At 70.7% G+C, this 42,483-nt stretch carries 40 protein-coding genes (1 of these 40 running past the window's edge); 26 read left to right on the top strand and 14 right to left on the bottom strand.

All coding sequences use genetic code 11. From position 1 onward, the window contains the following. Positions 1-126: 126 nt before the first annotated feature. Positions 127-1,314 (top strand): lanthionine synthetase LanC family protein, encoded by a 1,188-nt coding sequence (locus tag KXC43_RS05150; protein WP_221374686.1) that lies wholly within the window; start codon positions 127-129, stop codon positions 1,312-1,314. On the opposite strand, the gene KXC43_RS05145 is transcribed toward KXC43_RS05150, so the two are convergent. Both KXC43_RS05145 and KXC43_RS05140 read right to left on the bottom strand, forming a co-directional pair. Next, positions 1,304-2,188, bottom strand: a complete 885-nt coding sequence (locus KXC43_RS05145) for a prenyltransferase/squalene oxidase repeat-containing protein (protein WP_221374685.1) — start codon at positions 2,186-2,188, stop codon at positions 1,304-1,306. The genes KXC43_RS05150 and KXC43_RS05145 overlap by 11 nt on opposite strands. 27 nt (positions 2,189-2,215) lie before the next feature. Next, positions 2,216-3,085, bottom strand: coding sequence for a substrate-binding domain-containing protein (locus tag KXC43_RS05140; protein ID WP_221374684.1), 870 nt, complete (start codon positions 3,083-3,085; stop codon positions 2,216-2,218). A 568-nt stretch (positions 3,086-3,653) separates the two neighbouring features. On the opposite strand from KXC43_RS05140, the gene KXC43_RS05135 reads away from it, so the two are divergent. Then, a complete protein-coding gene (locus KXC43_RS05135) occupies positions 3,654-4,133 on the top strand; it encodes a DUF6082 family protein (protein WP_255643552.1) in 480 nt (159 codons plus the stop codon). Positions 4,134-4,211: 78 nt separating this feature from the next. Then, the gene (locus tag KXC43_RS05130) at positions 4,212-4,787 is read left to right on the top strand and encodes a hypothetical protein (RefSeq protein WP_221374682.1); all 576 of its coding nucleotides are present in this window, start codon (positions 4,212-4,214) and stop codon (positions 4,785-4,787) included. A gap of 124 nt (positions 4,788-4,911) precedes the next feature. On the opposite strand, the gene KXC43_RS05125 is transcribed toward KXC43_RS05130, so the two are convergent. Continuing rightward, positions 4,912-5,676 (bottom strand): GNAT family N-acetyltransferase, encoded by a 765-nt coding sequence (locus KXC43_RS05125; protein WP_221374681.1) that lies wholly within the window; start codon positions 5,674-5,676, stop codon positions 4,912-4,914. Between the two features lie 102 nt (positions 5,677-5,778). Here KXC43_RS05125 and KXC43_RS05120 point away from each other — a divergent pair, with 102 nt between their 5' ends. After that, positions 5,779-6,102, top strand: coding sequence for a nuclear transport factor 2 family protein (locus tag KXC43_RS05120; protein WP_221374680.1), 324 nt, complete (start codon positions 5,779-5,781; stop codon positions 6,100-6,102). Continuing rightward, entirely contained in the window at positions 6,099-6,839 is a 741-nt protein-coding gene (locus KXC43_RS05115; protein ID WP_221374679.1) for a GNAT family N-acetyltransferase, read from the top strand. The genes KXC43_RS05120 and KXC43_RS05115 overlap by 4 nt, the downstream gene beginning before the upstream one ends. A gap of 194 nt (positions 6,840-7,033) precedes the next feature. Here the strand turns inward: KXC43_RS05115 and KXC43_RS05110 are convergent, their stop codons facing one another. Together KXC43_RS05110 and KXC43_RS05105 are read right to left on the bottom strand one after the other, a co-directional pair. Continuing rightward, positions 7,034-8,032: a nitronate monooxygenase gene (locus KXC43_RS05110; protein WP_221374678.1), complete on the bottom strand. Its 999-nt coding sequence runs from the start codon at positions 8,030-8,032 to the stop codon at positions 7,034-7,036. A 9-nt stretch (positions 8,033-8,041) separates the two neighbouring features. After that, a complete protein-coding gene (locus KXC43_RS05105; RefSeq protein ID WP_308128963.1) occupies positions 8,042-8,638 on the bottom strand; it encodes a TetR family transcriptional regulator in 597 nt (198 codons plus the stop codon). 72 nt (positions 8,639-8,710) lie between these two features. Here KXC43_RS05105 and KXC43_RS05100 point away from each other — a divergent pair, with 72 nt between their 5' ends. Beyond that, on the top strand, positions 8,711-10,078 hold the full coding sequence (locus tag KXC43_RS05100; RefSeq protein WP_221374676.1) for a TrpB-like pyridoxal phosphate-dependent enzyme: 1,368 nt from the start codon (positions 8,711-8,713) through the stop codon (positions 10,076-10,078). A 26-nt stretch (positions 10,079-10,104) separates the two neighbouring features. Next, positions 10,105-10,857: a hypothetical protein gene (locus KXC43_RS05095; protein WP_221374675.1), complete on the top strand. Its 753-nt coding sequence runs from the start codon at positions 10,105-10,107 to the stop codon at positions 10,855-10,857. Between the two features lie 49 nt (positions 10,858-10,906). On the opposite strand, the gene KXC43_RS05090 is transcribed toward KXC43_RS05095, so the two are convergent. The 3 genes from KXC43_RS05090 to KXC43_RS05080 form a co-directional block, all read right to left on the bottom strand. Beyond that, positions 10,907-11,380, bottom strand: coding sequence for a hypothetical protein (locus KXC43_RS05090; protein ID WP_221374674.1), 474 nt, complete (start codon positions 11,378-11,380; stop codon positions 10,907-10,909). Positions 11,381-11,534: 154 nt separating this feature from the next. Beyond that, positions 11,535-12,554, bottom strand: a complete 1,020-nt coding sequence (locus KXC43_RS05085) for a LacI family DNA-binding transcriptional regulator (protein WP_221374673.1) — start codon at positions 12,552-12,554, stop codon at positions 11,535-11,537. A 47-nt stretch (positions 12,555-12,601) separates the two neighbouring features. Continuing rightward, the gene (locus KXC43_RS05080; protein WP_221374672.1) at positions 12,602-13,114 is read right to left on the bottom strand and encodes a class-II aminoacyl-tRNA synthetase family protein; all 513 of its coding nucleotides are present in this window, start codon (positions 13,112-13,114) and stop codon (positions 12,602-12,604) included. 532 nt (positions 13,115-13,646) lie between these two features. Here KXC43_RS05080 and KXC43_RS05075 point away from each other — a divergent pair. The 7 genes from KXC43_RS05075 to KXC43_RS05045 are packed head-to-tail and all read left to right on the top strand — an operon-like array spanning position 13,647 to position 22,801. Further along, positions 13,647-15,887 (top strand): beta-galactosidase, encoded by a 2,241-nt coding sequence (locus tag KXC43_RS05075; protein ID WP_221374671.1) that lies wholly within the window; start codon positions 13,647-13,649, stop codon positions 15,885-15,887. 2 nt (positions 15,888-15,889) lie between these two features. Continuing rightward, entirely contained in the window at positions 15,890-16,822 is a 933-nt protein-coding gene (locus KXC43_RS05070) for a carbohydrate ABC transporter permease (RefSeq protein WP_221374670.1), read from the top strand. A gap of 35 nt (positions 16,823-16,857) precedes the next feature. After that, positions 16,858-17,727, top strand: coding sequence for a carbohydrate ABC transporter permease (locus tag KXC43_RS05065; RefSeq protein WP_308128962.1), 870 nt, complete (start codon positions 16,858-16,860; stop codon positions 17,725-17,727). Positions 17,728-17,767: 40 nt separating this feature from the next. After that, on the top strand, positions 17,768-19,099 hold the full coding sequence (locus KXC43_RS05060; RefSeq protein ID WP_221374669.1) for an ABC transporter substrate-binding protein: 1,332 nt from the start codon (positions 17,768-17,770) through the stop codon (positions 19,097-19,099). Between the two features lie 6 nt (positions 19,100-19,105). Next, the gene (locus KXC43_RS05055) at positions 19,106-21,181 is read left to right on the top strand and encodes an alpha-galactosidase (RefSeq protein ID WP_221374668.1); all 2,076 of its coding nucleotides are present in this window, start codon (positions 19,106-19,108) and stop codon (positions 21,179-21,181) included. A gap of 47 nt (positions 21,182-21,228) precedes the next feature. Further along, entirely contained in the window at positions 21,229-22,344 is a 1,116-nt protein-coding gene (locus tag KXC43_RS05050; RefSeq protein WP_308128961.1) for a flavin-containing monooxygenase, read from the top strand. 46 nt (positions 22,345-22,390) lie between these two features. Beyond that, complete coding sequence (locus tag KXC43_RS05045) at positions 22,391-22,801, top strand: MmcQ/YjbR family DNA-binding protein (protein ID WP_221374667.1); 411 nt, start codon at positions 22,391-22,393, stop codon at positions 22,799-22,801. Here the strand turns inward: KXC43_RS05045 and KXC43_RS05040 are convergent. Next, positions 22,798-23,241 (bottom strand): VOC family protein, encoded by a 444-nt coding sequence (locus KXC43_RS05040; RefSeq protein ID WP_221374666.1) that lies wholly within the window; start codon positions 23,239-23,241, stop codon positions 22,798-22,800. The genes KXC43_RS05045 and KXC43_RS05040 overlap by 4 nt on opposite strands. 175 nt (positions 23,242-23,416) lie before the next feature. Between KXC43_RS05040 and KXC43_RS05035 the strand changes: the two genes are divergently transcribed. After that, the gene (locus tag KXC43_RS05035) at positions 23,417-24,574 is read left to right on the top strand and encodes an outer membrane protein assembly factor BamB family protein (RefSeq protein ID WP_221374665.1); all 1,158 of its coding nucleotides are present in this window, start codon (positions 23,417-23,419) and stop codon (positions 24,572-24,574) included. Positions 24,575-24,579: 5 nt separating this feature from the next. Here the strand turns inward: KXC43_RS05035 and KXC43_RS05030 are convergent, their stop codons facing one another. Beyond that, on the bottom strand, positions 24,580-25,101 hold the full coding sequence (locus KXC43_RS05030) for a DUF4262 domain-containing protein (protein WP_221374664.1): 522 nt from the start codon (positions 25,099-25,101) through the stop codon (positions 24,580-24,582). Positions 25,102-25,216: 115 nt separating this feature from the next. Here KXC43_RS05030 and KXC43_RS05025 point away from each other — a divergent pair, with 115 nt between their 5' ends. Next, complete coding sequence (locus KXC43_RS05025) at positions 25,217-25,750, top strand: helix-turn-helix domain-containing protein (protein WP_221374663.1); 534 nt, start codon at positions 25,217-25,219, stop codon at positions 25,748-25,750. A 59-nt stretch (positions 25,751-25,809) separates the two neighbouring features. Next, positions 25,810-27,327 carry an MFS transporter gene (locus tag KXC43_RS05020; protein ID WP_221374662.1) on the top strand — a complete coding sequence of 506 codons (1,518 nt, stop codon included), beginning with the start codon at positions 25,810-25,812 and terminating at the stop codon, positions 27,325-27,327. Here the strand turns inward: KXC43_RS05020 and aat are convergent. Further along, positions 27,246-27,956 carry a leucyl/phenylalanyl-tRNA--protein transferase gene (gene aat / locus KXC43_RS05015; protein ID WP_221374661.1) on the bottom strand — a complete coding sequence of 237 codons (711 nt, stop codon included), beginning with the start codon at positions 27,954-27,956 and terminating at the stop codon, positions 27,246-27,248. The two genes, KXC43_RS05020 and aat, sit on opposite strands and share 82 nt — an antisense overlap. A gap of 147 nt (positions 27,957-28,103) precedes the next feature. On the opposite strand from aat, the gene KXC43_RS05010 reads away from it, so the two are divergent. Then, complete coding sequence (locus KXC43_RS05010; protein WP_221374660.1) at positions 28,104-31,262, top strand: LamG-like jellyroll fold domain-containing protein; 3,159 nt, start codon at positions 28,104-28,106, stop codon at positions 31,260-31,262. 47 nt (positions 31,263-31,309) lie between these two features. Here the strand turns inward: KXC43_RS05010 and KXC43_RS05005 are convergent, their stop codons facing one another. Then, a complete protein-coding gene (locus KXC43_RS05005; RefSeq protein ID WP_221374659.1) occupies positions 31,310-32,764 on the bottom strand; it encodes a cellulase family glycosylhydrolase in 1,455 nt (484 codons plus the stop codon). A 193-nt stretch (positions 32,765-32,957) separates the two neighbouring features. Here KXC43_RS05005 and KXC43_RS05000 point away from each other — a divergent pair, with 193 nt between their 5' ends. Together KXC43_RS05000 and KXC43_RS04995 are read left to right on the top strand one after the other, a co-directional pair. Next, a complete protein-coding gene (locus tag KXC43_RS05000; RefSeq protein WP_221374658.1) occupies positions 32,958-33,245 on the top strand; it encodes a hypothetical protein in 288 nt (95 codons plus the stop codon). A 109-nt stretch (positions 33,246-33,354) separates the two neighbouring features. Next, entirely contained in the window at positions 33,355-33,999 is a 645-nt protein-coding gene (locus KXC43_RS04995; protein ID WP_308128960.1) for a GNAT family N-acetyltransferase, read from the top strand. 13 nt (positions 34,000-34,012) lie between these two features. Here the strand turns inward: KXC43_RS04995 and KXC43_RS04990 are convergent, their stop codons facing one another. Both KXC43_RS04990 and KXC43_RS04985 read right to left on the bottom strand, forming a co-directional pair. Further along, the gene (locus tag KXC43_RS04990; RefSeq protein ID WP_221374657.1) at positions 34,013-36,253 is read right to left on the bottom strand and encodes a catalase; all 2,241 of its coding nucleotides are present in this window, start codon (positions 36,251-36,253) and stop codon (positions 34,013-34,015) included. 74 nt (positions 36,254-36,327) lie between these two features. Beyond that, entirely contained in the window at positions 36,328-37,362 is a 1,035-nt protein-coding gene (locus KXC43_RS04985) for a LacI family DNA-binding transcriptional regulator (RefSeq protein WP_221374656.1), read from the bottom strand. Between the two features lie 163 nt (positions 37,363-37,525). Here KXC43_RS04985 and KXC43_RS04980 point away from each other — a divergent pair, with 163 nt between their 5' ends. The 6 genes from KXC43_RS04980 to KXC43_RS04955 all read left to right on the top strand — a co-directional run. After that, positions 37,526-38,749 (top strand): amino acid ABC transporter substrate-binding protein, encoded by a 1,224-nt coding sequence (locus KXC43_RS04980; protein WP_221374655.1) that lies wholly within the window; start codon positions 37,526-37,528, stop codon positions 38,747-38,749. A gap of 7 nt (positions 38,750-38,756) precedes the next feature. Continuing rightward, entirely contained in the window at positions 38,757-39,644 is an 888-nt protein-coding gene (locus tag KXC43_RS04975) for a branched-chain amino acid ABC transporter permease (protein ID WP_221374654.1), read from the top strand. 256 nt (positions 39,645-39,900) lie between these two features. Next, positions 39,901-40,899: a branched-chain amino acid ABC transporter permease gene (locus KXC43_RS04970; protein ID WP_308128959.1), complete on the top strand. Its 999-nt coding sequence runs from the start codon at positions 39,901-39,903 to the stop codon at positions 40,897-40,899. Then, positions 40,896-41,624 carry an ABC transporter ATP-binding protein gene (locus KXC43_RS04965; protein WP_221374653.1) on the top strand — a complete coding sequence of 243 codons (729 nt, stop codon included), beginning with the start codon at positions 40,896-40,898 and terminating at the stop codon, positions 41,622-41,624. Before KXC43_RS04970 ends, KXC43_RS04965 begins: the two co-directional genes overlap by 4 nt. Next, complete coding sequence (locus KXC43_RS04960; protein WP_308128958.1) at positions 41,617-42,357, top strand: ABC transporter ATP-binding protein; 741 nt, start codon at positions 41,617-41,619, stop codon at positions 42,355-42,357. The genes KXC43_RS04965 and KXC43_RS04960 overlap by 8 nt, the downstream gene beginning before the upstream one ends. Before the next feature lie 15 nt (positions 42,358-42,372). Continuing rightward, positions 42,373-42,483: the 5' portion of a LamG-like jellyroll fold domain-containing protein gene (locus KXC43_RS04955; RefSeq protein ID WP_221374651.1), read on the top strand. The gene runs 804 nt beyond the window's last position; 111 of the gene's 915 nt are visible here — the first part of the coding sequence; its start codon is at positions 42,373-42,375; its stop codon lies beyond the right edge, outside the window.

Genomic DNA, 42,483 nt, shown 5'->3' with positions numbered 1-42,483 from the left:
CTGGCTCGGGCGGTCTGATGCGGCCTGGCTCGGGCGGTCTGATGCGGCCTGGCTCGGGCGGTCTGATGCGGCCTGGCTCGGGCGGTCTGATGCGGCCTGGCCCCGGCGGTCTGATGGAGTGGGCCCATGTCGGACCGGGATGCAACCGAGGCACTGGCCCGCGGAGCCCTGGACTGGCTGACCGGTTCCGCCGGGAACGACCTCGACCGGACGTTGTACAGCGGCACGGCCGGTGTCGTGCTCGCCCTGCTGGAGGGCCGGCGCCACTTCCGGGACGACCGCTACGGCGACGCCGCTCTTCGCGGCGCGGCCGCCCTGGCGGCCACGGTCGAGGACGACGAGGGCTGCTCGCTCTACTTCGGGCTGACCGGGACGGCCGTCGTCCTGCGGTCGGTGCACCGGTTGCTCGGCGACGAGCAGGCGGACCGGGCGGCGGACCGGGCCCTGAGCCTCGTGCGCTCCCGTTTCGACGGCCGCGGCTGGGGCGACATGCACGAGTTGCTGTTCGGCAACGCCGGCATCGCGCTCGGCGCCCTGCACGCCGGCGACGTCGACCTGGCCGTCCTGGCCGTGGAGCCCTACCTGCGCACGGCCGACGCCACGCCCGGCGGGGTCAACTGGGCGGTCCGCCCCACGCCGCCGCGCTCGCACCACATCGCCCACGGGACGCTGGGCATCGTGTGCGCGCTGGCCGCCGTGGCCGCCGCCGTCGGCCGTGACGACCTGCTCGAGCTGGCTCTGGCCGGAGCGGCTGACGTGGTCGCCCGCGACGAGGCCGGACCGGCGGGCTTCCTCGTCCCGCACTCCGATCCGCCGCACCGGCCCGAGCTGATCGAGCGCTACAGCTACGGCTGGTGCAACGGCCCGGCCGGCGACGCCCAGGTCTTCCGCCTGCTCGGCGCCCTCACCGGCGACAGCGCCTGGGCCGTTCGAGCCGACCGGTGCTGGCACACCGTCACCCACAGCGGTCTGCCGCGCCGGGTGCGCCCCGGCTTCTGGGACAACAACGGCCGCTGCTGCGGAACGGCGGGCGTCCTGGCGCTCGCCTGTGACCGGCACGTCGAGCAGGGCGAGCCGCTCGACTTCGCCGACGTGCTGGTGGAAGACCTGCGCACCCGGGCCACGACCGACGCCGGCGGGGTGCGCTGGTCGAACCATGAACACCGGGCGACGCCCAGCGCGCTTGAACCCGAGCCCGGGTGGGCCATGGGCAACGCCGGGATCGTGCGCGAGCTGCTGCGGTACGCCCGCATCACCGACGGCGCCGATCCGGCCTACGCGGTGCCGTGGCCCGACCACCCGCCTACGCGCTGACCGGGGCCGAGCCGTCCCACCACTTCAGGACCGTCAGCGCGCGGACGGTGTTCCACCTGCTGTCGCCGGGCGGCTCGATGGCGAACCACTGCCTGCCCGCGTAGGGGGAGTAGGTGGACCAGCGGCCGTTCCTCTTCCGGGCGCCGCGCAGGATGCCGATCGCGTCGCCGAGGCGGTCGTCCCGCACCTGAGCGAGCCGGAAGTGCTCCAGGCCGCGCAGCACGTCGAAGTGCCATTCCGGGAAGGCGGGAAAACGTACGCTGGCCGGGATCGCCACGTCGCCGGTGCGGTGCGACTGATACAGCTTGTGGCGCAGGAAGAACGACCGCCCGCGCTTCGCCGCCTCGCTGGTGTCCACCGGGCCGTCGTACGCGGAAAGGGCCTCCAACGCCAGGATCGTGGTGTGGAAGGAGCCGTGCAGATCGGCCCTGTCTCTGCTCTTGCAGTTCCAGCCGCCGTCGGTCTGCTGGCGTTCGAGCAGGTGAGTGACCAGGTCGTCGAGCCCCGCGGCGGAGAAGCGGAAATGGCTCGTGATCCGCACCAGGATCGACGCGATGCAGGTTTCCGGGCTCCGCCATCGCGAGCGCCATTCCCACAGCTGTTCGCAGCCCTTCAGCGCCGCCGGGTGCCCCGGTTCCAGGCCCAGCCAGATCAAACGCAGCAGCGTGTACGTCGTGGAGGTCCACTTCGGGGAGTAGACGCCCTCACCCCACCCGCCGTCGTCGTTCTGCGCGGCCAGGAGTCTCGCGCCCCAGCCCTCGGCCGCCACCCGGTGCCGTTCCCGCTCGACCTCGCCCGGAGACGCGCCGGTCAGATCCCGCAGCACCCGCCACCGAACGGCCGGATCGCCCTCGAGCAGCCATTGCTCGACCATCCTGACACTCTAAGCAGCAGCCCCGGCTCAGGCCACCGCGCTGACCGTGCCCCGCGTCATCAGCACCGGCTCGAGGCGCACCGACTCGGCGTCCCGGCTGCTGGCGCCGAGTTGGTCGAGCAGCAGGCGCAGCGCCTCGCGGCCCACATCGGCGAACTCCTGCCGCACCGTGGTCAGCGCGGGATTGATGTAGCCGGCCTCGGGCACGTCGTCGAAGCCGACCACGCTGACGTCCTCGGGGATGCGGCGGCCGCGCTCGGCCATCGCGCGCATGACGCCCAGGGCGATGTCGTCGCTGGCCGCGAAGACGGCCGTGCACGACGGGTTGTCGGCGAGCAGGCGGCCGCAGCGGTAGCCGGAGGCAGCCGACCACTCGGCGCGAACCGTCGGGGGCGCCTGCACTCCGGCCTCGGCCAGCGCGGCCCGCCAGCCGGCCTCGCGGGCTCGGCTGCCGTGCCACTGCTCGGGGCCGGCCACGTGCCATACCGTGCGGTGGCCGTTGGCCAGCAGGTGCCGGGTGGCGAGCAGCCCGCCGGCGTGCTGGTCGACCGAGACGTTGGCGGTGGGGCAGCGGGGCGGTCCGTCCACGGTCACCACCGGCATGCCGGCGGGGACGGCGTCGAGCACGGCGGCCGCCGCGTCGACCGGCGCCACGACGATCAGGCCGGCCACGCCCTGACCGGTCAGGCGGACGACGAGGCGGCGGGTGGCGGCCACCGAGTCGTAGCCGCAGACGTGCCCGACGGTGACCGGCAGGCCGGCGTCGAGCCCGGCGTCGCCGATGGCCCGGACCATGCTGGCCGGGCCGTACAGGGTCGTGTTCTGGGCGACCACGCCGATGACGGGGGAACGGGTGTCGCTGCCGCGGGAAGGGAGCGGCGCAGGACGCGTCCTCATACAACTGGTCCTTTGCTCCGGAGGCCCCACGAAACCTCGGCCTGGGAGGGGATGAACGCAAACATGGCTGTTCCTGTCGCGTCCGGTCAACCCCTCGTTACGTCCTTGTTACGTCGTCCACAAAAGGACAAAGAGGAAGACCATCGGAGCGACCGCCCACAGGGGCCGTGGCGGTGGCCATAGCGACCTGATTGTCCGGATCGACGAGGAAACCGGCATTGTTCGCGTTCGCCGTTTTCGGCGGTGACGGTGACAGATGGTATGTGGAGAGCTGCACAAGGCATCGAATCGGGCATGGACTACTGGTCCTACGCACGAAGGCCTATGCATCGTGACCTGCGCATGCACACCGCGGCGGCCCTGACAATACTCCGACCGAGCGACCGGATCACGTGTCTGTCCAGTACGGAATACATCGCAACTGCTCACGTGCCGACAGTGCCAGACTTCGTTGTCGAAGCCCTCGGGCACGAAAGAGCTATGGGAAACCGCGCCCCCTGATCGTCAGCGCGCACCAGCCGGCGGCCCCCTGACCGCAGCCGGAGCCGCGCACAAGGAACAGAGAGTGATGATGACCGATCTACCCACCGTCGTGTCGATTGCCGCGCTCCTCGCCGTCGTTATTGCCCTTGTCGTGCAGCAGCAACAGGCCCGCACCGCGCAGATGGTCGACGTCCGCGAGCGCCACTTCGAGCTGATCAAGCTGATGCTCGACCATCCCGAGCTGGACTACAACGCCACCGACCGCCCGCCCTCCGACGAGCGGAAGACCGCGATCGGGATGAGCCTGTGGATGGCCCACTGGAACACCCTGTGGCACATCGGCAAGCTCGACGAGAAGGCGCTGCGCTTCAACCTGGAGGATCTGTTCGCCAACCCCGAGGCGCGCAGCTGGTGGCGCCGGGTGTCGAGCGCCTGGTCGTCGAAGGGCACGCGCAAGGAACGCCACTTCCTCACGATCGTCGGCGAGGAGTGCGAGGCCGCGCGGGCCAAGCCGTCCGTGCAGCGGCGCGAGCCGGTCAACAGCGGTTCCGGCGTACGGGACTAAGTCTCAACCCGGCGGTGCCGGTGCCGAAGTAGGAGGTCCCCCTATCGGCACCCACCCCCGCCGAGGTGCAGTTTGAGCGTGTTCCGTTATGCCCTGAGGACGGCCGGCTTCGCCGCGCTCTACCTGGCGGCCACGGTCGCCGGGCTGGCCACGGCCGCGTCCGGTTCCGGCGTACGCCTGTTCTGGCCGGCCGCCGCCGTCGGCGCGCTCTGGCTGGTTGCGCAGGGCCGCTACGGCCGGCGCAACCTCGACGTCATCGCGCTCAGCGTGGCCGCCGTGCTCGCCCCGGGCAACGACGGCGGCCTGCTGCACTCGTTCGTGCAGGCCGTGCCCCAGGTCGTGCCGGCGTTGCTGTTCGCGTGGCTGTTCGACCGCCGGCTGCCCGGCTACTGGCTCGGCCACGGCGACCGGTTCCGCCGCGCCGGGGCCTCGCTGGCTCGGCTGGCCGGGGTCGCTGCGCTCTCCGCCCTGTCGGCGGCGGTGCTGCTCAAGGTAGTCAACACCGACCTGGGTCTCGGCGAGGCCGGTTACGTCTTCGTCCGCGACTCCGCGGCGCTGCTCCTGGTCGTGCTGGCAGCCCGGGGGGTTCGCCGCCTGGCCACCCGCCGCGGCGCCGAACCCACCGACCGCCCCCGCTTGACGCTGGTCAAGTAACCCGTCCCGCGAGCCGCTAACAGCTGCTCCGCGCCGCTCGTCGCCGCGCAGGTGGGCGGCCGCCCGGCTCGCCGGGAGTTCTCCGCAGAGCGCTGCCCGCCCGACCGGGCGGCCGATGAGTGGGTCATGCGCCCGCGGCGAACACCGTCCAGTTCTCGGCCGGCTCGAAACCCATCGCGCGGTAGAGCGGGAGCCCGTCCGGCGTGGCGTGCAGGAAGGCGGTGCGGGCACCGGCCGCGTAGGCGTCCCGGAGGACCGCGGCGGTCGCGACCCGGCCGTAGCCCTTGCGCCGGAAGGCGGGCGGCACGGCGACATTGAAGACACCCACCTGGTCGCCCATCAGCAAGCCGAACGACGTGGCCACCGGCACCCCGTCGACCTCGACCAGGTAGCCGCTCGCACCCGGCAGCTCGACGACGGCGGGTTCGGCGAAGATCGTGAACAGCGGTTCCGGCGCCTCGAACCCGGCCGCCATTGTGCGCTGGTACGACATGCTGTCGGAACTCGTGATGCGGCGCGCGGTGGGAACGTCGGCCGCGTCCGCCGCGGTCAGCTCGCGCACCATGAACGGCAGCGGCATGCTGCCGGTGAGGCCGTGCTTGTCGGCGACGCCGACGATCCGCTCGTCGACGTCGTCGCCGCGCACGTGGATCGTCCACGCCACGTCGTTGAGCCGGGGCGAGGCGGCGAGCTCGGCGATCTCGTCGGGCGACGGGTCGCGGGTGATCGCGGCGACGCCGTTCAGCGAGGGGAACGGCGCGCCCGTGACGATCTCGGCGGTGCCGCCGGGCGTCTGGCTGAACCACCCGTCGCGCTGCGAGCCGGCGAGAAGCTTCAGGGCGCCGAGCCAGGCGCGGGCCGCGATGTCAGCGGTGTCAACCAGAGTCACCATCCCAACGTAGGAGTTCGCACCCTCGCCGCGGGCCCGGTATGGGCAGGCTCACGTGCGGCGCGGGACACGCGGTCCAGCGGTGCGTGGCAATCTGGCAGCGTGACAGCAGAGCTCGACGCACCCACGAAGCGGCTGCTCGACGCGGCCAACGCCCACGACACCGACGCGTTCCTGGCCGGGTTCACGGCCGACGGCGTCGTCGACGACTGGGGCCGCGAGTTCCGCGGCGCCGAGGCCATCCGCGGGTGGAGCGATCGCGAGTTCATCGGCAAGCAGGTCACCCTCGCGGTCGAGCAGGTGAGCCGGGCCGGCGACGAGACGGTTGTCACGGCCGCGGTCGGTGGCAACGGCTTCAACGGCCCGAGCCACTTCACGTTCCGCGCCGCCGGCGACCGCGTCTCGCGGATGACCATCCGGGCATGATCCACCGGGACCGGGCCGACGGGCTCGTCCAAACTGTGCTGGCCGCCAACCGGTCGTACCTACTGGGCTGGAACGACGGCCCAGCGACGGGTGACGTCTACCGCAGCGGCCTGCCGCACGCTCCGCTCAACGGCGTGGTGCGCCTGGCCGGCCGGGCCCCGGCCGAGGCGTACGCGCAGGCCGGTGACCTTCTCGACGGCGTCCCGCGCGTGTGGTGGGTCGGCGCGGACAGCGACCCCGGCACCGCCGAGGCCCTCGAAGCCCTGGGCGCCCGGCCGGTAAGCCGCCTGCCCGTCATGGTGGCCGAGGTCGCCGCCGCCTCGGTGGTGCCCGAACCGTCCGGCGTCTCCATCGAGGACGCCCGCGACATCGGCGAGTTCGTCACCGCGTACGCGCAGGTCTCCGGAATCCCGCCCGAGGCGGCGCCGAGGGCGGCTGAGCGCGAGAAGACCTTCGGCCACGCCGTGCTGCGCCTGGCGGCCCGCCTCGACGACGGCCGGATCGCCGGCACCGCCGAGGCGTGGTTCACCGACGGCCTCGTGACGCTGTACTTCGTGGGCACCCGTCCCGACCACCGTCGCCGTGGCATCGGCGCCGCCCTGACCCAGGCCGTCCTGCGCCGGGCGGCCGTGCGGGGCATCCCGATGGCCGCGCTGACCTCCACCCCGATCGCCGTCCCGGTCTACGAGCGCCTGGGCTTCCACGAGATCAGCCGGTATCAGCTGTACGCCTTCTGAAGGGGGCGGCGGCGCCCCGAGCCCCCCGCGCCACGAACTCCGCGATCTGTCGGCCGTCACCTTCGTCGACATCGGCGGCGCCCGGGGCCTGGCGCGGACGACCCAGCGGGTCCGGACGCCGGTCGCCGGCTCTGGATGCGCGATCCGTCGCCCGAGGTGCGCCGGACGATCGACGTGCTCGGCTGGGCCGGCCGCTACGACTGGGAACCGGGCATGAGCCTGGCCACCAGCGCCGCGGTGGTGCCGCTGCGCGCGGAGCGGAAGCCGGCGCCGGCCCACAGGTTGATGCCGTCGGCGTCGGCGGCCTGAGCCGCAGCGGCCCGGATCGGCGCTGTCAGGTGGTGCACGGCCGGGTAGCCGATCGGCGCCACCGCGGTGTAGGTGTCGGTGAACCGGTTGCGCAGCGCCCGCGCCGGGTGCCCGGTGAAGGCCCGCGTCACCACCGTCGCGGTGGCCCGCCCGGCCAGCATGAACTCGCGCTGCGCGGGACGGGTGCCGGCCTCGTCGGCCAGCAGGAACGCCGTGCCGCACTGCACCGCCACCGCCCCGGCCGCGAGCAGCCGCTCGACGTCGGCGGCCGTGGCCACGCCGCCGGCCGCGACGACCGGCACCTCCGCCTTGACGGCCGCGAGGACCTCCAGGGTGGTGGTGTCGCCGGTGAAGCCGGCCGGGCTGGTGGTGGCCGAGTGGCCGCCGGCCGGGCCACCCTGCGCGATCAGCGCGTCCGGCCCGACGGCGAGGGCCCGCGCGGCCTCGCCGGCTGACGTCACGGTGATCAGCACGCGTGAGCCGGCCCGTTGCAACGCGGTCACCACGGCCCGCTCCGGCACCCCGAAGGTGAAGCTGACGAGCGGAACGCCGTACGCGATGGCCAGCTCGACCTTCTCGGGGAAATGATCGTCGTCGTCGAGTCGCAGCGCGGGCAGCTCGACCCCGTAGCGCTCGGCCTCGGGGCGCAGCAGCTCGCGGTAGCGCTCCACGGCCCGCCCGTCGGCCGGCGGTCCCGGCACGAAGATGTTCAGCCCGTACGCCCCGCCGACCGCCCGGAGCTCGGCCTCGACCGCCGGGGGAGACTTGTAGCCGGCGGCCAGGAAGCCGGTCGCGCCCGCCGCGGTGGCCGCCGTGACCAGGGCCGGTGTGGAGGGACCGCCCGCCATCGGCGCGACGACGAGGGGCCGGATCAGGTCGTGCATGAGCCGACCCTACGTGGCGGGTTTCTTCGACAGCACCGCCCCGACGAGGTCGGCGAGCGGGCCGACCAGCTGTTCCTTGGTCGCCGAGGCGAGCGGCTCGAGCTTCGTCTTCGAGCGCAGCATCGCGATGCCGAGCGAGGCCGCGATGGTGATCTGGGCGCGCAGCAGCAGGTCGTCGTCGCCCTCGGTCCAGCCGGCCAGGACGGCGAGGTTCCGGGCGTACGTGCGCAGGATGCCGACCCGGATCTCGTCGGCCCGGGCATCGCCCGAGGAGCGCAGCAGCAGCACCAGCTGGCGCGGGAAGCCGTCGGAATCGATGCCGGCCGCCTGCTCGGCGATCCGTTCCGGCACCTCGGCCAGGGTCGCCGTGCCGGCCGCGCGCCGCATGTCGTCGACGGCGCTGGTCAGGCAGGCCTCGAACAGGCCCTCCTTGGACTGGAAGTAGCGGCTGATCAGCGCCACGTTCACCCCGGCGTCGTCGGCGATGTCGCGGACGGTCGTGGCCGCGTACCCGTCGTTGGCGAACCGCTGCCGGGCGGCCTCGAGCAGCAGCTGGCGCGTGCGTGCGGCGTCGCGGCGGCGGGTGGTCGGTGAAGGGCTGGTCACCCGAACAGCGTACCGGTCCTCGAACGGATGTAAACGGCTGTTGACGAGGGCCGCAGGGTGCATGATCGGGGAATGAGCGACGACGCCACGAAGATCCTGCTGTCCGAATCGGAGATGCCGACCAGCTGGTACAACATCGTGCCGGACCTGCCGAGCCCGCCCCCGCCCGTGCTGCACCCCGGCACCCTGCAACCGGTCGGGCCGGACGACCTGGCGCCGCTGTTCCCGATGGCCCTCATCGAGCAGGAGGTCACGACCGAGCGCTACGTGACCATCCCGCCCGAGGTGCTCGAGGTCTATCGACTGTGGCGGCCGTCGCCGCTGTACCGCGCGCACCGGCTCGAGAAGGCGCTCGGCACGCCCGCGAAGATCTATTACAAGTACGAGGGTGTCTCGCCGGCCGGATCGCACAAGCCCAACACCGCGGTGCCCCAGGCCTACTACAACGCCTCGGCCGGCATCCGGCGGCTCACCACCGAGACCGGCGCTGGTCAGTGGGGCACGGCCCTGGCCTTCGCGGCCGCCCAGTTCGGCCTCGAGTGCGAGATCTGGCAGGTCCGGGCCTCGTACGACCAGAAGCCGTACCGCAAACTGATGATCGAGACGTTCGGCGGCATCGTCCACCCGTCCCCGTCCGAGCTGACCGAGGCCGGGCGCAAGATGCTGGCCGACGACCCCGACTCACCTGGCTCGCTGGGTATCGCGATCAGCGAGGCCGTCGAGGTCGCCGCCCAGCACCCGGATACAAACTACGCCCTCGGCAGCGTGCTCAACCACGTGCTCCTGCACCAGACGGTCATCGGCGAGGAGGCCCTGCTCCAGCTGGCCAAGGTCGGCGCCGTACCCGATGTGATCGTCGGCTGCACGGGCGGCGGCTCCAACTTCGCCGGGCTCGCGTTCCCGTTCCTGCGCGAGAAACTGGCGGGCCGGATGGCGCCGGTGATCCGCGCGGTCGAGCCGGCGTCCTGCCCGTCGCTGACCAAGGGCGTCTACGCGTACGACTTCGGCGACACCGCCGGGATGACGCCCCTGATGAAGATGCACACGCTCGGTCACGACTTCATCCCCGACCCGATCCACGCGGGCGGGCTGCGCTACCACGGCATGGCCCCGCTGATCTCGCACGTCTACGAGCTCGGGCTGATGGAGGCCGTGGCCAAGACGCAGCGCGAGTGCTTCGAGGCCGGGGTGGCGTTCGCCCGCTCCGAGGGCATCATCCCGGCCCCGGAGCCGACCCACGCGCTCGCGGCCTGCATCGAGGAGGCGTTGCGGTGCAAGGAGACCGGGGAGTCCAAGGTGATTCTCACGGCGCTCTGCGGCCATGGTCATCTCGACCTTCCGGCGTACGGAAAATTCCTGTCGGGCGAGATGGCCGACCACGCGCTGTCCGGCGAGGCGGTCGCGGCCGCCCAGTCGAGGCTGCCCGCCGTGCCGGCCTGAGCGGTGGCGGCGGATAGAGTCGGTCGGTGTCCCGAGGTCCCCGCCGGCTGAGCGCGCACCGCATGGCCCTGGCGCTGGCCCTGGTAGCGGCGGCTCCACCCCTCGTCATCCACAACGGCTGGCCCGGGCTGGCGGCCGCCGTCGCCGCCGTGGTGTACGCCGCCTACCTGCTGCTCGGCAAGCGGTGGTCCCTGCAGCGGCACCAGGTCACCCGGCCCGGTCCGGCGCTGTCCGCCTGCGCCCGCGCGCTCGCCAAGCTGCTGGCCGCGGACGGGTTCGCACGGGACAGGCACGTCTTCCGGCGCTACAACGACGCCGGCGACGCCCTGCTGGTCGGTTTGCATCCGCTGCCCTCGGCTGACGGCGCTACGCGGTTCGCGGTCCACGTGGGGTTCCTGCTCGCCCCGTACTGGGAGTGGGAGAAGCACTCGCTCGGGTATCCGCCCGAGAAGCGTCCGGACATGTCGCACGTCAACTGGGTTCAGCAGGTGACCTCGGAGGACGCCCCTTCCCGGTACGAAGAGTGGGTGGTCACCGACGAGGCCGAGGCCCCCGCCGTCGCCGAGCGGATCCACCGGCGGCTGCCCGACCTGCTGCTCTGGCTCGACCGCGACCTGCTGTGGCGCGCTGCGACGGGCGGCTCGACCGAGCTCGGCACCATCTCCGAGCAGCTCAAGATATGGCTGCTGGTCGAGCGCGGCCAGTCCGAGGAGCTACGCCAACTGCTCGACGAGGACGACGGCGACGTCTGGGACTTCGCCAAGCGCCGGAGAGAGTGACGGGTTCCGCGCGCCCGGCATCGGGCGTCAGGCCTTCAGCGCGCCTTAATCAGAACTCCGGGTCGCGGAAGCCGCGACTCAGCACGAAGATGCCGCCGCCGATCGCCAGCGGCATCCCGATCAGGAACGCGATATGACCCGGGGACCCCGCCGCGTCGTCCGATTCGTCCGGGTCGCCGTTCGCCGCGGCGATCTCGTCCACCAGCGACTCGACCCGCCCCTCGTCGTCGGCCGTCAGCCCGGCAACATCGCCGCCGAGCTCCTTGGCGAGCGCGTACACCCGCTGCTTCTCCTGCTCGGTGAACGGCGACCGGGGACCCGGGTCCGCGTCTTCCCGCCAGCTGACGCACGCCAAGGACAGACCGGTGCTGGAGTCGATGTTGATTCCGTCGCGGTCGCAGCCGTCGCCCGACTCGGCGATGTTGACGTTGTAGGCGCTGTCCGCCTCGATGCTCAGAGCGATCCCGGTGCCGGCCAGCAGCACGCCGATGCCGAATACGACGACGCGGGCTGGTATCGGCATCTGTCCATTTTGAATCATACGAAAGAGCCGGCGCCAGTCGGATGGCCGAGCGATCGTACTTCGCGTCCCGCAGTCATCACCCCTACCGGCTCCACCGTCGGCTCGCTCGCCGAAACGGCCACCACGCACCTCGGCTACCACCAGCTGTCAGGTGTCAGGCGGAGTGGCGCCAGACGACGGGGGAGTCGAGCACGACACTCAGGTCGACCGGCTCGACGCCGGCGATCTGCCGCAGCACCAGTTCGGCGGCGCTGCGGCCGACCTCGCGGGCCGGCTGGTGCACGGTGGACAGCGGCGGCTGGGTGCGCAGCGCCCACGAGCTGTCGTCGAACCCGACCAGCCCGACGTCCTCGGGCACCCGCCGCCCGGCTTCGCGCAGCGCCTCGAGCGCCCCGGCCGCCACCGCGTCGGACGCCGCGAACACCCCGTCGATCGCCGGCTCCCGGTCGAGCAGCGCCCGCATACCCTTCACGCCGTACGTGTAGTCGTAGAGCGGCACGTCCGCCACCAGCCCCGGGTCGAACCGCTCAGCCAGCGCCTGCTTGAACCCGGTGAGCCGGTCGGCACCCGAGTCCCGGTCGAGCGCCGCCGCGATCATGCCGATCCGGGTCCGTCCCGTCGCCATCAGCCGCCTCGTGATGGCCAGCGCCGATCCGGCGTTGTCGATCCCCACGTACGGCATGTCCCGCGCCAGGTCGGGCGGGTGCCCCACAAAGGTGACCGGCAGCCCGATCTCCCCGATCAGCCGGATGATCGGGTCGTGCGACCGGGCCGACACGATGATCGCCCCGTCGACGAACCCGCCGCTCAGATACCGCCCGACCCGCTGCATGTCCCGGTCGGAGTCGATGACCAGGCTCACCATCTGATGGTCGGCCAGCGACAACGCCGAGTTGGCCCCCAGCATGATCGCCCCGATGTTCGGATCCTCCAGCAACAGCGAATGCGGCTCCAGCGCGAGGAATCCCACAGCTTGCGACCGCTGCCGGGCCAGCATGCTGGCCGCCCGGTTGGGCACATAGCCCACCTCGGCGATGGCGGCCTCAATGGCCGTACGCGCGTCGGCCGACACATACCCGCCGTTGAGCACCCGATTGACCGTTCCCCGCGAAACGCCGGCCGCCGCAGCCACGTCATGCACAGTGGCGCGGCGCGCTTTCCTGGGCCCGGTCACGGCCAACACTGTACGGCCATCGCCCCTGCTGACGCCGCCGGCCGGGCTCAGTGTCGCTCCCGGCCCCGCATGATCAGCTTCCGCATCGATCCCATTCCGTAGTGGTCGACATCGCTTGACAACCCGGCGACCTCAAGCAGCACGGCCTCGACGTCGATGCCCAGCCGGCGGGCCCGCTCACACGTCCCCCACAGCGTGATCAGCTCGTCGCGCGTGTCGGCGCCCTGGTCGACGGCTGACAGGAGCAGCAGCCGCCGACGGAACTCCTCGGCTGTCGTCCAGTCGTGCGGGAGGTCCACGCTGCCCGTGAACAGCGCGTGCTGCCGGAAGACCTCGCGGACCTCCTGCCGCACCGACTCGGGCCCGGCGTCGTAGGCGTCGAGCAGTGCCCGGAGAGCATCCGTGGCCTCCGCCCGGACGCCGGCCCGATCGACAAGAGGCGGTTCGGCCCGCATCTTGTCCCAGATGCCCGGGTCCGACAGATCCAGCTCGGGATCCGGAACCTCACGCAGCACAATCTCGATGACCGCGACCTCCTCGCGGATCCCGGCGACGTCCACAGCCGACAAGCTAACAGCACCCACCCGTCCCCGAGGCCTGCTCGCTGCGAGCATGCGCCGGTGCGCGGGCCTGGTTGCTGCGGGCCTGGTTGCTGCGTGCGTGCGCCGGTGCGCGGGCTTGGTTGCTGCGTGCATGCGGCGGTGCGCGGGCTTGGTTGCTGCGTGCATGCGGCGGTGCGCGGGCCTGCTTGCTGCGTGCATGCGGCGGTGCGCGGGCCTGGTTGCTGCGTGCGTGCGCTGGCGCGCGGGGCCCTCACCGCGAGTAACCAGCTGTTCCCGAGCCCGTGAATGAGGAGCGCACCAATGCGGAGGTCCCTAAGTCCGCGGCCGCGGGCAAGCGCAGGAGTGCTGGAGCGGCGCAGGCTGATCGATCGATCGGCTCAAGCTCGTTCGGTTCCGGCGCATGAGTCGCGAAATCTCGCTATTGACCCCCGGAGCAGCTCAGCCCTAATGTGTGCCCGTTCACACAATCGTCATCGGCGGTTGCTCGCGGCGAAATGTGTGCACGTGCACACACGAAGGGATCACGAGGATGCTGCGGCTGGGCTGCGACTACAACTACGAACAGTGGTCGCCTGAGGTCTGGCGTGAGGACATGGCCCTCATGCAGGAGGCCGGCGTCGATCTCGTGGCGATCAACGTGTTCGGGTGGTCGCAGATCGAGCCGCGGGCAGGGGAGTACGACTTCGCCGCGCTCGACGAGATCCTCGAGCTTCTGCACGCGGCCGGCATCAAGCTCAACCTCGGCACCGGCACCGCCTCCGCGCCGCCGTGGCTGACCCGGCGGCACCCCGAGGTACTGCCCGTCGCCGTCGACGGCACCACCCGCTTCCCGGGTGGCCGACAGGCCTGGTGCCCCAGCTCGCCCGTGTTCCGCGAGCACGCCTTGCGTCTCGTCGAGCAGGTCGCCCAGCGCTACGGGCAGCACCCGGCACTCGACCTCTGGCACGTCTCCAACGAGCTCGGCTGCCACAACGCCCTCTGCTACTGCGAGGCCAGCGCCGACGCCTTCCGGGTGTGGCTCGAGAAGCGGTACGGAACGGTAGAGGCGCTCAACAAGGCCTGGGGCACCGCGTTCTGGAGCCAGCGCTACGCGAGCTTCGACGAGGTGCAGCCGCCCCGTGCGGCGCTGTCGGTGCGCAACCCGGCCCAGCTGGTCGACTTCCAGCGCTTCTCCTCGGACGAGCTGCTCGCTCACTACCGGGCCGAGGCGTCCGTGATCCGCCGGCATTCGGACAAGAAAATCACCACGAACTTCATGGTGACCGCGCACATCCGCAACCAGAACTACTGGTCGTGGGCCGCGGACATGGACGTGATCGCCAACGACCACTACCTCGACCACCGGCTGGCCGACCCGGTGGCCGAGCTGTCCTTCGCCGCCGACCTCACCCGCGGCCTGGCCGGCGGCCGCCCGTGGATCCTCATGGAGACCTCGACCGGCGCCGTCAACTGGCAGCCCTACAACCTGGCCAAGGAGCCGGGCCAGCTGGTGCGCAACGCGCTCACCCACGTGGCCCGGGGCGCCGACGCGATCTGCTTCTTCCAGTGGCGGGCCTCGGCCCAGGGCGCCGAGAAATTCCACTCGGCGATCGTTCCGCACACCGGCGTGGACACCGCGGTCTGGCGCGAAGTGCTCGAGTTGTCGGCAACGCTCAAGAAACTGAGCGAAGTCGGCGGTACGACCGTCGAGGCGGACACTGCGCTCATCTTCAGCTGGGAATCGTGGTGGGCGACCGACACCGAGGCCCGCCCCTCGCAGGACCTGCGCTACCTCGATCAGGTGCACGCCGCCTACGCCGCGCTGCGCCAACTCGGCATGACCACCGACATCGTCGCGCCGGGCACAGACCTCAGCCGCTACCGCGCGGTCGTCGTCCCCTGCCTCCATATGGTTTCCGACCAGGAGGCGGCCACGGTCGCCGACTACGTGGAGAGCGGCGGCCGCGCGGTCATCACGTTCTACAGCGGCATCGTCGACCCGGACGACCGGGTACGCCTGGGCGGCTATCCCGGCGCTTTCCGCGAGCTGCTCGGCGTGGTCAGCGAAGAGTTCGCCCCGCTGCTGCCCGGCACCTCGGTCCCCCTGGCCGACGGCGGCCGGGCGACCCTCTGGACCGAGCGCCTGCGCGTGACCACGGCCAAGACGGAGCTCGCGTACGCGGACGGCCACCCCGCCGTGACCCGCAACGCGTTCGGCGCCGGCGAGGCCTGGTACGTGTCCACCGCCCTCGACACCCCCGACCTGAGCGACGTGCTCGAACGCGCAATCGGCGCCCGCGGCGCCCAGCCGCGCACCGCAGTCGCTGAGCCCAACGCCCGGGCCGCTCACACGGATGCCCGGGTCGCTCACACGGATGCCCGGGTCGCTCACGCGGATGCCCGGGTCGCTCACGCGGATGCCCGGGTTGCTCACGCGGGTGGCGGGGTTGCTCACGCGGGTGGCGGGGTTGCTCACGCGGACGTCGGGGTTCCTCACGCGGACGTCGGGGTTCCTCACGCGGGTGGCGGGGTTCCTCACGCAGACGTCGGGGTCGCTCACGCGGACGCCGGGATCGCCTACGCGGACGCCGGGTTTGCTCATGCGGACGCCCGGGTCGCTCACGCGGACGTCGAGGTCGTGCGGCGGGGGTCGTTCGTCTTCGTGGTCAACCACGGAAGCAAGGACATCGAACACCCGATCACCGGTCGCGAGCTGGTGACCGGCCAGTCCGTCACCGGTTCGGTGACCGTGCCCGGGGGAGCGGTCCGTGTCGTACGGGAGGAGGCATGACCATGACACAGACAGTGAGCACCGTCGACGTGCCCGAGGGCACCGGGACACCTCACACACCAGGCCGAGCCGTCCGGTACGGGCGGGCTGTGCCCTTCTTCGTCGTCCCGTTCGGGCTGCTCTTCATCCTGTTCTATCTGGTGCCCATCGGGTACGCGATCGTGCAGTCCCTCTACACGGTCGAGCGCACCGGCACCTTCGGGCCGGCACGCGAGGTCTTCGGGGGCCTCGTGCAGTATCAGCGGGTCTTCGAGGACGGCCCGTTCTGGACGTCGATCGGGCGCGTCCTGCTCTTCGGTGTCGTGCAGGTGCCGGTCATGCTGGGCCTGGCCCTGCTGTTGGCCCTGCTGCTCGACTCGGGACTGGTCAAGGGGCGCCGCTTCTTCCGGCTGGCCTTTTTCGTGCCGTACGCCGTCCCGGGTGTCATCGCCGCGATCATGTGGGGCTTTCTGTATTCGCCCAACCTGTCCCCGCTCAAGTCGATCACCAGCGCGGTCGACCTGCTGTCCGCCGACTTCGTGCTGTGGGCCATGGCCAACGTCGTGACCTGGGTCTACGTCGGCTACAACATGCTGATCATCTATTCCTCGCTGCTGGCCATCCCGGCCGAGGTGTACGAGGCGGCGCGGCTCGACGGCGCCGGCCCGGTTCGCATCGCCTGGTCGATCAAGATTCCGCTGGTCATGCCGGCCATCGTGCTGACCACCGTCTTCTCGATCATCGGCACGCTCCAGTTGCTGGCCGAGCCGCAGGTCTTCCGCAGCTTCAGTTCGGCGGTCTCCAGCACCTACACGCCCAACCTGACCGTCTATTCGACGTCGTCGATCCCGAACTTCAACCTGGCCGCCGCGTTCTCGGTCGTGCTGGCCCTGGCGACGTTCGTCCTCTCGTTCGCCGTCCTCAAGTTCACCCAGCGCAAGGGGGCCGTCCAGTGAGCGTCGCCCAAGTTCACCCAGCGCAAGGGGGCCCAGTGAGCGTCGCCGCGCCGGCCGGCACCAAGATCCGGGAGAGTCTGCTCTCCCGGACGGCCGCCACTCTCGTCATGGCCGTCTGCACCGTCTATTTCCTGACGCCCATCTGGTGGCTGTTCGTCGGGGCCAGCAAGAGCTCCGAGCAGTTCACCAGCACCAACCCGCTCTGGTTCGCCGACTTCGACCTGTTCGCCAACATCGGGGACCTGTTCGCCTACCGCGACGGCGTGTTCCTGCGCTGGATGCTCAACAGCGTCCTCTACACCGGCGGCGCCGCCCTGATCGGCACCGTGCTGGCCGCCATGTGCGGCTATGCGCTGGCCAAGTACCGGTTCCGGGGCCGCGAGGTGATTTTCAACGTGGTGCTCAGCGGCGTGCTCGTGCCGGCCACCGCGCTCGCGCTGCCGCTGTTCCTGCTGTTCAGCAAGGTGGACGCGACCAACACGTTCTGGTCGGTGTTCCTGCCCAGCCTGGTCAACCCGTTCGGCGTCTACCTGGCCCGGATCTACGCCACCGCGAGCGTTCCCGACGAGTTGCTCGAGGCGGCCCGGATCGACGGCTCGGGCGAGGTGCGCACGTTCTTCAAGGTGGCCACCCGGCTGATGTTCCCTGCTTTGGTCACGATCTTCCTGTTCCACTTCGTCGCCGTCTGGAACAACTTCCTGCTGCCGCTGATCATGCTCGGCGACGAGCGGCTGTTCCCGGTGACGCTCGGCCTCTACTCGTGGAACACCCAGGTCAACCAGATCCCCGAGCTGCGCGGCCTGGTGATCATCGGCGCCCTGCTCTCGATCACGCCGCTGGTGGTCGCGTTCCTCTTCCTCCAGCGGTTCTGGCGCAACGGCCTCGGCGCCGGCGCTGTCAAGTAGCACCCCTCCCAGGAAGTCTCACCCCACTAAGGAAATCGCCATGCGCACTGCATTCCGCGCGGCCAGCGCCTTGCTGGTCTCCGCGCTCGCCCTGACAGCCTGCGGGTCCGGCGGCGACGACGAGCCCGGCGGCACCGCGTCCGCCGCCTCGTGCGCCCCGTCGTCGGGCCCCGTCACCATCACCTACACCACCTGGATCCCCGGGATCGAGAACGTGGTGAAGGTCTGGAACGACAAGAACCCGAACATCCAGGTCAAGGTGCAGACCGGCCCGAACGGCAACGGCGGCACGTACCAGAACTTCTTCAACCAGCTCAAGGCGGGCAACACCCCCGACCTGGGCCACATCGAGTACGACGCCCTGCCCAGCTTCCGCGTGCAGGACGGCCTGTTCGACGTAGCGTCCTGCGACATCGTGGCCAAGGCCAAGGACCAGTTCATCCCGTGGACCTGGAACCAGGTCAGTTTCGGCGACGACAAGTCGGCCTGGGGCATCCCGCAGGACTCGGGCCCGATGGCGCTGTTCTACCGGGCGGATCTGTTCGAGAAGAACAACATCGCCATCCCCAAGACCTGGGACGAGTACGCGGCGGCGGCCGAGAAGGTGAAGGCGGCCGGCGGCTACATCACCAACTTCTCGCAGAGCGACATCAACCAGTTCGCGGGCTTCACCTGGCAGGCCGGTGGCCGTTGGTTCGCCAACGACGGCCAGCAGTGGACGGTCAACCTGACCGACGACAAGACGAAGAAGGTCGCCGACTACTGGCAGAACCTGATCAGCAAGAAGCTCGTCTCGACCGTCCCGCCGTGGACCACCGAGTGGGACAACGCGTACAACTCGAGCTCGGCCTGGACCTGGGTGTCGGCGGTGTGGGGCGCCAACTCGATCATGAGTGGCGCGCCCAAGACGGCCGGCAAGTGGCGGGTCGCGCCGATGCCGCAGTGGAGCGCGGGCGAGGACGTCGCGGGCAACTGGGGCGGCTCGGCGACCGCCGTCTTCAAGAGCTCCAAGCATCCGTACGAGGCCGCGCAGTTCGCCCTGTGGCTGAACACCAGTGAGGAAGCGCTCGCCCTGCTCAACAAGGAAGCGCAGCTCTACCCGGCCACCACGGCCGGAACCAAGTATTCGTACCTGGGCAACCCGGTCGAGTTCTATGGTGACCAGAAGATCTACGAGGTCTTCGCCGAGGCGGCCGGCAAGGTCACGCCCGACTTCACCTGGGGACCGACGATGACCTCGACGTACGCCAACGCGTCGGACGGCTTCAAGGCGGCGGTGTCCGGCTCGGGCACCCTCGAGGAGGCCCTCGCCGCGACCCAGAAGTCGACCATCGAGACCCTCAAGTCCCAGGCCATCCCGGTCAAGGAGTAACACAAGTTGTTGATCCACCTGCAGGCCGCGGGCATCAGCTTCGTGCTGGACGCCCGCGGCCCGCAGCCGCCCTCGGTGTTGCACTGGGGGGCCGCGCTCGGCGACCTCGGTGACGCCGATCTGGCTGCGCTCGCCTCGTCCGCGGTGGCCGCCGTGCCGCCCAGCTCGCTCGACACCCCGCCCCGGCTGTCCCTGCTGCCCACCCTCGGGGACGGCTGGAGCGGCCGGCCCGCGTTTGCCGGCCCCGGGCGGCCGCGGTGGCGCCTGGCCGAGGTGTCCCGGCCGTCGCCGGCCTCGGTGCTGGTCACGCTGGCCGCTGAGGGACTGCTGCTGGCCCTGGAGATCGAGCTGAGCGCTCAGGGCGTCCTGCGCCTGCGGCACCGGCTCGACAACACCGGGCGCACGGCCTACGACCTCGGTTCGATCGCCGTCGTCCTGCCGGTGCCGCCGCGAGCCTCGGAACTGCTCGATTTCGCCGGACTGTGGGCGTACGAGCGGAAACCGCAACGCACCACGCTGCGCAACGGGATCTGGAGCCGCGAGACCCGCCACGGCCGCCCCGGCCACGACGACCCGTTCCTGATGATGCTCGGCGTGCCCGGGTTCTCGTTCCGCGACGGCGAAGTGTGGGCCACCCACCTGGCCTGGAGCGGCGACAAGCAGGTGTGGGCGGAACGTTCGACGCTCGGGCCGACGGTGCTCGGCGCGGGGGAGTTGCTCGCGCCCGGCGAGGTACGGCTGGCGCCCGGTGAGTCGTACGCGTCGCCGTGGACGGTCGCCGTGTGGTCGTCGGACGGGATCGATGGGCTGTCCGCTCGTCTGCACGAATGGATCCGCTCGCGGCGCGCGCCCGCGAAACCGCGGCCCATGGTGCTCAACACCTGGGAAGCGGTCTACTTCGATCAGTCACTCGAGCGTCTGATGCCGCTCGTTTCGGCCGCCGCAGCGGCCGGTGTTGAGCGTTTCGTGCTCGATGACGGCTGGTTCACCGGCCGAACGGACGATCGGCGCGCACTCGGCGACTGGACGGTCGACCCGGTCCGCTGGCCGAACGGTCTGACGCCGCTGATCGATGCTGTCCGTTCGCGCGGAATGGAGTTCGGGCTGTGGCTGGAGCCCGAGATGGTGTCGCCCGACTCGGCGACCGCGCGCGAACATCCCGAGTGGATCCTGGGCGGCACGGACGCGGCCACCTGGCGGCATCAGCAGGTGCTCGACCTGTCGCTGCCGGCGGCCTGGTCGTACGTGTTCGACAGCATCGCGGCGCTCCTGACCGAGTACCCGGTCGCCTTCGTCAAGTGGGACCACAACCGCGACCTGCTCGAGGAAGGCTCGGCCCACCGCCAGACGACCGCGCTCTACCGCCTGCTGGCCGCGGTGAGGCAGCGCTTCCCCGACGTCGAGATCGAGAGTTGTGCCTCCGGCGGGGCCCGGATCGACCTCGGCATCCTCGACCACGTCGACCGTTTCTGGACGTCCGACACCAACGACGCCCTGGAACGCCAGCAGATCCAGCGCTGGACGAGCGTGCTGATGCCTCCCGAACTGCTGGGCTCCCATGTGGGCGCGCCGACGGCCCACGTCACCGGCCGCCGGGGCGACCTGAGCTTCCGCCTGGCCACCTCCCTGTTCGGCCACGCCGGCATCGAGTGGGACCTGACCACCGCGCCGCCGGCTGACCGCGCGGTGATCGCGGCGTGGGTCGCCGAGTACAAGCACCGGCGCGCGTTGCTGCACGGTGGCACGCTGGTCCGCTCCCACGGCGACGACCCGGCCGCCCTGGTGCACGGCGTTGTGGCCCCCGATCGGCGGTCGGCCCTCTACGCCCTGGTCAGCTTGCGTGCTACGGGTGAGGCCATTCCTCCGCCGGTGCGGTTTCCGGGCCTTGATCCGGTACGGCGCTACACCGTACGCCCGCTCGTGCTGGGCTCCCCGCCGCGGACGCTCCAGGACGCGCCACCCCTGTGGCTGGCCACGGGCGAAGTGACGCTGCCCGGCCGCTTGCTCACCGAAGTGGGCCTGCCGGCTCCGTTGCTGACGCCCGAGCAGGCCCAGCTCTTCACCGTCGAAGCGGAATCCTGAAAACTTTCGTGTTTCCACCGCGCGCGCCGAGCTCTAGGCTGCACCGCGTGCAGAACGTGACAGTGCTCGGGGCCGGCGCGGCTGGCCTGGCCGTGGCGGCCCAGCTCAAGACCCGCGGTGTGGACAGCGTCGTCCTCGAGCGGGGGCCGGGGGTAGCCACCAGCTGGCGCGGCCGCTACGACCGGTTGCGCCTGCACACCACCCGCCGGCTGTCGGGGCTGCCCGGCATGCCGATCCCGCGCGGGTACGGGCGGTGGGTGAAGCGGGACGACCTGGTGCGCTACCTGGAGGCGTACGCCGGGAAGTTCGCCCTGGACGTGCGGACCGGCACGACAGCCCGGCGGATCGCGCCGGTCGACGGCGGCTGGTCGCTCGAGCTGGAAGGCGGCGGCGTGCACACCACGAGGACGCTCGTCGTCGCCACCGGTTACCTCCACACGCCGGCGGTGCCGGATTGGCCGGGCCGCGATCAATGGGCGGGCACGCTGGTGCACTCGTCGCAGTACCGCAACGCGGAGCCGTTCCGCGGCAAGCACGTGCTGGTCGCCGGCGTCGGCAACAGCGGCGCCGAGATCGCCACCGACCTGGCCGAGGGCGGGGCAGCCTCGGTGGCCATCGCGATCCGCACCCCACCGCACATCGTGCGCCGCGCGGTGGCGGGCTGGCCGGCCCAGATGAACGGCGTCCTGCTGGGCCGGCTCCCGGCGCGGCTCTTCGACCCGATGGCCACCGTGATGGCCCGCCTCGAGGTGCCGGACCTGCGCCCGTACGGCATCGGCCGCCCCGCCCAGGGCCTGATGACCCGCCACCTCGCCGGCCGCTACGTGCCGCTGCAGGACGTCGGCATCGTCCGCGACGTGATGGCCCGCCGGGTCCGCCCGGTGGCCGCCGTGCAGGGCTTCACAGCTTCCTCGGTACGGCTGGCCGACGGCTCCTCCGTCGAGCCCGACGTCCTCGTCGCCGCCACCGGCTACGGTTCCGGCCTGCGCGAGCTGTTCGAGGACCCGTCCCTGTTCGACGACACGGGCGTGCCGCACGTCCACGGCGGCGCCCCCGCCCGCCCCGGACTCTGGTTCGCCGGCTACGACATCAACCTGGGCGGCATGCTCCGCCAGGCCGGGATCGAGGCCCGCCAGGTGGCCCGGCGCATCGCGGATCGGTGAGCTTCGGACGGCATTCGTTGTCGTACCCTCCCGGTACTGTCGGCCCATGTCCGCTCCCGGAGATGTGCGCCCGGACGTTCTGCATCGGCTGCGAGCGATCTGCCAGGGTCTGCCGCAGACGTACGAGGAACCCGCTTGGATCGGCGTGCGCTGGCGGATCCGTCAGCGGACGGTCGCCCACGTCTACACCGCCGACCCGGACCGTCAGCTCGACTATCCCCGGCATCTGGTCGTCGGCGACCAGCCCACCCTGATGACCTTCCGCGTGCCCGCCGACGACCTGCTCGGCCTGACCAGCAGCGGTTTCCCGTTCTTCCGCGCCGGCTGGGGGCACAACGTCGCCGGCGTCATCCTCGGCGACCACACCGACTGGACAGAGATCGCCGAGCTCCTCACCGACAGCTACTGCGAGATGGCCCCGAAGTTCCTCGCCGCCCAGGTTCCTGCGCCGCGCTAGCCGGTGATCCGGTACCGATCGCCGACCCGGCCGCGGAGCTGGTCCACCGGTGCTTCCTCCACCGGAGTGCTCAGGTTCCACCGATGGCCGAACGGGTCGACGATCCAGCCGGCGCGGGCCCCGTCGTCCTGCAGCACGACCGGGCGCTCGAGGGTGGCGCCCGCCTCCAGCGCCTTGGCCACGGTGAGGTCGGCGTCCGCCACGGTGAGCACGAACGACACCGCCGTGCCGCCGTGGGCGAGCGGGCCTCGTACGCCGATCTCCGGATGCTCATCGGCGAGGTACAACGGCTCACCGCCGAGATCCAGCTCGGCGTGCCCGATCCGCCCGTCGTCCGCTGTCCAGCGCTGCGTCTCGCTCGCACCGAACACGGACGTGTAGAACTCGATGGCCGACGCGGCGTCGGCGCAGCACAGGTACGGCACCAGTCCTTGTCCCATGCCCGGCGATTCTATCGGTCGGCGGGAGCCACTCGGCTGGTCGCGCCGCCCTCCCGCACGGCGCCACGTCCGGCCGCTCGCCGTCGCTCGACCGGGTGAGCCCCTGGCCCGGCACGCCTACGGACGCGGCATTCCTCCCTACGGTGATCTTCTTGCCCCGTCCCGAGGAGTTGCCGTGAAACGTCGTCACCTGGCGGTTGTCGTGGTCGCCGCCATCAGCGCGACCGCCGCCCCGGTCCCGGCCGCCGCCACGACTCCCGACGCCTGGGGACAGGCCGCGGCCCACGCGACCGGCGACCACTTCAACGCGGGCGAGACCCGGCTGACCCCGGCCGCCGCCGCCAAGCTGAAGCCGCGCTGGAACGTTCCGCTCGCGGCGGCGACCTGCGCTGCCCCGGCCGTGCCCCTGGTCGGCGCGAACCGGCTGGTCACCGCCGCCTCGTACCGGATCAGCGGTTATGACGCGACCACCGGCGCGCCGGTCTGGCAGACGCCCGCCACGAGCAGGAAGACGGACATCAGCCTGGCCGCGATCGTCGGGACCAGGCTGATCGCCCAGTCCCGCGACTGCCGTTCCGGCAAGACCTTCCTGGCCGCCCACGACGTGACCACCGGTAAGGAGCTCTACCGCAAGCGGATCCCCGAGACCATGTACGGCTTGCTCGTCGACAAGGGCGTCGTGGTCGGCAGCGTGTGGGACGCGACGATCAGCAAGTACGGCATCCGGGCCTACCGCGTCGCCGACGGCTCCCGGGTCTGGGCCCGGGTGGGATCGATCGGCGGCGAGACCATCGCCGCCGGCGGAAGGATCCTCGTGGTGGGCGACGGCACGACCACAGCGGTCGACGTCACGACGGGCAAGGCGCTGTGGCCGGCCGGCGCGGGCTGCTTCACCCCGATCGGCGGGTCGCCCGACGGCTCCACCTTCTACATGCGATGCGACCCGGACGGGCGCATCCGCAGCGTCAGCGCGGCCACCGGCGCCGTCCTCGAGACCTTCCCCAGCCACGGCGCGACAACCGGATTCGCCACCGACGGCAAACGGATCTACCTGCACACCCTCGACAACGAAACAATCGCGGTCGACGCGCGCGACGGCCGACGGGTCTGGACGGCGTCCTTCGCTGAGGACGCCCCCATCACGTTCGCGATCGGCGGCGGGGTGGTCTACGGCTGGCGGGACACCGGGCTTCCCCTGGCAGCTTTCGACGCACGTACGGGCAGCCCGATCAAGCTGGATGCGAAGACCTCGGCCCTGCGCGGCGCCCCGATGGTGGCCAACGGGCGGCTGTACGGCACGACCGGGTCGACGGTGACCACGTACGCGCCCTGACGTTGTCAGACGTCCTGGGTCCAGACGCCCGGCGTGTGCTCGCCGGGCGGGAGCCAGAGGTGGGGCTGGGCGAGGCTGCCGGTGTCCCAGGGAAACGCGCCGTCCCGGTCCGGCCAGACCACCTCGAGGAAGGGGATCGGCGGCTGCCGGTAGAACCAGATGCCCTGGCCGAAGAAGGCCCGGTACCAGTCCGGCTCGACCTCCCGCAGGCGCACGGGGTAGCGGTTGACGACATCGTCGTGGGCCTGGCCGTCGGCGAGGTCGTCACGCTTGCCGAGGATGTTCAGGCAGGCCTGCATGACCTCCAGATCCAGCCCGAACATGGCCAGCTCGGCCCCGCCCCGGCTGTGCCATCGGCCGATCGTGTACGCCCAGCCCGGCCCCTCGTGGTCGGCCGGGACGCCGGTGACGCTCCACCCGAACGTCTCCACGTTGGCAATCACGCCCCGGTCGGCCGCGTCGTAGTCGTCGCGATCGCCGTAGTCGTGGCAGATGACACAGCGGCAGATGCGCGAGGCCTCGAACATCCGCAGAGCCTATGTGATCACCCCGGCCCGAGGGCGTACGGCCGGCTCCGGCGAAGCCTTTGCCGTTCCGGCAAGAGTACTTGCGGTATCGGCACTGCTCGGTACCGTGGGTGGGATGTCAGAGATCGAGCTGTCCGACGTCGTCCGGCGCCGCCTGCGGCAGTTGCGGCGGGACCGCGGCTGGAGCCTGGACGCGCTGGCCGCCCGCAGTCACCTCAGCCCGTCGACGCTGAGCCGGATCGAGACCGGCCGCCGCCGCATCGACCTCGACCAGCTGGCCGCCCTGGCCGGAGCGCTCGGCACCACGAGCGACCACCTCGTCGAGCCCTCGTCCGATGCCCTGCGGCCGGCCCGGCACCAGGAGGCGGGCCTGACCACCTGGATCCTCTCGGGCGAGCCGGGGCGGCCCGGCGGCCGGCTGGTGGCCAAGATGCGGATCACCGCCGAGCGGCTCACCGGGCCGGGGCATTTGGCCGTGCATCCGGGCCGGGAGTGGTTCACCGTCGTCAGCGGTGTCGCGCTGCTGCACCTCGGGGCCCGCCGGATGGCGGTCGGTCCGGGCGAAAAGGCGGAGTTCGCGACGACGACCCCGCACTCGGTGGGGGCCCTGCGCGATCCGGTGGAGATCATCACCGTCCACGAAGCCTGATTCTTGCAGTTCTGGCAAGGCCTTATGTCGTACGCGCATTGCGGGTTTAGCTTTTCCGCATGTCCGATCCCGTTGCTCCAGCCCAGCTCCGCTCGATCCTCATCGCCGTCTGCGTCGCCCTCATGGCGGTCATCGCCTCGGTCTCCGGGCTCAACGTCGCCCAGCAGGAGATCGCCGTGGCCTTCGGCGCGTCGCAGTCCACCGTCCTGTGGATCATCAACACCTACACGCTCACGCTGGCCGCCCTGTTGCTGCCGCTGGGGGCGGTCGGCGACCGGTGGGGCCGCAAGCCGGTGCTGCTGGCGGGCCTGGTCGTCTTCGGCGTGGCCAGTGCCGCCGCCGGCCTCGCCACCGCGACCGAGGTCATGATCGCGGCGCGGCTGCTGGCCGGGGTCGGGGCCGCCATGATCATGCCGGTCACGCTGGCCGTCATCACGTCGACCTTCCCGGACGAGCGGCGGGCCCAGGCGATCGGCGTGTGGACGGGCGTCGCCGGCGGTGGCGGCCTGCTCGGTATGTACCTGTCGGCGCTGCTGGTCGACGTGGCCAGCTGGCGCTGGCTCTTCGCCCTGCCGGTCGCGCTGGTCGTGGTGGCGGGCGTCCTGGCCCTGCGATCCGCCCCGAACTCGCGGGAAGGGCGGGGGTTCGACGCGATCGGTTCGCTCACCTCAGCCGTTGCCGCCGTCGGGCTCATCTTCGCGCTGCACGAGGGGCCCGAGCGGGGCTGGACTTCGGCGCCGGCACTGGCCGGGCTGCTCGTCGGCTCGCTGGCCGCCGCTGCCTTCGTGGCTTGGGAGCTGCGCACGCCGGTCCCGCTGCTCGACGTCCGTCTCTTCCGCGACCGGCGGCTGGCCGGTGGGTCCGTCGCGTTGCTGGTCCTGTTCGGGGTGCAGGCCGGGATCTTCGTGGTGCTCTTCCCCTACTTCCAGGCGGTGCTGGGCTGGTCCGCCCTGCGGTCCACGCTCGCCCTGATGCCGATGGCGCTGCTCATGATGGCCGCCTCCGGTCTCGCCCCGCGGCTGAGGTCCCGCGCGACGATGCCCGCGGGCATCGCCCTCAGCGCTGCGGGCCTGGCCCTCATGGCGGTCCTGGTGTCGGTTGACGGCGGCTACCTGTCGGTGCTGCCGGGCATGCTGGCCATGGGCCTCGGCATGGGCCTGACGATGACCCCGTCCACCGAGGCGATCACCGCCGCCCTGCCCCGGGAGAGCCAGGGTGTCGCCTCGGCCCTCAACGACGTGACCCGGGAATTCGGCACTGCGCTCGGCGTCGCCCTGCTCGGGGCGATCGTCTCGGCCGGCTACCGGCACGCCGTCGACACGCGGCTCGACGGTGTGCCGGCCGAAGTCGCCGGCGCCGCCCGCGACGGCATCGCCAACGCCCTGGCCGCCGGCCACGCAACGCCGGCCGTGGTGCGGGCGGCCCAGGAATCGTTCGTCGACGGCTGGCAGCAGGCGATGTGGGCCGGCGTCGCCGTCATGGCGATCCTGTTCGCCTATGTGCTGGTGGCGCGGGTCGGGCCCGACCAGCGTCCTCGCCTGGTCTCCACGCCCAGCGCCCGCTCGAGCGCGGACTGAAACTCGTCGAGCTCCCAGTCGACCGCGCCCAGGCGCCGGACGTGCGGGGTCATCATCTGGCAGTCGACGAAGTGGAAGTTCCAGGCCGCCAGCTGGTCGAGCAGCGTGAGCAGGGCGACCTTGGAGGCTTCGGACTCGAGCCGGAACATGGACTCGCCGAAGAAGGCCGCGCCCAGCGAGACCCCGTAGAGGCCGCCCACGAGCCGGTCACCGCTCCACGCCTCGACGGAGTGCGCGAAGCCCAGCTCGTGCAGGCGAATGTAGCCCTCGACCATGGCCGGCGTGATCCACGTGCCGCCGTCGTGCCTCGGCACAGTGGCGCAGGCCGCGATCACGTCGGCGAATGCCCGGTCGTAGGTCATGGTGAACGGCGCGCGGCGCATCGTCTTGCGGGCGCTTCGGCTCACCGAGATCCGGCCGGGAATCAGGACCGTACGCGGGCTGGGGCAGAACCACGGCAACAGCGGGGTGCGCTTGCTGGGCCACGGGAAGATTCCGTTCGCGTACGCGACCAGGAGGCGCTCGGGGCTGAGGTCGCCACCCACCGCGAGCAGCCCGTCGTCGTCGGCCTGGGCGACCGGCGGGAACCCGAGGGCCTGGCGCGCCCGGCGCAGCTCGAGCCCGATCACACCGGGAGCGTACCCCCGGGCGCGGCCGTGGTCCGTCCGGGCACACCGGTTCGCGGAAATGTCGATACCTGTTTCATTCTGTTGACATCACGCATGTAAATGCCTGAATGTGGTCGCAACGCGTCGTTGATCGAAGGGAAACACTCGATGCCGCGATCTTCCCTGCGTCCCTGGCTTCTGGCCCTCCTTCTGGTTGTGTCCGTCTTCGTCGTGCCCACCCCCGCGCAGGCCGCGGTGACCGTCCACGGTCTCAAGGGTGAGTACTTCCGGATGTCCGCCCCCGGCGCCCGCGACTTCGCGGAGCTGGGCGGCGTGTCGCTCGATCCCAATGTCGACCTGCCCGGCCTGGTCGGCACGTTCGAATCGCTGACCGGCCGCACCGAGCACACCACCGCCCGCTGGACCGGCAAGCTCACCGCCCCGGCCACCGGCGACTACACGTTCTCGATGATCGGCGACAACGGCTTCCGCTTCTTCCTCGACGACCAGCCGGTGATCGACCACTGGGTCGGCGACTGGGACGTCGAGCAGACCAGCGCGCCGGTGCGCCTGGTGGCGGGGGAGGCCCGCACCGTACGCATCGAGATGTTCCAGGACATCGGCGGCGCCAACCTGTACCTGCGGTGGGCCGGCGCCGGCATCAGCAAGCAGATCGTGCCCGAGTCGGCGTTCACCCCGCCCGACGGTTTCCAGGTGTTCCCGGTGGCCTTCGCGGTCGACAAGGCCGGCACGACGCTGACCGCCGACTTCGACGCCAGAGTGACAACACTCGGCCAATTCGCTCAGAAGACGACGGTCGAGGTGGACACCACCCCGTTCCCGATCACCTCGGTCCGGCGGGACGGGAAGAGGATCGTCGTCAAGCTCGGCGCGACGGTGCAGAAGAACCAGAAGGTTCGCGTCAGCTACGACGGCACCGGCGGCCTGGTCGTCGGCGGTGAACCTGTTCCGCAGATCGTCCGCTCGGCGGCCAACAACTCGACACACCGGCTCACGACGCCGTGGGGCGACAAGGTCGACAAGCGGCACCCGCTGCCGGAGTACCCGCGGCCCCAACTCGTCCGCAAGGACTGGCTCAACCTGAACGGGCCGTGGGAGTTCGCCGCGGCCGAGGCGGGCGAGCAGCCGGTCTTCGGCAAGAAGCTGGCCGAGAAGATCACCGTGCCCTACCCGGTCGAGTCGCAGCTGTCCGGACTCGAGCGGCGCGAGGACCACATGTTCTACCGCAAGCTCGTCACCGTGCCGGGCAACTGGAAGAACAAGCGCGTCAAGCTGAACTTCGGCGCGGTCGACTACGAGGCCAAGGTCTGGGTCAACGGCAAGCTGGTCACCGAGCACACCGGCGGCTACAACGCCTTCACGGCCGACATCACCGACGCGCTCAAACGGACCGGTCAGCAGGAGATCATCGTCGCGGTCACCGACGTGACCGGGCCGAACCAGCCCAAGGGCAAGCAGTCGCTCAATCCGGGCGGCATCGTGTACGAGCCGTCGTCGGGCATCTGGCAGACCGTCTGGCTGGAACCGGTCGCCCCGGCCTCGATCGATCAGGTTTCGATCACTCCGACGCTCGATTCGGCCACTGTGGTTGTCCATTCGGCCACCAACGCCAAAGTCACCGCGACCGCGTTCGACAAGAGGGGCCGCAAGGTCGGCGCCGTGAGCGGCACGGCCAACTCGCCGCTCACGCTGAAGGTCAGCAACCCGCGTCTGTGGAGCCCGGACGACCCGTACCTCTACGACCTCGACGTCAAGCTGGGCAATTCCGATTCCGTACGGAGCTACTTCGGCCTGCGTACGGTCGGGGTGAAGAACGTCGGCGGCTTCCCCAAGCTGGTGCTCAACGGCAAGCCGATCTTCTCGCTGGCCACGCTCGACCAGGGCTTCTGGCCGGACGGGCTCCACACCCAGCCCAGCGACGCGGCGCTCCGGTTCGACCTGGTGGAGACGAAGAAGCTCGGCTTCAACGCCGTCCGCAAGCACATCAAGGTCGAGTCGGCCCGCTGGTACCGGCACGCCGACGAGCTGGGCCTGCTGGTCTGGCAGGACTTCGTGTCGGCCGACATCAACAGCACGGCCGGTCAGGAGGCGTTCCTCAGCCAGGGCCGCGAGATGATGAAGCAGCTGCACAGCTTCCCGTCGATCATCGGCTGGATCGTCTTCAACGAGGGCTGGGGCGAGTGGGACCGGGCCGCGACCGGGCGCATCGCCGAGGAGACGAAGGCGGCCGACCCGTCCCGGATCCTCAACGCCCACAGCGGTGTGAACTGCTGCTCCTCCAAGGGCGACTCCGGCAAGGGCGAGGTGATCGACCACCACGACTACGTCAACAACGACCCGCCGTACCCCGACGCGACGCGCATCGCGATGGACGGCGAGCACGGCGGTTTCACCCTGCGGACCCCCGGTCACATGTGGCCCGGCCCGCCGGCCGTCATCTACAGCGGGGTCGCCGACAAGGCCGCGCTGACCGCCAAGTACGTCGACAACACCGACCGGTTCTACCGTGAGGCGGCCGGCGCCGAGCTGTCCGGCTCGGTCTACACGCAGATCACCGACCTGGAGACCGAGCTCAACGGCCTCTGGACGTACGACCGGCGCGAGATCAAGGTCGACCCCGGTCCCGTACGCGAGATCAACGCGGCCATCATCAAGGCCGGCGCCGAGGCGGCGTCGGACGCGTCGTTCCCCGGCCGCGGCGACTGGAGCCTCGACGAGGGCAGCGGGACCACCGCCCGCGACAGCGGCGGCGGCGCGTCCCTCACACTCGGCGGTGACACGTCCTGGGTGGACGGCGTGAGCGGCTCGGCCCTGAAGTTCGACGGTGACGGCGACTCGGCCGGCACCGCCGCGCCGATCCTCGACACCACCAAGGACTATTCGGTGTCGGCCTGGGTGACGCTGGACGAGTTGCCCGGCAACTACGCCAGCGCGCTCAGCCAGGACGGCCGGGCCCGCGAGAACCCGTTCTACCTCCAGTACGGCCAGGGCGCCTTCGCCTTCAGCACACCCGGCGGCAACCGGGCCCGCCAGGAGGTCACGCCCGAGCTGAACCGCTGGTACCACCTGGTCGGCGTCCGTGACCACGCCACCGGCGAGGCCCGCCTCTACGTGGACGGCAAGCGTGCCGCCGCCGTCCCGGCCGGCCCCGACGTGATCAGCACCGGCCCCCTGTCGGTCGGCCGGGCCAAGTACGCCGGCAACCCGACCGACTACTGGTCCGGCGCCGTCGACCAGGTGCACGCCTGGAACCGCGCCCTGACCGACGAGGAGGTTGCGGCCCTCCACACCGTCGAAGCACCCTGAGCATCCCGGGCCCACTCCGCGACTGCGGGGTGGGCCCTTCGGCCGCCTCAGGTCACCGCGACGTCGTCGAACCACACGGTGCCCGTGTTGTCGCCCGACTTGAGATGCAGCTGGACGCTCACGGCGCCGGCGGGAACGGTGGCGTCGACGGCGAGTTTCGTCCAGGTGGACGTGCCGGTCGGCAGGCGGTTGGAGGTGTTCTGGCCGACCCACGTGCCGTTGATGTCGAACCAGCTCAGGGCGACCTCGGTGATGCCGGTGGCCGCGCTGCCCTTGGCGTAGGCCTCGGCGTGCCAGGCGAGCCCGGCCTGAACCGGCGTAACGGGCGAGGTGACCAGGGAGGGCAGCCCGCTGGTGGTGCGGGTGGTGCCGGAGAACCGGGCCGACCGGCTGCCCGTGCGGGCCGTCTCGGTCGTGATGACGGCGGCACCGGCCTGGGGCAGATACTGCCGCCAGGGCGAGTCGATCGCGGCGGCTTCGAACCCCAGGTTGAGGACGCTGTTCGAGATGGTCCCGCCCGTCCACCCGACGCCGGCCACCGAGGCGCCGGACTTCGGAGTCGCGTCGGTGTGGAAGAGGCCGTATTTGTACTGGGCGGGCTGCGTGGAGACCGACGAGTTCGCCGGGATGGCGCCGGGCGCGAAATCGTTGAGGATCCATGGCGCCACCGAACCGACATTCGCCTCCTGGGCCGCCCGGAAGACGCGGGCGAGGTAGGCGGCCTGCTCGCCTTCGGTGGACGACAGGGTGCTCAGACCGGTCTCGCCGATGATCACCGCGGCCGGGGAAACCGCGGTCTGCGCGCGGCGGATCTCGGCGAGGGACCGCTCCGACGGGCCGTAGAAGTGGAAGTCGTAGTAGTCCAGCGGCGTCCCGGCGAGCTGTGCCTTGAGGCCGGCCATGCCCGTGGCGCCGCTGGCGCCGTCCACCGTCAGGGTCAGCGGCATGGCCGGAGCGGTGGCCCGGATCGCCGGGATCAGTTCACGGGCCCAGGCGATCGCGGTCGCGTTGCCCGGCGGGATCTCGTTCTTCAACTCGACGGCGATCACCCGCGGGTCGCTGACGTAGGGCGACAGCAGGGTGAGGGCCCAGATGACGCTGTTGTCCACGTCGGACCAGTTCGACCACCAGTCGAACAGGGTCAGCTTGACGCTGAGGCCGTTGTCCTCGGCGATGTCGATGAACTGGGCCAGCTTCGCGACGTACCCGGAGTCCGGCTCGGGATAGCCGAACGCCTGGGGGAAGACGATGACCCGGACGTTGTCCGCGCCGAGCGTGGCCGCCCGGTCGAGGTCGGCCTCGATGCGCACGGCGTCGAAGTTCGTCCACATCGACGTCCAGCCCGCGTTCGACGGGTAGTAGTTGATCGTTTTCGCGCTCAGGACGTCGGCCAGCCGGCCGGCCAGGGTCGGCGCAGCCGCGTGCGCCGGTCGGGCGGGCACCGTCGTGCCCAGCAGCAGGAGGACGGTCAGAGCGAAGGCGCGTGAGCGTGATCTGCGCATGCGGAACCCAGCCTTCACAAGGTGGGATGGACACCGTCCTGGTGTCGATGGATGCCATCGGGCATCTATTGACGACGGTAAGTTTCCGCAAGCGCGTTAGGCAATGACTACTGTGTGCCAAGCGGTTGCCGCCGCTGGGTGTTCGCAACCCCGGCCATGCTCGGCCGTTTACCCCCGTGAAGGGGGAATGCCGATGATCGGGCCGCACGCGCACAACGAGAAGCACCTGGACGAGTTCGGCCGGCGGGTCGGGCACGGGCCGGGCGCGGACCGGCCGACGCCGCGGGGGAGCACCGGGTGGTGGGTGGTCCGGGCCGTTGCGGTGGTCGGGGTGACGGTGTTCGGCTGCGTCGGGTTCGCGGGTGTTCTGCAGAGCGCGAGCCTGCACTGCAACGACGTCGGGCGCCGGGCCTGCATCGGGCTGGTGGTGAATGACCTGACCGGGAAGACGCCGACGCCGGCGAGGACGTCCGCCGATTGAGCGGCCGCCCGGCGCACATCGCGTCCGTCTGCTCGAGGCCGGCGCCGAATTCGACATCCCGACGGTAAACCGGTGGGGCGGGAGCGCCTGTGAGCGGTACGGTGCGCCGGTGGTGTCGACCTATCCGCCGCTGAACCTGCGGGTGCGCACGCCGCGGGTCACGCTCGCGGCCGCGACCGATGAGATGCTGGAACGCCTGGTGCCGGTGGTGCGAGCGGGCGTGGTCGTCGAGGCCCAGCCGTTGCCGTTCGACGATCCGATGTCGCTCTACGAGCAGAGCCCGGACCGCGAGTGGAGTTGGATGCGCCGGATCTGGTCGGGGCGGTCGAGGGTCGGCGCCGAGTTCTGGCGGCTCTACTTCGTGGTCTGCGCCGACGGCGAGCCGCTGGGCATGCAGGATCTGGTCGGCCGCGACTTCGCCGCCGTCGGCACGGTGACGACGTTCTCGTGGTTGGCCCCGGGCGTCCGCGGACGCGGGCTGGGCAAGGAAGCCCGGGCGGCAATCCTGCATCTCGCGTTCGAGGGGTTCGGCGCCCGCGAGGCCGGCACCGACGCGTTCGCCGACAACCACGCGTCCAACCGGGTCTCCGAGGCGCTCGGCTACACCCGCAACGGCACCGACTGGGCCACCCGGCGGGGCGAGCCGGCCGAGCTGCTCCGCTGGCGGATGACCCGGGACCAGTGGCTGACCCGGCGACGCACCGACATCGAGCTGTCGGGCGTCGCCGAGTGCAAGCCGGTTCTCGGTCTCTGACTCAGGCCGCGCGTCAGGCCACGGTGGCCGGGAAACGCTGCCAGACGCGGTGCTTGGCCAGCAGCGGCTGGAGTTCGGTCAGGGCGGTGGCGGCGGAGTCGGCGGCGATGACGCCGGGCGTGCCGGCCAGGCCGGTCTGCTCGAGCACCGTGACTCCCGCACCCCAGGCGCCGATGGCCTTGGCGTGGCGCCAGGCCTCCTCGATCAGCAGGGTGACCCGGGGGTCGACCGCGGGGGAGGAGGGCGCGCCGGCCTTGGCGTCGCGGGCGGGCAGCGCGTCGGGTGCCGGAGCGGGCGCGCCGGCCAGCAGGATCGCGTCGAACTCGATGGAGCGGGCCGTGGCGAACGTGCGCTGGACCGTGACGCCGTCGACCACGCCGCCGTGCGGGGCGATCACCAGCGGGACCATGCCGGCCGCGAAGACGGCCGTGCGGACCTCGTCGACACCGTCCAGGCCGGCTGCCGGGTCGACGACGATGCCGATGAGGCGGCCGTCGGCCGGCCACTCGCCGCCGATCTGCGACAGCACGGGGCTGGGTTCGACCTCCGCGTCGAACGGGACCGTCGGCGCCGGCACGGGCAGGCCGAGACCGATGGCCACCTGCTCACCCAGCACCGGGTCGATGTTGGCCAGGCACTGCACCTGACGTTCCTTGATGGCCTGCTCGTAGCACTTGGCCAGCTCGAACGTGTACGCTCGGACGATGTGCTCCTTCTCGACCGGGCTCATGCTGCGCCAGAACAGCCGCACCTGGCTGTAGTGGTCGTCGAACGAGACCGGGTTCTCCCGCACCTTGGTCGACTCGGCCACGCGCACGGGGATGTCGACGAAGCCGGTGTCCGTCGTGGACGGGTTGCCGCCGTCCAGCGAGTTCGGCCGGTAGGGCGCGACACCGCCGTGCACGGCGTGCTGGTGCAGGCCGTCGCGGAGCATGTCGTTGACCGGAGCATGCGGACGGTTGATCGGGATCTGCGAGAAGTTGGGCCCGCCCAGACGGGTGAGCTGCGTGTCGACGTACGAGAAAAGCCGGCCCTGCAGCAGCGGGTCGTTGGTCACGTCGATGCCGGGCGGCAGATGACCGAGGTGGAACGCGACCTGCTCGACCTCGGCGTGGAAGTTGGTCGGCACCCCGTTGAGCACCAGCTTGCCGACCGGCTGCACCGGCGCGAGCTCCTCGGGAACGATCTTGGTCGGGTCGAGCAGGTCGATGCCGGCGAACGTCTCGTCCTCCGTGTCGGGGAAGACCTGCAGGCCCAGCTCCCACTCGGGGAACGCGCCGGCCTCGATCGAGTCGTACAGGTCGCGGCGGTGGAAGTCGGGGTCGACGCCGCCGGCGATCTGCGCCTCCTCCCAATCGAGGGAGTGCACGCCGAGCTTGGGCTTCCAGTGGAACTTGGCCAGCACGGTCGCGCCGGCCTCGTTGATCAGCCGGAACGTGTGGACGCCGAAGCCCTCCATGTGCCGGTACGAGCGGGGGATGCCCCGGTCGGACATGTTCCAGATGGTGTGGTGCTGGGCCTCGGTGTGCAGCGAGACGAAGTCCCAGAACGTGTCGTGCGCGCTCTGCGCCTGCGGGATCTCGCGGTCGGGGTGCCACTTGGCGGCGTGGATGATGTCCGGGAACTTGATGGCGTCCTGGATGAAGAACACCGGGATGTTGTTGCCGACCAGGTCGAAGGTGCCCTCGTCGGTGTAGAACTTCGTGGCGAAACCGCGCGTGTCGCGAACGGTGTCGGCCGAGCCGCGCGAGCCGAGCACGGTCGAGAAGCGTACGAAGACCTGGGTTTCTTTGCCCTTGGCCAGGAACCCGGCCTTGGTCACGTCAGAAGCGGTTCCGTACGCGGTGAAGAACCCGTGCGCGCCGGCGCCCCGGGCATGTACGACCCGCTCCGGGATCCGCTCGTGGTCGAAGTGCGTGATCTTCTCGCGGAAGTGGTGGTCCTGCAGCAGGATCGGCCCACGTGGCCCGGCCTTGAGCGAATGGTCGGTGTCGCGCAGGCGGGCACCCTGTGACGTCGTCAGGTAGGCGCCCTGCTGGCTCTTGCTGATCTTGGGAGCACCGGTCGCGGCGCCGGTCGGCGTCACGGTTTCGGGCGCGTCCTGCTCGCTCTTGGGCGGCAGGGGCTCGATGGGCGTGGTCGGCTCGTCCAACGTCGGCGTACCGCTGCCCGGCGAGCCCGGGATGCGATCGCCGGGCGTCGTCACCTTGTCCACGGCATCCTTGATTTTCTTGACGGGCTTGCTGGCGTCCATCAGTCGGCACTCCTCCGGATTGGTTGCTGCGAGGCAACGGCTACCCGACGCGGAGGCGGGCAAACTAGAACGGATCAGGAAAATGGCGCGGGGCCGGTGGAGTCGCGGACCACCAGCGTGTGACCGGTCGACCGGCGCCGGGGACGGGCCGCGGCCGGTCGCAGGGCCAGCGCGAGCGCCATCTTGCCCATCTCGGTCATGGGTAAACGGATGGTCGTGAGGCTGGGCGCGAGGTCGGCCGCCACTGACACGTCGTCGAAACCGACAACCGACATCCTTTCCGGTACGGGAACGCCATGCGCCCGCAGCGTCGAGAGCACGCCGATGGCCATCGCGTCGTTCAGCGCGATGATCGCCGTCGTCTCCGGATGATCGCGGAGGATCTGCTCCGTCGCGGCCACCCCGCCGTCGCGGGTGAAGTCGGTGTGCACGACCGGCAGGTCGCTCATCGACAGGCCGGCCTCGCGCACGGCGCGCGCGACACCGCCCACCCGGTCGACGACGGTGTTCAGGTCGGCGCTGCCCGAGGCGATCGCTATGCGGCGGTGGCCCAGTTCGAGCAGATGCCGCCCGAGAGCGAGCCCTCCGGCCTCGTTGTCGGGAAGCACCGCGTCGACCCCCAGCGTGTGGCGGCCGATCACCGCGACGCGCCCGCCTCCGCGTACGAAACCGGAAAGCTCTTCCCGGGCCGCCGTCTCGTGCCTGGCGTCGGCGAAACCCGAGCCGGCGACGATGATGATGCGGACCCGCTGGTTGATCAGGTGGCGGATCTGGCGCAGTTCGTGCTCGGGGTCGCGGCCGGAATGGCAGATCTGCACGAGCAGGCCCTGCTCGTCGGCGACCCGGATGACGCCGCCCGCGATCTCGGAGAAGTACGGGTCGTCGACCTGGTGCACGACCAGCCCCACGGTCGAGCTGGCCCCGCCGGCCAGAGTGCGGGCGTACGGGTTGGCGACGTACCCCATCTCTTCGGAGATCTGCCGGATGCGCGCCGCCACCTCCTCGCTCACCCCGTCGCGCCCGGCCAGCGCGCGGGAGGCGGTGGCGAGCGAGACGCCGGCACGCTCGGCGATGTCGACGAGGCGCAACCTCACGCCGGGCTTGGGCATGCGTCCACTCTCCACGAGTCGTCGCGGGACGTGATCACCAGGCCGGGGGATCACCGGTATTGCTGCAAATAAGTTTCCGGGGTGTTGCAAGTCACGCATCGATCACTTTAGGCTACGTAAGCGCTTTCGCAAGCGCTTACGTCCCGGCAAAGGAGCAGCGAGGATGCGTTCACCCGCGAGACGTACAACCTGGGCCATCGCGCTCAGCGCAACACTTTTCCTCGCCGCGTGCGGTGGAGGCGGCGACGAGGGCGGCGGTGAGAAGTCCGGCGATCCGATCGTCGTGGGCATCTCGCTGCCGCTGACCGGCGACTTCTCCGAGCCCGGCAAGGGCGTCCAGGAGGGGTACGAGGCCTGGGCCAAGATCACCAACGACAAGGGTGGCCTGCTCGGCCGGCAGATCGAGCTGAAGATCCTCGATGACCAGTCGAACGCGGACCGGGTCGTCGCCGACTACGAGCAACTCATCGGCAGCGACCAGGTCGACCTGGTCGTCGGCCCGTTCTCGACCCGCCTGGTGGTGCCCTCGGCCCGTGTCGCGCAGGAGTACGGCATGCTCTTCGTCGAGCCTGCCGGCGCCGCGGCCGAGGTGTTCAACCAGGGCTTCAAGAACCTCTTCTATGCGGCCCCGGCGGTCGCCGACGACCACTACAACCACCTCGCCGAACACCTGCTGGCGCTGCCGGCCGGGCAGAGACCGACAAGCGTGGCGTACGCGGCCATGGACGACCCGTTCGCGCAGGGCACCGCGTACGGGCTGAAGAAGAAGCTCGAGGCGGGCGGCGTCAAGACGGTCGTCGACGAGGTCTACCCGCCCAACACCACGGACTTCGGCAGCATCGCGGCCAAGATCGCGGCAGCCAAGCCCGACATGGTGGTCGGCGGCTCGCAGTACCAGGACGGCGTCAACCTGATCGTGGCCCTGCAGCAGCTCAACTACCAACCCAAGCTCGCCGCGTTCTCGACCGCCCCGACCAACCCCGAGTTCGCCAAGGCGATCGGCAACAAGACCGAGGGCATCCTGTCGCCCACGGGCTACAGCCAGGACGCGCCGTACCCGAGCAACAAGGAGTTCGTCGAGAAGTTCACCGCGCAGTTCGGCAAGGCGCCCGAGGAGGACCAGGCCAACGGCTACACAACTGGGCAGGTGGTCGGGGCCGCGGTGCAGGCCGCCGGCTGCGCCGAGCAGGGCGAGTGCCAGCAGAAGCTGATCGACTGGCTGCACAGCAACACGGTCGACACCGTCGTCGGCTCGCTGAAGTGGGACGCCACCGGCAAGCCGCAGGGCGCACACATGATCCAGCAGTGGATCGGCAACGACATCAAGATCGTGCTGCCGGCCGACGCCAAGGAGGCGGACATGGTCTACCCGAAGCCGGCCTGGTGATCCGCTGATGCCCTCCGGCGCGCTGCTGTTACAGAGCATCATCCTCGGTCTGCTCCTCGGCGGGCTGTACGCCCTGCTCGCCGCGGGGCTGACCCTCTACTTCGGCATCATGCGGGTGGTGATGATCGCCCACTCGGCGTTCCTCATCCTGGCGGCGTATCTGGCCTGGTGGACCAACGACAGGCTGGGCATCGACCCGTTGCTGTCGATGGTGGTGACCGTGCCGCTGTTCTTCGGCGCGGGGGTGCTGCTGCAGCGCGGCCTGTTGTCGCGGTTACGCCCGGTGACTCTCACGATGATGTCGGTGCTGATCACGTTCGCGATCGCCCTGATCATCGAGGGGCTTCTGGGGTACGTCTTCTCGGGCACCCAGCGGCGCATCCAGCTCGGCTACGGCACCGAGAGCTTCAACCTGTTCGGCGCCCGGGTGGCCGTGGTCAAGCTGATCGCGTTCGCGCTGGCGGCGGTCTCGCTGGCCGGGCTGTACGTGCTGATGAAGCGCACCCAGTTCGGCTGGGCGCTGCGGGCCACGATCCAGCACCCGGACGCGGCCCGTCTGGTCGGCATCGACACCGAGCGGACGGCCGGCTTCGGCTTCGGGCTGGGGCTGGCCACCGCCGCGGTGGGCGGCACGGCGTTGTCGCTCGACACCACCATCTATCCGTCGTTGCACTGGCACTGGATCGGGCCGCTGATGGCCATCATCGTGGTCGGCGGCCTGGGCAGTGTGCCCGGCGCCGCGGCGGCCGCGCTGGTGCTCGGGCTGGCCCAGAGCCTGTTGCAGATCCCGATGGGCGCCACGTGGGCCCAGACCGTGTTCTACGTGGCGCTCTTCGCCACCCTGGCCGTCCGGCCACAGGGATTCTTCGGAGGCCGCCTTGCCCAACGCTTCTGACGCCGCTCCGCCCTCCGGCCGAGCTCAATCGCCTGACGCCGCTCCGCCCTCCGGCCGAGCTCAATCGCCTGACGCCGCTCCGCCCTCCAGCCAAGCTCAATCGCCTGGCCGCGCGCAAGCGAGCGGTAACGCTCAGGCTCGTGGCACTGCTGGGGCGAGCAGCGGTGACGAAACGAGCACTAACGCTCAACAAACCCGCGGCGCCGGGGCGTATCTGAGCGCTCCCGGCAAGTGGCTTCCGCTCGGGGCGGCCGCGGTGCTGATCGCGGCGATCCTCGTGTTTCCGAGTCTGGCTCCCAACCCGTACATCCTGTCGTCGGGCGTGATCGTCCTGAACTGGGCCGTGCTGGCCACCGCCTGGAATTTCGTCGGCGGCTTCACCGGTTACATCTCGCTCGGCCACGGGGCGCTCGCGGGGCTCGGCGGCTATGCGACCGGACTGCTCATCACCAAAGCCGGCATCCCGAGCTTCGTGGCGCTCATTCTGGCCGCGGTGCTCGTCGCGGCGCTCGCTGTGCCGATCGGGTTCGCCGCGTTGCGCGTTCGTGGGGCTTCGTTCGTCATCGTGTCCATCGCCCTCGTGCTCATCCTGTTGCTCGTCTTCCAGAGCTGGTCGTCGGTCACCGGCGGCTCGCGCGGCCTGGTCGTGCCCCGGCCGTTCCCGGGCATGCTGCGGCCCGAGCACCATCGCGCTTTCTTCTTCCTCTACGGCGGCCTGCTGATCCTGGCGCTGGCGACGTGGTGGCTGCTCGACCGTTCCCGCTTCGGCATGGGGCTCAAGGCGATCCGCGAGGACGAGGACAAGGCCGAGTCGCTCGGGACGCCGACCTTCGCGTACAAGCTGACGGTCTTCGTGGTCTCGACGGCCTTCACGGCGCTGGCCGGCGGGCTGTATGCGCTCTGGTTCGGCGACCTCGACCCGGTCTTCCAGTTCTCGGTGCTGACCGGCTCGTACATCGTGCTCATGGCGCTGCTCGGCGGCGTCCGCAACCTGTTCGGGCCGGTGCTCGGCGCCATCGTCGTGGGCATCGCGCTCGAGTACTTCAAGGTCGAATTCGGCAGCACGCCGCTGCACCTGGTGACCACGGGCCTGCTGCTCGGTCTGGTCGTGATGTTCATGCCGGACGGCGTGATCCCGTCCGTCACGGGCCTCGCCCAGCGCCTGCGGAAGCGCGAGCAGAGCTCGATCCGCGAGTTCACCGCGGCCGACCTGGCCGAACAACGCAAACGCGACCGCGAGGGGGCGACCTCGTGACGCTGGAAACGCGTGGGCTGCGCAAGGCCTTCGGTGGGGTGGTCGCCATCGACGGGGCCGACGTCCAGTTCCAGCCGGGCAAGGTGAACGCGCTGATCGGGCCGAACGGCAGCGGGAAGACGACGTTCTTCAACTGCGTCACCGGCATGATCAAGCCCGACAGCGGGTCGGTGCTCTTCGGCGACCGGGATCTGACCGGGAGGGCGCCCCACGTCGTGGCGCGGGCGGGTGTCGGCCGCACGTTTCAGCTCTGTCGCGTCTTTCCGCGCATGACGGCTGTCGAGAATGTGCTCGCGGCTGTTCGTCCTGGCGGTTTGTTGCACGGTTTGCGCAGCGCGCACCGGCAGGACGAGACCGAACGCGCACATGGTTGGCTCACCCGGCTCGGCATCGAGCACCTGGCCGGCGCCGAGGCCCGGAACATGTCGTGGGGGCAGCAGAAACTGCTCGAACTGGCCGGCGTGCTGATGGCCGAGCCGAAAACGATCCTGCTCGACGAGCCGGCCGGCGGCGTCAACCCGGCCCTGCTCGATCGGATCGGCACGCTGGTGCGCGAATTGAACGCCGAGGGCCGCACGTTCGTGATCGTCGAGCACAACATGGACCTCGTCATGAGCATCAGCGATCACATCGTGGTGTTCGATCGCGGACGGCCGATCGCGGCGGGTCCGCCGGCCGAGGTCCGCGCCGACGAACGAGTGCTGGGGGCCTACCTTGGTGTCTGAGATCGAACTCGTCGACGTCCAGGCCGGGTACGGCCGGGCCGCACCCGTGCTCCGCGGCTTCAGCGTCTCGGTTCCGGCCGGGTCGGTGGTCTGCCTCGTCGGCCCGAACGGCGCCGGCAAGTCCACCGTGCTCAAGGTCGCGAGTGGTCTGCTCAGCCCGCGCTCCGGCCGGGTCATGGTCGGCGGCAAGGATCTCACCGGCGCCGGCCCGCAGAAGATGCTCGCCGAAGGCGTGGCGCTGGTGCTCCAGGGCCACAGCGTGTTCCGCGAGATGACCGTCGAGGAGAACGTGCTGCTCGGCGGCTACACCCTCAAGGACAAGGCCGCCAAGTCCCGGCGCGCGAAGTTCGTTCAAGAGCTGTTCCCCGTGGTGGGGGAGCGGTGGCACTCGCTGGCCGGGCTGCTCTCGGGCGGCCAGCAGAAACAGGTCGAGTTCGCGCGCTCGCTCATGGTCGACCCCAAGGTCGTGTTGCTCGACGAGCCGTCCATGGGCCTCGACCCCAAGGCCACCAGCACCATCTTCGAACAGGTCGCGCGGATGCGCGACGCCGGGACGGCGGTGTTGCTGGTGGAGCAGAACGCCCGGCGCGCGTTGCAGACCGCGGATCTCGGGTGCGTGCTCGACCTCGGGCGCGTGCACATCTCCGGGCCGGCGGCCGACCTGCTGGCCGACCCCCAGCTCGGGGAGCTCTACCTCGGCGGCCGTCCCGCCGAAAAGCCACCTGTCCCGTAACGAGAGGTGCGTTCCATGCGAAGAACCGGACGCGTCGCCGTGGCTGCCGCCGCTGTCCTGGCGGCCACCGCGGCTGCGGCACCCGCCTCGGCCGGCAACCGCTTCGGCCCGGACATCGTCCATCCC

The organism is Paractinoplanes polyasparticus, from assembly GCF_019710575.1.
Classification (GTDB): Bacteria; Actinomycetota; Actinomycetes; order Mycobacteriales; family Micromonosporaceae; genus Actinoplanes; species Actinoplanes polyasparticus.
This window is presented reverse-complemented; position numbering and strand designations above follow the sequence as displayed.

What these genes read in the sequence shown, in the direction of transcription:
- KXC43_RS04990 (WP_221374657.1), bottom strand. Translation starts at nt 36,253, where the DNA reads ATGGACGCCAGCAAGCCCGTCAAGAAAATCAAGGATGCCGTGGACAAG.
- KXC43_RS05020 (WP_221374662.1), top strand. Translation starts at nt 25,810, where the DNA reads ATGTCCGATCCCGTTGCTCCAGCCCAGCTCCGCTCGATCCTCATCGCC.
- KXC43_RS05070 (WP_221374670.1), top strand. Translation starts at nt 15,890, where the DNA reads ATGACACAGACAGTGAGCACCGTCGACGTGCCCGAGGGCACCGGGACA.
- KXC43_RS04975 (WP_221374654.1), top strand. Translation starts at nt 38,757, where the DNA reads ATGCCCTCCGGCGCGCTGCTGTTACAGAGCATCATCCTCGGTCTGCTC.
- KXC43_RS04980 (WP_221374655.1), top strand. Translation starts at nt 37,526, where the DNA reads ATGCGTTCACCCGCGAGACGTACAACCTGGGCCATCGCGCTCAGCGCA.
- KXC43_RS05000 (WP_221374658.1), top strand. Translation starts at nt 32,958, where the DNA reads ATGATCGGGCCGCACGCGCACAACGAGAAGCACCTGGACGAGTTCGGC.
- KXC43_RS05030 (WP_221374664.1), bottom strand. Translation starts at nt 25,101, where the DNA reads ATGTTCGAGGCCTCGCGCATCTGCCGCTGTGTCATCTGCCACGACTAC.
- KXC43_RS05060 (WP_221374669.1), top strand. Translation starts at nt 17,768, where the DNA reads ATGCGCACTGCATTCCGCGCGGCCAGCGCCTTGCTGGTCTCCGCGCTC.
- KXC43_RS05075 (WP_221374671.1), top strand. Translation starts at nt 13,647, where the DNA reads ATGCTGCGGCTGGGCTGCGACTACAACTACGAACAGTGGTCGCCTGAG.
- KXC43_RS05100 (WP_221374676.1), top strand. Translation starts at nt 8,711, where the DNA reads ATGAGCGACGACGCCACGAAGATCCTGCTGTCCGAATCGGAGATGCCG.
- KXC43_RS05010 (WP_221374660.1), top strand. Translation starts at nt 28,104, where the DNA reads ATGCCGCGATCTTCCCTGCGTCCCTGGCTTCTGGCCCTCCTTCTGGTT.
- KXC43_RS05150 (WP_221374686.1), top strand. Translation starts at nt 127, where the DNA reads ATGTCGGACCGGGATGCAACCGAGGCACTGGCCCGCGGAGCCCTGGAC.
- KXC43_RS05040 (WP_221374666.1), bottom strand. Translation starts at nt 23,241, where the DNA reads ATGGGACAAGGACTGGTGCCGTACCTGTGCTGCGCCGACGCCGCGTCG.
- KXC43_RS05115 (WP_221374679.1), top strand. Translation starts at nt 6,099, where the DNA reads ATGATCCACCGGGACCGGGCCGACGGGCTCGTCCAAACTGTGCTGGCC.
- KXC43_RS05135 (WP_255643552.1), top strand. Translation starts at nt 3,654, where the DNA reads ATGATGACCGATCTACCCACCGTCGTGTCGATTGCCGCGCTCCTCGCC.
- KXC43_RS05140 (WP_221374684.1), bottom strand. Translation starts at nt 3,085, where the DNA reads ATGAGGACGCGTCCTGCGCCGCTCCCTTCCCGCGGCAGCGACACCCGT.
- KXC43_RS05045 (WP_221374667.1), top strand. Translation starts at nt 22,391, where the DNA reads ATGTCCGCTCCCGGAGATGTGCGCCCGGACGTTCTGCATCGGCTGCGA.
- KXC43_RS05025 (WP_221374663.1), top strand. Translation starts at nt 25,217, where the DNA reads ATGTCAGAGATCGAGCTGTCCGACGTCGTCCGGCGCCGCCTGCGGCAG.
- KXC43_RS05110 (WP_221374678.1), bottom strand. Translation starts at nt 8,032, where the DNA reads ATGCACGACCTGATCCGGCCCCTCGTCGTCGCGCCGATGGCGGGCGGT.
- KXC43_RS05145 (WP_221374685.1), bottom strand. Translation starts at nt 2,188, where the DNA reads ATGGTCGAGCAATGGCTGCTCGAGGGCGATCCGGCCGTTCGGTGGCGG.
- KXC43_RS05005 (WP_221374659.1), bottom strand. Translation starts at nt 32,764, where the DNA reads ATGCGCAGATCACGCTCACGCGCCTTCGCTCTGACCGTCCTCCTGCTG.
- KXC43_RS04985 (WP_221374656.1), bottom strand. Translation starts at nt 37,362, where the DNA reads ATGCCCAAGCCCGGCGTGAGGTTGCGCCTCGTCGACATCGCCGAGCGT.
- KXC43_RS05090 (WP_221374674.1), bottom strand. Translation starts at nt 11,380, where the DNA reads ATGCCGATACCAGCCCGCGTCGTCGTATTCGGCATCGGCGTGCTGCTG.